This is a genomic window from Mycobacterium sp. D16R24 (assembly GCF_002013385.1).
Classification (GTDB): domain Bacteria; phylum Actinomycetota; class Actinomycetes; order Mycobacteriales; family Mycobacteriaceae; genus Mycobacterium.
This window is the reverse complement of record NZ_MAEV01000001.1, coordinates 57,672-115,342: the sequence shown is the minus strand read 5'-3', so window position 1 is coordinate 115,342 and position 57,671 is coordinate 57,672. Positions and strand designations below refer to the sequence as shown.

Below are 57,671 nucleotides of genomic sequence, written 5' to 3'. Positions count from 1 at the left end.
CTCGGTGAGCTTGGCGCGGGTCATGCCGTCGGTGAGGCGGCGGCCATGTACGCGCGCCTGCCAGAGTGCCTCGTCGGCGTAGATGTTCCCGACACCGGACACCACCGTCTGATCCAGCAGCGCACGCTTGATCTCGGTGTGCTTACCGCGTAGCCGGGTTACCACAGCCGATACGTCGAACCGTTCATCGAGCGGGTCGCGCGCGATATGCGCGACCGGCTCAGGGAGTTCGTTCCCGTCGACGGTGACGACATCAGTCACCATCCAGCCGCCGAAGGTGCGCTGATCGACGAAGCTCAGCACCGATCCGTCATCGAGCGTCGCGGCGATGCGCAAATGCTGTGGCCTGGAGATGGGTCCGATGAGCATTTGGCCGCTCATCCCCAAATGGACTACCAGCGCCTGTCCCTCGCCCAGCGTGAGCCACAGATACTTGCCCCGGCGACCGGTACCGCTGATCTGCTGTCCGGCTAGCAGTCCCGTCAATTCGACGGCGCCACCAGGCTGCCTGCGCACGGCCCGATCGTGGTGCACAGACGCCGCTGCGATGGTCTTGCCGACAAGGTGATGGTGCAGCCCGCGGCGGACCACCTCCACCTCGGGAAGCTCAGGCACTCTCCGCGCCCTCGGCTCTTCCCCCGAGAGGCTCATCGCTATTGATGCCGTTCCACGCCTCCGAGGCCGCCCGTTGTTCGGCCTCCTTCTTAGACCGGCCGACACCCACACCGTGCGCAGTCTCGTTGACCATCACGGTCGCGGTGAATTCCTTGTCATGATCGGGTCCGGTCGAGGTGACCACGTACGACGGTGCGCCCCAACCCTTTTCCGCGGTCAGTTCCTGAAGACTGGTCTTCCAGTCCAGGCCGGCACCAAGCTTGGGCGCGGCCTCCAGGAGCTGGCCGAATAACTGCAGGACGACCTTGCGGGCGATCTCCAACCCGTACTCCACGTAGACCGCACCGAGAATCGACTCCATGCCGTCGGCAAGAATGCTGGACTTGTCGCGGCCGCCGGTGTTCTCCTCACCCTTACCGAGAAACAAATGCGCGCCCAGGCCGTCGTCGGTCAGGCCACGCGCCACTCCGGCGAGCGCCTGGGTGTTGACGATGCTGGCACGCAGCTTCGCCAAATCGCCCTCCGGGCGGTCCGGGTGGCTGTGGTAGAGCGTCTCGGTAATCGTCAGTCCAAGAACGGCATCCCCGAGGAACTCCAGCCTTTCGTTGGTGGGCAGGCCACCGTTCTCGTAGGCATAGCTTCGGTGCGTGAGCGCCAGAGTGAGTAGATCGTCACCGACCCGCACACCGATCGCGGCGCGCAGATCGTCGTATCGATCTGCTGGGGCAGGACTCACTGGTCGTCACCGAAGTTGGCGAGCTTCGCCCACCGCGGGTCAATCTTGTCGTGATGATGGTCGGGTTCGGCTGTGGCCAAAGCGATTCCGCAATCGGGGCACAGCCCTGGGCAATCGGGCCGGCACACCGGCGTCAGCTCCAGGTCGGGCACGATGGCATCGACGATGGTTTGTTCGAGGTCGACGAGGCCGTCAACGACCCGGTGTATGTCTTCTTCGTCGGTGGTCGCCTCGGTCTTGCTGTCCGGGTACGCGAACAGTTCGGTGAGGTACGCATCCGCATGGCCGGTCACAGGGCCCAGGCAGCGTGCACATTCTCCAGAGAGATCGCCGGCGATCGTTCCGGTGACGAGAACGCCCTCCGAAACCGACTCCACCCGCAGATCCATATTCACGTCCGCGCCCTCGGGAATCGCGATCAGGTCGTTGCCGATGCGTACCGGGCTCGCAACGGTGCGCTCGATCTCCTGCATCGACCCAGGGCGCCGCCCAAGCCCGAGGGCCAGGACGTCAAGAACAAAAGGTCCCGGCATAAACCTAATATTAACGCTGCACGTAGTCGTGCGTGCCAGCGCCGGTACGCAGCTGGTGACGCCCACGGCCCACCGAGCGCAGCGTGCCGTTGAGGTAGTCCTCGAACTCCGCCAGTTTGTTGTCGACGTAGATATCGCATTCACCACGTAACCGGTCGGCTTCGGCATGGGCCGCGTCGATCAGGCGAGTGGACTCGGCGTTGGCCGCCTGCACGACCTCGGTCTGAGCCACCAGGCGCTGCTGCTCCTTGATGCCCTCCTGCACGGCCTTGTCGTACGAGGCATTACCGGAATCGACCAGGCGATCCGCCTCTGCCTTGGCGCGGGCGACAGTGCTCTCCTGTTCGCGCTTGGCGTTGGCCATCGTGCGGGCTGCCTCTTCCCGCGCCTCGCCGACGGTCTGCTCGGCGTGATTGCGCGCCTCGGCAACCATGCGATCAGCCTGCGACTTGGCGTCGGCCAGCAGCCGGTCGGCCTCGTTGCGGGCGTGGCTGAGCATCTGCTCGGCATCGGCGTTCGACTTGCCGATCACCGTCTCGTGATGCTCCTTGGCCTCACGCAGCAGCGAATCGCGCGCGTCGAGAACATCCTGCGCGTCATCGAGCTCGCCGGGAATGGCGTCCTTGATGTCATCAATGAGTTCCAGGACATCGCCGCGGGGCACGACACATCCGGCGGTCATCGGAACGCCGCGCGCTTCTTCCACAATGGCGCCCAGTTCGTCGAGCGCTTCAAATACTCGGTACACGGCTACACCCTTCACGCGAGTTTCCACTGTTACCAGTGTGCCTGGTGTGACTGCTGTGACCGTGCTAGCTGACCGGTGTGTCGGCTATTTCTGCGCGGCCTCTTTTCTATTGTGCCTGGCCATGCAGTTTCCCGAGAAGTCGTTGATGAACAGCAGGAGGTAGCAACGCCGAGACATCTCCCCCGTACGTCGCCACCTCCTTGGCAAGCGAGGACGAGACGAACGAATATGCGGGGGCGGTAGCGACAAAGAAGGTGTCCACCCCCGCGATGTGCTTGTTCATCTGGGCCATCTGGAGCTCGTACTCGAAGTCGGTACCGGTGCGCAGCCCCTTGACGATCGCATTGAAACCGCGCTCCCTGACGAAGTCCACCAGCAGACCCTGCCCCGATTCGACGCGCAGATTGGGCAGGTCGGCGGCGGCCTCGCGGATCATCTCGATGCGCTCGTCGATGGTGAACATGCCCGCTTTGTTGGGATTGACCAATACCGCGACGATGACCTCATCGAACTGCGCCGCGGCTCGTTCGAAGACATCCAGATGCCCGAGGGTTACCGGATCGAACGAGCCGGGGCAGACAGCTCCCGTCATGCGGACGATTTAGTGGCCGAGCGAATGCCGATGCCGCTTCCGATTTGCAGCACACCTATCACGATGAGCCAGATGCCGACGACGAGGGTAAGAGTGACGATCGAGCTAATCGGATAGACGATGAGCACGACGCCCGCGATCGTCGAGATGATCCCGCTGAAGATCTGCCAGCCACGCCCGGGGAGGTCCTTGTCGCCGATGGCCGTGATGGTGCCCGCGATGCCCTGGGCGATCCAGCCGACGCCGATCCAGATGGCCAGCAGCAGAATCGAATTTAGCTCATCTTTGAAGCACAGCACACCGAGGACGAACGAAATCGCGCCGGTGAGGAACAACAGCACCCGCATACCGGCGGATGACACCGGCAGCGTGAAGGCGAAGACGACCTGAGCGATACCGGATATCAATAGATAGGCGCCGAAAGCGTATGCGGCGACGAGCACAGTGACTTGAGGCCATATCAACACCACGGCCCCAACGATTACCGCCAAAACTCCTGATACCACCGCTGTTTTCCAGAGATGCTTGACGAGGTCCTGCCCGACACTTGTAGTCATGCCCCAAGGGTATTTCCTCGGGAACGGCCGCGGGGACTTATCGGCGGCGATTCGTGCAGCGCGTTACAGACTCACCATGATTCTGTTATCTCCTGACTGGGCAGGTGAACTCAAGCTCGAAGGTCGCGGGCGTGCTCAGGCCGGCCGTTGCGGTACCGACAATCTTGTAGGACTGCCCGGACTTGGTCACCGTCGGCTCGGTCGCACCATGCCCCGAGTTGTACATCACCGGGTGTCCATCAATGATGCCCAGGGTAAGACTCTTCAGCGTTGGGTTATCACCCGCTGCCAGCGTGGCGGCAATCGCCTCACTATCGCTACCGATATTCACGAAGGTCATATCGGCTGCGGTAACACACTCGACCCGATTCTCAACCGATCTCACGACACCATCGACAACAACACGTGGACCGGCCGCCTGGGCGCCACGTGCTGTGGTCGACACCGGCGAGTCGTGCCGCAAGCCTCCGCCCGACGAACAGCCGACAAGACACACGACGGCCGACAAGGCGCCACCCACCATCACTATCCCGCCGTAACGCATGTGCGACCTCCCGTCCACCCCGGCCGATGATCCGATCCAGACTAGTGCGGCCACTGCACTAATCCCACCAAAACTTCCAGGTTCGCGCACCACTGATCTGCCGGGCGTAGGCGCTTAAGGTGCCCGCCCCCTGATCGATGTTGTCGGGGCAAAACCCGTAGTGCTCATAGCCAACCGGCACCGAAAGATCGGCGCCTGGCGGACGCGTCACCTCCACGTCGACGGCATCGAAGTCCACAGTCGTCAACACGGCCCCAAACCGGTCCTCCCACGACCGAAGAACGGCGGACAGCGCCGCCTCGGAAATGTCGTAATTCACACCGTGAGTCCAGCCCAGGGCATTGAGTGCGTCGGCCGGACGTGTCGTAGGCACCAACATCAGCAGCGAGCCCCGCTCCAGGTAATCGGCGGTCACCGGGAGCGCACGCTGGGGCGGCTGAGTGCGCTGCTCCAGCGTGATAGGCGCGACCGGTACGTCGACGGCCCCAGCCTCAGGGTCAGAGTTGGCCGATGAGACCTCTTTGGCAAGAAAGGATTTCGCGTCGACGGCACCGACATCGGCGGGGTCAGTGAAGTACCGGAGGTCATCGGAGTCCGACCACGGTCGACGCAGATCCCCACTCAACCCACGAGATGCTAAGGGCCACAGCCCCGTTCGATCGAAGCGGCCCGCCAACCGCAACCAGAGCGACTGGATGTCGACCACCGCGGCATTGCTCACCCAGGCGAGCGAACGGCCTGTCGGGCTGACGATCAGATGTCCTTCGGGCAGCTTGATACCGTCCACGCTCCACTTAGCGGCACTCTCGGGACGCGGCAGCTGACCCGCACGTTCGGCATGCACCGGCACCAGAAGTTCGGCGTAGGCGGGCAGATCATGTGCGGGTTCGGGATTTCCCTCAATCGCACGCGTACTCCAGTACGCCTGACCGAACAGGTACGACAGCCCGAGCACGAGGACGGCGACGATTGCGCTCAGTGATATCCACCCTCTTGACCCCACCCACCCAGATTAGCTGAGCGACAACCGCCCGGTCGATCTACGTCCGGCGCGCAACCTGCGGCCCAGCAACCTTGCTAGCCGGAAGCCACCACCCCGCTGGCCTCATCTATTGGTGCACTTTCTTGCGTGGCACGACTAGCTCGGCTTTCCCGGAGTGCTTGCCGCGCGGACTCCAGAGTGATGTTGCGTGGATCGATCCCTTCCCGCTCAAAACCTCTCACCGCGATCGGCAAGTAGAAAAACTTCAGCGGGAGGAGACGCTCGAGAACCGCGTAAAGCCGCCGATACATCCCCATAAAGCGGCGCAACATCTCCTCGTCCTCGGGAGTCCACTCCAAATGGAACAGCTCCTGCACATGAGGCGGATAACTACTGACAACAACTTGCCGCCGCCCCACCAGCCAGGGCCACACACATTTCTTCATGACCGAAGGCCACCACCGCGGCGCCAGGCGGCGCTCCATAAATTGCTCCAGCATGAGCTGAGTCACCTGTGAGCTCAACAAATGGTTACGCTCGATGTTTTTCCAGATACCGCTCGAAATCGTCGTACGTGTCGGGCTGAGGACTATCGTCCACTCCCCAGATGCTGTACCACTCCTTGGATTCCTCAAATATCTGCTCCTTCACCGCCCGTGGCATCGCCCCGTCGAAATGCAGCCGCTCGGTAACCACTATCGAATGGTGATAAAAGAAGGTCATGTGCGCGAAATAGGAGGTTTCCGCATTCAAAGCATGGAACGTTCCGTCCTGCAGTGTGCCCTTGACGGACTTGTGCATATTCCGAGTCTTCAGTCCGTATTTCTTGGCATCTTCCGGAGGGTCGTATACCGAGCCATAGATGTACTCGCGGGATCTCGGGCGCCGCTTCTTATATATCTCGGCACGTGCGCCGAAAGAGCTGTCACCATTGAAAAGAACAGAACCCGCCGTCGCTCTCCTCATCTGCGGCCAGGCCCCCGCAATGTGACCCAACACCCCGCTACCGAAGTACATCACGTCAAGGGCTCCCCAGTATTTCCATATCAGGGAATCAGCAGGAATGGATGCTGCAGAAGATCTTTCCGCGACAAACTGTTATCGCCGGTAAATTCTGCCACTCTGGCGTCTTCCGGGATCACCAACTCTGGATCAAACGTAGTCTGCATGATTTTCTTGAATGCCTTGATACCCCGGACTACCACGTCAACTCCTTGCGTTGCCGATACCCGTTACCTGGTTAACCTCAGCGCCCGGCCCTTCACAAGCCCAGCCTCGGATAGCTGATCGACTACCCCCCATCACAGAGCCACCGCCCTCTTGACTGTGACTCATTTCACATGAGAAAGCGATGATGCTCCCGGTGCCACCCAAAATCAAGGGAGGTACGGATGGTTTCGGCGCAGACCGAATCAAGCGTCTCGATGAGGAATCAGAATGGTCGGCAATGGCGCGGATCGCGCCGCTGGTGGGATGAGCAGTGCAGATTAGCTGAGCGACTAACTTCCCGGTTGATCGGCGGCCTGGGCCTGATCGTCCGGCGGAACAGTCGCAGGGCACTTGTCAGTGCCGACGGGGTGCTGGTTTTGCATCGATGCGAGCGTGCTCTCGGGGATGACGCCCGAGAACCTATCGGTGACGGACTTCAGCAACGAACCGGATCCGCATATCTCGTTGACCGGCGATACCGGGCTGGTCGGTGAGAGCACGGGACCGTCAGCCGCCAGCGGACCACCCGCCGCGGTCAAGGGTCCGTTGGCCGATAGCGGGCCATTGGGAGATAGCAACGGCCCTTCCGCTGAGAGCGGACCACCCGGCGCTCCCAGGCCGGCGACCGGTGCCGGCAGCCCTGCCGAGAGCGCATCGCTGGCCACCGAAGGACCCACCGCCGTCTTCGCTCCTCCCGGCAAGAGATTCGCCACGGGTGACGACGGCGCGGGCGGTGCCGGGGCATCTCCATCATCGGCCAGCGCGAGACCGGCAGCGGCAACCGACACCGCGCCTGAAGCCACGGCCACCACTACCGCTGTACACCACATGACCAGCAGCCTAAGCGCCATTTAGCCGATGTGCTGGTTGAACCAGTCAGTGAGGCGCCGCCAGGCATCCGCTGCCGCACCAGGGTTGTAGCGCGGGCCGCTGTCATTGAAGAAAGCATGATCGGCACCCGGTTCGACGACGATTTCATGAACCAGCCCTGCGCGCTGCAACGCCGCCGCGGCCTGGTCTTTCGACGAGGTGACCCGCTTGTCCAACTCGCCGTAGAAAGCGAGGACCGTCGCCTTTGACCGCGAGAAGTCCAGATCGACAGGAAGCGGACCGTAGAAGGGGGCCGCTGCTGCAAGCCTGGGCTCTCCCGACCCCAGGAGCTGCCAAATCAGGCCACCACCGAAACAGAATCCCACCGCTCCGGCGGGCTTGTCGGGGACGCGACGCAGAATTTCGTCCACACCGGACTTCAGATCTGCAACGAAGCGTTCCGGCGAGACCTTGCCCAGCGCCCCTGTCGCCTCGGCCGGGTCCTTGAACGTCGACGTGCCGCCCTCCTCCGACAGCAGGTCGATGGCAAGCGACGAATACCCGGCGCCCGCAAGCCGTCCCGCGACGGAACCAACCCAATCATTGAGGCCCTTGTTCTCATGGATAACCAGCACTGAGCCGCGCGGCTGGGCTGCCGGTGCCCATGCCCCCTGGAGCGTGCCGTGGGGCCCGCTCCAGGTAATCGGCTCCGTCGCGACCGTCTTGTCCTTGCCCGGGGGCGGCGGTGTGGAGGCCGATGTTTGAGCGGTGACGGGTTTGTTGCCAGGTTTGTTGTCGCTGCTACAGGCCGCGATGAGCGCGCCGGCGGCTACGGTACCGACGCCCAGGAGCGCCAGCCGACGCGTGGCCTCGCGGCGCGTCAGCAGTCCCTCGACATGGTCAGTAGCGATCTCTTCGGCGATGTACCGCTGCAGCGGGGTCATGAGCAGAAGTGTGCGCCCGATAGGTAAATGCGCGCTGTGGATTACCTGGACGGTTACAGAGATCCCAGCTCTAACCGCGTTCCCCCGTACTTGCGGGAGATCACCTCCCAGCCATCCGGCCACACCGCCTCGGGCCCCGACGCGTCGCGCTCCAGCACCACAAAAGCCTCGTCGTTGACCCAATGATCGGTCAGACGGGACAACAGCTCCGAAACCTCCTCGGCAGAAACCGAATACGGCGGATCAGCAAGGACCAGATCGTAGGCACGGTTGGGCGATGTCAACAGGAAGCTCGATACCGCGGACTGCCGCAGCTCGGTACCTGGCAGGCCCACCGTCGCAATATTGGCCGAGATCACCTTCGACGCGGCGGCGTTCGACTCCACGAACGTCACGTGTTCCGCACCGCGTGACAGCGCCTCCAGGCCCAGCGCGCCGGAGCCTGCGAACAGATCGAGGACCGCGATCCCGTCGAAGTCCAGGCGCGCCTCCAGCATGCTGAACAGCGCTTCCCGCACCCGATCCGTAGTGGGCCGGGTTCCCTTCGGCGGCACCGCGATCCGGCGTCCGCCCGCGGAGCCGGCGATGATCCGGGTCAGCTGATCACCACCAGAAGATCCCCACCCTCGACCTGAGAGGTCTCGGTCAACGCCACCCGTGCGACGGTTCCCGCCTTGGGCGCGGTAATGGAGGCCTCCATCTTCATGGCCTCGATGGTGCCAATGGTCTCCCCCGCCGTAACCTCCTGGCCCGACACCACATTGAGCGTCACCACACCCGCGAAGGGCGCGGGCACATGATCGGCATTGGCCCGATCGGCCTTCTCAGCACTGGCCACCGCGCTGTCGATGCTCCGGTCACGCACCTGCACGGGGCGTAGCTGACCATTGAGGATGCACATGACGGTCCGCATACCGCGCTCGTCGGCATCGGAGATCGCCTCGATCCCGATGAGCAGCTCGACGCCCTTCTCCAGCTTGACGCGGTGTTCCTCCCCGTACCGCAGGCCATAGAAAAACTGGTTGGCTGAAAGCCGTGACGTGTCACCGTACTGCTCGCGGTGGGCCAGGAACTCCTTGGTCGGGCCGGGGAACAACAGCCGGTTCAACGCTGCCCGTCGGGTCGCGCTGTCGCCATCAAGCTGAGCGTTGTCAGCGGCCGTGAGTTCAACTTCCGCGCGCGCGGGACCGCGACCTTCGAGCGCGCGAGTTCGGAACGGCTCGGGCCAGCCGCCGGGCGGGTCGCCCAGCTCCCCACGCAAGAATCCAATCACCGACTCCGGGATATCGAAACGTCCAGGATCCGAGGCAAATTCGTCGGCACTCACACCGGTACCCACCAATGCCAGGGCCAGGTCGCCTACCACCTTCGACGACGGGGTCACCTTGACCAGACGTCCGAGCATCCGGTCCGCGGCGGCGTATCGTGCCTCGATCTCCTCGAACTGGTCCCCCAAGCCTAACGCGATGGCCTGCTGGCGCAGGTTCGACAGCTGCCCACCGGGGATCTCGTGCGTGTACACCCGACCCGTCGGTGACGGGAGCCCTGATTCGAAGGGGGCGTACACCTTTCGCAGCGCCTCCCAGTACGGCTCCAAATCGCACACCGCGGTTAGGGACACTCCGGTGTCGTATTCGCTATGCGCGGCCGCCGCCACGATCGCCGACAACGATGGCTGGCTGGTGGTTCCCGCCATGGGTGCCGCAGCGCCGTCCACCGCGTCGGCCCCGGCCTGCCAGGCCGCCAGGTAGGTCGCCAGCTGACCGCCCGCGGTGTCATGGGTGTGCACGTGCACCGGCAAGTCGAATCGAGACCGCAGTGCCGTCACCAGAGTCGCCGCCGCGGGCGGACGCAACAGGCCCGCCATGTCCTTGATCGCCAGCACATGTGCACCCGCATCGACGATCTGCTCGGCAAGCTTGAGGTAGTAGTCCAGGGTGTACAGGTTCTCGCCGGGGTTGGACAGGTCGCCGGTGTAGCACATGGCCACCTCGGCGATCGAACCGCCGACCTCACGCACGGCGTCGATGGCCGGGCGCATCGCCTCTATGTTGTTGAGCGCATCAAAGATTCGGTAGATGTCTACCCCGGTGGCGGTCGCCTCGCGAATAAATGCCTTGGTCACCGTCTCCGGATACGGCGTATAGCCCACCGTGTTTCGGCCACGCAACAACATCTGCAGGCAGATGTTCGGGACAGCCTCACGCAGTTCGGCAAGCCGCTCCCACGGGTCTTCCTTCAGGAAACGAAGCGCCACATCGTAAGTCGCGCCACCCCAGGCCTCGATCGAGAGCAGCTCGGGAGTAAGCCGCGCCACATATGGCGCGACCGCGAGCAGGCCGGTGGTACGCACTCGGGTGGCCAACAGCGACTGGTGCGCGTCACGGAAGGTGGTGTCGGTCAGACCGACTGCCTTCTGCTCTCGCAGCGCCTTCGCGAATCCCTCGGGCCCCAGGGCCAACAGCCGCTGGCGCGACCCGTCCGGCGGTGGTGCCGACAGATCGACCGACGGCAATTTGTCATGCGGGTACACCTTTGAGGGCTTGGCCCCGTGCGGCTTATTGACCGTGACATCGGCCAGGTAGTTCAGGATCTTCGTGCCGCGATCGGCCGAGGATCGCGCCGTCAGCAGCTGCGGGCGTTCCTCGATGAATGAGGTCGTGACATGTCCCGACCGAAAGTCCGGGTCATCCAGAACCGCCTGGAGGAACGGGATATTCGTGGCGACACCACGAATGCGGAACTCCGCGACGGCGCGGCGGGCTCGCGCCACCGCGGTCTGGAAGTCCCGCCCGCGGCAGGTCAGTTTCACCAGCATCGAATCGAAGTGGGCGCCCACCTCGGCACCCAGCGTCGTCCCGCCGTCCAGGCGAATACCCGCACCGCCCGGGCTGCGGTAGGCGGTGATGCGGCCGGTGTCGGGGCGGAATCCGTTGGCCGGGTCCTCGGTGGTAATCCGGCATTGCAGGGCGAACCCGCGCGGCGGCGCCAACGTGTCCTGGTGCAGGCCAAGGTCGTCCAGTGTCTCGCCGGAGGCGATGCGCAGCTGGCTTGCCACCAAGTCCACATCGGTGATCTCCTCGGTCACCGTGTGCTCCACCTGGATCCGGGGATTCATCTCGATGAAGACGTGATTACCGCGCTCATCGAGCAGGAACTCGACGGTGCCTGCGCAGCTGTACCCGATGTGACGCGCGAAAGTGACAGCGTCCGAACAGATCTGCTCACGCAGCTCGGCGGGCAGATTGGGCGCGGGGGCCAGCTCGATAACCTTCTGGTGCCGCCGCTGCACACTACAGTCGCGCTCGTAGAGGTGGATGACGTTGCCCGCGGTGTCCGCGAGGATCTGCACCTCGATATGCCGGGGGTTGATGACGGCCTGCTCCAAAAAGACCGTTGGGTCTCCGAATGCCGACTCCGCCTCCCGACTGGCCGCCTCGATCGCCTCACGCAGCTGCTCGCGCTCGGCGACCCGGCGCATGCCGCGGCCACCTCCACCGGCGACCGCCTTGACGAACACCGGGAACTCCATCGACTCGGACGCTGTCAGCAGCTCCTCGACCGAGGCCGACGGCTGCGAGGACGCCAGCACCGGCAGCCCGGCCTCACGCGCGGCCGCGATCGCGCGGGCCTTGTTACCCGTCAGCTCCAGGACGTCAGCGGGCGGTCCCACAAAGGTGATGCCCGCCCTGGCGCACGCCGCCGCCAGTTCGGGATTCTCCGACAGGAATCCGTAACCGGGATAGATCGCATCGGCCCCGGCGTTCTTGGCCGCATTGACCACCTCGGAGACCGACAGGTAGGCGCGGACCGGATGCCCCTTCTCGCCAATCTGGTACGCCTCATCGGCCTTCAGCCGATGACCCGAGTTGCGATCTTCATACGGGTAGACGGCGACGGTCGCGGCACCTAGTTCGTAGGCGGCGCGAAATGCCCGGATCGCGATTTCACCGCGATTGGCGACAAGAACCTTCGAGAACATAGTCACAGACCGTACCGTGAGGATTCAGCGAACGCGCGTCCGCTGAACTTCACAATTCGGCTCAGACGAGTGTGATCCAGTAATCCCAGAATCGCTCGACAATCGCCAGGATCACCGCGGCGTACCAGAAAGCCACCAGCGACCATCGCCATTGGTAGAGAACCCTCGCCCAGCGATGAGATCCCAATGGCCGCAAGGCAATCGATGCACTGACTACCAGTAGCGGAATCGTGACCGTCCACACCACCATGCAGTACGGGCACAGCGCACCGATCCGGTACAGACTCTGGAACATCAACCAGTGGACGAAGACCGCCCCCAGCAGGCTCCCGATGGCCAGACCGCCCCAGTACCAGCGCGGCAGCTCCACTTTGGCGACCGCCAGCACCCCCGTCACTAGCACCACCGTGAACGCCACGATGCCGATGAGCGAGTTAGGGAACCCGAAGGCCGAGGCCTGCTCGGTCGTCATCACCGAACCGCAGGAAATGATCGGGTTCAGGCTGCACGAGGGAACGTATGTCGGGTCGAGCAGGATTTCGATCTTCTCAATGGTCAGGGCCAGCGCCGCGGCCAGCCCCGCCACCCCGGCGACGAGGACGTACCAGGCGGTCGCGGAGCGGATCGTCACTGCAGGCCCGGAACGGGTCCGGTGATGGCCGTGACGGCCTTGACCAGATCGGCCGGGGTGGTGTCCCGCCCGAGCTCCCAGTCCTTGCCGTTGATCCGGATGGTCGGTGTGGCCTGGATATTGAGTTTCGGACCGAGCTCCTTGACCATGTTGATGTATTTCTTGTCCTTGATGCACTTGGACACCGCGTCGGACGCGCCCACTGCCTTGGCCTGATCGATCAACCACTTGTCGTCGTGCCAGGTCTTGGCGTTGACCTCATCGGGCTGCTTGTTCGGGTCATAGAGCACGGAGTGGAACTTGAGGAACAGCTCGTCGGACTGGTCGGCCACGCAGTAGGCCGCCGCCGAAGCCCGCGACGAATAGTCGCGCTTGAGCCGGGGCACATCCAGGATCCCGACCATGTTGTAGTCGGCACGCACCGCGCCGGTATCAATGAGCTTCTTGACGGTGGGCCCGAATTCCTGCTCGAACATGGCGCACGCCGGGCAGATCGGATCCTCGATCAGAGTCAGCACGACCTTGGGGTCGGTGGTTCCCTCTTTCGTGATGAGCTTGGCCGGCCCCGGCGTGACCACCTCAATCGCCTTGACCTCGCCCGCGGGCGGTGCGGGCGGCCCCGGGTCTTTCTTGTTCTTGACGACGATGAAACCCACCAGCCCGGCGGCGAACAACACGACGATCGCCGTGAGCGCGATTTGGATCAGCTGGCTTCGGCGCTGCTCCGACTTCTTGAGGTCGTAGCTGGGGGGTTGCTTCGGTTTGGCCACGCGCACAGCCTACCGGGCAGAAATTAGCGAGACAGGTGCGCGCGCAGCGCCGAGGTCAGCTCGTCCACGGCCGCCGCCGGAGCACCGCGCAGCCGGGCCATGTTGTAGAAGCCGTGAATCAGCGAACCCTGTACCCGCAGGTCCACCGGCACTCCGGCGGCCCGCAGCTTGTCCGCATACTCGTTGCCCTCATCGCGCAGCGGGTCGAAGCCGGCGGTCGTGATGAGTGCCGGGGGCAATCCGGACAGGTCCGCGGCCAGAATCGGTGACACTTGGGGGTCGGACTTATCGACATCGGACCCGTCGAGATAGTGACCTTCGAACATATCCATGGCCGCCTTAGTGAGGAAGAAGCCCTCGGCGAAGAGATCGCGGGACGGCCGCCGCACGGTGAAGTCGACGGCCGGATAGATCAGGAACTGCAGCAGCGGCAGCTGTGCACCGGTGTCGCGCGCCTGCTGGGAGACTACGGCGGCGAGGTTCCCGCCGGCGCTGTCGCCACCCACCGCGACCCTGTCGGGCGCGGCGCCGAGTTCACCGGCGTGCTCAACAGCCCAGAGATAGGCAGCCAGGCAGTCCTCGGCCGCCGCGGGTGCCGGATGTTCAGGGGCCAGCCGATAGTCCACGGACAGCACCGGCACACCCGCATCACGGCAGGTCTGGCGGCAAGCCTGATCATGTGTATCCAGATCGCCGATCACCCATCCACCGCCGTGGAAGAACACCAGCACAGCACCGGTGTTCTCGACCACCGGCCGGTAGTGCCGGACCGGGATGGGGCCGGCAGGACCGGGAATGGAGAAATTGCGTACCTGCCCGACGGGGGTGCTGAACGACAGCAGCGCCGACTGCTTGCGGATGTTGGCGCGACTCTCCTCGACGTCCTCGCCCTTGGTGATCTCGCCCTCTCCCATCAGCTCCATTCCGCGCAGCAGTAGCTGAGTCGACGGGTCGAGGATGTTGCCGTCGATGATCACCTGACGACCGGCGATGGCTCTTCGAATCGCGAGGGGAATGTGCGGTGTCGCGGCGGTGCTGACACGCAGGGCAAGGTCACGTAGAAGGCTCACGCCGTAACCGTAGCGAGTACTCCTAGGCTGCCGGTATGGATATCGGCATTGCCCTGCCCTTCATGTGCCGGGAATACACCCGCGAGTCGACGATCACCTGGGCCCGCCTCGCCGAGGAGGGAGGGTTCTCCACGATCTCCTCCGGTGAGCGGATCTCGTATCACAACCAGGAGATGTGGGTGACGCTCGCGGCAGCGGCGGCGGTCACCGAGCGCATCCGGATACTCGCGAATGTCTCTGTGCTGCCGGCGCATCCGGTGCCGTTGGTCGCGAAACAAGCCGCGACGCTGGATGTGCTGTCCGCGGGCCGGTTCACCCTGGGTGTGGGTGTGGGCGGCCGAGAACACGACTACCGATCGTTGGACGCGTCCTTCGACCGACGCCACCAGCGTCTCGATGACCAGGTGGCCGAGCTACGGCGGCTCTGGCGAGGCGAGGCTCCGTTCGAGGGCGCCGACCCGGTGGGTCCCGCGCCGGTGCAGGCCAGCGGCCCTCCCATCGTTGCCGCCGCGATCGGCCCGAAATCGCTGGCCCGCGCGGCACAATGGGCCGACGGCATCACCGGTTTCAGCGTTTCCGGGGCGCCCTCCGAGCTTGCCTACTCAGCCGGGGCCGCGCGTGCGGCATGGCAGGAGGCCGGCCATAGCGAACCGCCGCTGCTATCGAGCGGGTGCTTCTACACGCTGGGGATTCCCGCCGCTGAGTCCGAGCTCAAGCAGTTCACTAGCGATTACCTCGCGATCTTCGGACCTCAGATAGCCGAGAACGTCCCGAAGACGTTGACCAACTTCGATGCCGGCGCGCTGCACCGGACCCTCGATGGAGCCGAGCAGGCCGGGCTCGATGAATTCATCCTCGTACCAGGGGCGTCCGATATCGCGGTGATCGAGGCGACGATCGAACTCATCGAGAAGCGCTGACCGATTCCGTGGGTGAGTTGATCTCCCGCGCGGCGAAGTCCGCGGCCTGGTTGGTCATCCCGTTGTCTCCGTACGAGCCGTGCGCGGTGTTGTCGTTGCCGTCCGGGGAGCAAATCGGATCCTCCGGGTTGCACATGTCGACCGTCTTGTCCGCGTAGAGGCGCCCAATGTTGATGGGAGGGGCGGTGTTGTCGATGCGTTGCAGGAATCCGGTAGACGGTTTGCCGAAGAGCGCCACCGCCGCGACGTGGTCTGCCACCTCGGGTGGCATCAGCCCGGTGATCCCCTCCGGCAGTTCGAAGCCCGGGGGCACCGCGTCCGCGGTGGTGTAGGCCACGACTGCCGCACCCTGCGAGAAACCACCGAGCACGATCTTGGTGTTGGGGCATCGCGCAGCAACATCCTTAACCCGGTTGCTGGCGTCGATGACGCCGTCAGCCGCGGTCGCAAACGCCAAGGACGCGGGATACTCGACGGGATAGACCTCCACCGACTTGCCCTTGGTGCGCGCACGCAGCGCGCTGACAAATGCTTCTCCGGTGCCGCCGACACCCGGAGGCTCGAAAGTGCCTCGCGCGAACACGATCTCCACATCGGGACATGCGGCAGCAGCTGCTGACGGAATGCCGACGGGCGTACTAATCAGGGCGCACATGACCACAATGGCAAGTAACCAGCCCCACCGAACTCTCTTCATCAACGACCACCACCTGTTCGGGCTTCCGTTCCTGTCTACCACAGATTCAACGGTTGTGGACAGGTCTGCGCCGCCTCGCGGATGGTTTTTGCCGACCGCTCATCGAGCGAAAGATGGTATCCACGAACCACTTCCGCGAATTGCATGGAATACTGACACCAGAACGCCTTGTTCGCTGGCATCCATCCCGAGGGGCCCGCATCGCCCTTGTCCTGGTTAGCCTGGCCTTGCACCGCGATGAGATTGGCAGGATCGTTGGCAAAGCGCCAGCGCATCGAGGGTTGCCAGTCCCGTGCGCCCATATCCCATGCGTACGCCAACGGAACGATGTGATCGATCTGGACTGCTTCACCGCTTTTCGGCCCACGAGTGAAGGCCACCTGCGCTCCCGTGTACGGATCATGAAGGGTGCCGGTACGTACCGCGCTGGGGCATCTGCGCGTGAACACGAAACTCTTGTCGGTCAGGTCTCGGTTCAGAATGTCGTTGCGCGTGTCGCAGCCGTTGTGCCCGCCCGGAGCATCGGTGTCATCGGACCAAGCATCACCGAAGTCGGCACGCTCGTAGTCCTTTCCTCGCACCCGTTTGGGTATCACCGTCACTCCGGCCAGCGGATCTTGACCGGGCGCGAGGGTCGGAATATTCGATTGCCCGGCAACGGCATTGGCACGTTGTAGCCGGTACCGAGCCGATACCTGATACGCCACTACCACCGCGATCGCCGCGGCAATGGCGACGATGAGCACGGTGCGATTCCTCACGATTTATCCAGGTACTCGATCTGATCGGCGATCAGGAAGCGTCGCGCCATACCCGCCAGCGCCGGTTGTCTCGCCAGCTCGGGATCCTCGGCACACGCCCGCACCGCCATGTCCCGCGCGGTCTCGATCATGTCGCGGTGATCCATCAGCGAAAGCAGCCGTAGATTCACCGCGCGGCCGGACTGGTCGCGACCCAGGACATCGCCCTCGCGCCGCTCCTCCAGGTCTAGCTCGGCCAGGGTGAACCCGTCCAGGGTGTCCTGCACCGCACGCAACCGCCGTCCCGCCGAACCCGCAGGGCTGCTGGGACTTACCAAGAGACATAGACCCTTGTTGCCGCCACGGCCCACGCGACCGCGCAGCTGGTGCAGCTGACTGATGCCGAACCGGTCGGCATCCATGATCAGCATCACGGTGGCATTAGGAACGTCCACGCCAACTTCGATCACGGTGGTACACACCAGAACATCGATCTCACCCGCGTTGAACGCCGTCATCACGGCATCCTTCTGCTCCGAAGGCAGCCGACCGTGCAGCAGCCCGATACGCAGCCCCGGCAGCAGTGAACCGCGGATGGTTTCGTACAAGTCGGTGACGGGCACCGGCGGCGGGCGCTTCTCTTCTGCATCCTCAGGGCCGGAATCTTTGTCGTCCGGGTCGATCCGCGAGGCCACCACATAGGCCTGCCTGCCCGCAGCCACCTCCTCGGCGATCCGCTCCCAACCGCGCGCGAGCCAGCCGGGCTTCTCACGGGTGAACACCGCGGTAGTGGTGATGGGCTGACGCCCACGCGGCAGCTCCCGCAGTGTCGAAGTCTCCAGATCGCCGAACACCGTCAGCGCCACCGTGCGCGGGATCGGAGTGGCCGTCATCACCAGCAAGTGCGGCACGATGCCTTCGGGCGCCTTGGCCCGCAACCGATCCCGCTGTTCAACGCCGAACCGGTGCTGCTCATCGACGATCACCAGACCCAGATTGTGGAAATCCACCGAGTCCTGCAACAACGCATGGGTCCCGATGACGATGCCGGCAAGTCCGGTCGCCACATCGGCCTTGACCTGTTTCTTGAGCGCCGGCGACATCGATCCCGTGAGCAGCGCGATGCTGGTCGCGTCGTCGGGCGCCCCCAGTTCACCTGCGGTGGCCAAAGATCCAAGCATCGCGCGCAGCGAGCGAGCGTGCTGAACGGCCAGCACCTCGGTGGGAGCCAAGAGTGCGCACTGATACCCGGCGTCGATGGCTTGCATCATCGCGAGCAGCGCGACGACGGTCTTACCGGAACCCACCTCCCCTTGCAGCAGCCGGTTCATCGGCTTGACCCCGGCCAGGTCGTCCCCGATCTCGGCGACAACCTGCTGCTGCCCCTCGGTGAGCTCGAACGGAAGCTGGCGCTGCAGATCCTCGCGCAGCTTTCCCGTGGTGAGCGGCATCGACGGACCCGCCGACCCGATATCACTGCCGCGCCGTATGGCCAGCGCCAGCTGCAGACCCAGTGCCTCATCGAACGCCAGGCGCCTGCGCGCCTGCTTTTGTTCTGAGGCGTCCTCCGACATGTGGATCTTGCGCAGGGCTTCATCCAGGGACATCAGATTGTGCTCTGCCAGCACGGCTTCCGGTAGCGCCTCGGGCACTGTATCCAGCTGAGCGAGCACCTGGTCGATACACCGATAGATGTCCCAGCTCTCCAGGTTCTTGGTTGCGGGGTAGATCGGAAACACATTCCGTTCGAACGCCGAGATGGCGGTAGACGCATCGCGCGCCGTTCCGGCGATACCGCGCAGCGCAGTACTTCCCCGTGCCTTCGTGCTCTCACCGAGTGCGGTTTCCAGCACCAGATAGTCGGGGTGGGTCAGTTGAGGCTTGCCCCGAAATTCTCCGACCGCGCCGGAGAGCATCACCCGGTTGCCCACCTGCAGATCGCGTTTCACTTTGTGCGGATGGAAGAACGTGGCCTGCACCGCATGCGGGGCACTTCCCAGCATGACCGAGAGAAACTGCCCCTTGCGGTTGCGCATGCTCTTCAGTTCCGCGGAAGTGATGAACCCCACCAGTGTGGTGTGCTCACCAGGTTTGGCGCGGTCGCCGTCCTGCTCGTCGCGCAGACTGAAATCGGTGCTGTATCGGCGCGGGTAATGATGGAGCAGGTCTTCGACGGTCAGCAGACCGAACTCGGCGTCGAGAACGTCGGATGCCTTATGCCCCAATACATGATCGAGACGATCGGAAAGTTGCGCCATCTATCCCCTGCTATGACCTGTCACTCGACGCCAATGTGAACGACGTCCGAGTGTTGCCCGGTGCGGTAGATCATCACCTCGACACCGCCGTGGTGCGATCGGGTGTGCTCGATCAATGCGTCGGCAAGGGACTCATCCGCTTTGTCCGACAGCAGCACCGTCACGAGCTCTCCACCGGAGGACAACATGATGCTCACCAAAGCCTTTGTGGCATTGGCGACATCATGGTTCAGCACAAGCACCTCGTCGCCGATGATGCCCATCGCGTCTCCCGGCTCGCACGTTCCGGACCAGGTGAGAGCACGCTCGGTGGCCACCCGCACCAACCCGAACCGGGTAGCGCCCGCTGCCCGCGCCATGGTGTAGCTGTCGTCGACCGCCATTCGCTCCGGATCATGCACTGCCAGCGCCGCCAGCCCCTGTGCCATGGACGCCGAGGGCAGCGGAATGACCGTGATGCCCCATCCGCGCGCCGCCGCACAGACCGCCACCAGTTCCTCGGGCGACATCAATCCATTGGGCAGCACCATGATCTGGTGCGCGCCGCTGTCGACTACCGCATCCAGGAGACGTTTCGCACTCGCGGGAGGTTCATCGACGCGCAACACCTGGGCCCCCTCGCTGGAGAACAGTGTGGCCGCGCCATCACCCTCCGCCAGCGCCAGCACCCGGCGGTGCCGGTGACGCCCATCGTGATGTCCCCCACCCACATCACCGCGTAGCGAGGAAATCTGGATCGATTGCGGAGTACCGAACTTCATCCCGGCCTCGATGGCCGCCCCGGCGTCGTTCACGTGTGCGTGTACGGAGTACCCCATGTCGCCGTCTCCGGCGATGGCGATGGAATCGCCCATCCCGTCGAGTTGCGCTCGCAGATCCGCGATCTGTAGCTCATCACACCCGCACAACAGGTACATCACCTCGAATTCCGGCGGCAGTTCCCGTGGCGGATCCAGGTTCAGGCCGCCCGAACCGCGCCCCGGCCCTGCCACCCACACCTGCGACGGCGCGTTCTTGGGTGGCGACGGGCTGTACTCACGGCGTGTGGGCAGCTCCCCGGCCACCACCAACACCAGCGCGTCGAGGATGACGACGAGACCGCGAGCACCGGCATCGACCACACCGTTATCGGCGAGGATGTCGAGCTGCTTGGGGGTCTTCTCCAGCGCCGCGACGGCGGCATCGGCGGCGGTACTGACGAGGCTGGGTAGATCGTCGGCGTGCGCACCATCGGTGGCGGCTCGGTCGGCTGCCTCGGCGGCAGCGGCTAGCACCGACACGATGGTGCCCTCGACAGGAGTGCTCATCGAAGCGATCACAAACTGCGAAGCCTGTCGAAGCGCCCGGCGCACCACCTCGGCCCCGATGGCGTCCTGGTCGGCGGCGGCATCGGCGATCCCACGCACGATCTGCGACAGGATGACTCCCGAGTTCCCGCGGGCGCCATGGACTGCGCCCCGGGCCAGCGCCGCGGCGACCTGTGCGACCGTGGCGCCGTCCCCCAGTGCCTCGGCGGCGTTCACCGCCGAACGCATGGTGAACAGCATGTTGGTACCGGTATCGGCATCGGCGACCGGGAACACATTCAACCGGTTGATCTCGTCGCTGCGAGCGATCAGCCCGTCGACCGAGGCTCGCGCCCAATGGAGCAGCGCAGCGCTGTCCAACACCGAGAGCTGCATGTGAGGAAGCCTATCTACCGGAGCTGACAGAGTTGAATGGTCTCGCTGAAGCTGGGGATCCCTCCGCTGGCGGGGGCCTCATTGACGCCTATTTTGGTGTTCACCGGCCGGTCAGGCTATTCTTGCAGGGTTGTGGGCCGCCCCGGCTCTGGCTTCGTGATAAGCGTTTGCGCGAAGAGCTGAGAAGGCGGCCGTAATCGCGAACTTGAGGAGTTTCACTATGGCTGCCGTCTGCGACGTGTGCGGCAAGGGACCCGGCTTCGGCAAGTCGGTTTCGCACTCGCACCGGCGTACCAACCGTCGCTGGAACCCGAACATCCAGACGGTGCACGCCGTCACCTCCCCCGGTGGCAACAAGCAGCGCGTCAACGCCTGCACTTCCTGCATCAAGGCCGGCAAGGTAGTCCGCGGCGCCTGACGGGTCGTGACCGCCGTGCCTTCCGCGCAGTCTGCTGACTACGTCGCCGTTCACAACGGCGTTCTGCACATCACCATCGCCACCGCGGCGGCCGGGACCTCGCTGGACTTCACGGGGGTCGACGCTGCGGTTCCTGTGCTGCAGGACTTACCCGCCGAGGTCGGTGCGATCCTGCTGACCAGCAGCGGGGCCAATTTCTGCGCGGGTGGCAATGTGCGTGATTTCGCCGCCGCCGAGGACCGGGCTGCCAAGCTCACTGACCTCGCCGGGCGCCTGCACGAGTTCGTGCGCGCGGTGAACGCCGCAGATCGTCCAGTGGTGGCCTCGGTGCACGGGTGGGCCGCCGGCGGTGGTCTGAGTCTGGTACTGCTGGCCGATATCGCGATCGGCGGCGAGTCGACCAAGCTGCGCGCCGCGTACCCGGGAATCGGCTACTCCTCTGACGGTGGCATGTCCTGGGCACTGCCCCGCGTTGTCGGCAAGGCCCGCGCCGCGGACATCCTGCTGACGGATCGCGTCGTCGAGGCACCCGAGGCGCTCTCCATTGGACTGCTGAGCCGCGTGGTGGCCGATGACGAGGTGCAGGCAACCGCTGTGGCGGCCGCCGAGAAGCTCGCGGCCGGCCCGCGTGAGGCGCAGAACCGCATCCGTCGTCTGCTGCGCCTGAGCGCGAACAACGCCCTGGACGCACAGCTGGACCTGGAGCAGGCCAGCATCGCCGAGGCCTCGGTCAGCCCTACGGGTATCGAGGGTGTCGATGCCTTCGTCGGCAAGCGCAAGCCTGACTGGCCGTCGATCTAGCCGAGCTCGGCCGTCTTCACCCAGGCGCTCATCCCTGCAGCTTCTTCCGAATCCAGTTCACGACCCACGGGATCGCGAGCATATCCGCGGTGATGTGTTCACCGGGCAGAGCCCAATAGTCCACGTCAGCACCGTTGGCGCGCCAGGTATCGCGCAGCGCCAGGGCGCCCTCTTCGGGAATGAAGAGATCGCCAACCGCCTTGCTGCGCGAGCCGTGATACAGCAGCACCGGCATCGTCGGCGTGAGGTCACCGGGCCGGTTGGCGCGGATAACGTGTTGCCCCAGCTCCGATTCGAACGGTGCCTCGATCGCCGAGAGCAGGTCCAAGTCAAATCGCAGCAGACCCGCCGCTGCCAGCGGGGGCTGCGGAAAGTCCTTGGCCCTAATCGCACAGTAGAGCGCGAATTCGCCGAAAATCGTTGCCAATTCCGAAAACTCGCGAGCCTGACCAATGACGGCGGCGGAGAAGAGTCCTGCCCCAAGACCGCGATTCATGCTCCCATGCAGCAGGGCGTAATCGGTGGGGGTGCCACCCGCTGCCGCAGCCGCGATGCGCAGCTCCGGTGCGTATGTCGGTTGCAGCTGCGCTGCCCACACGGTAGCAATGGCGCCACCGCTATATCCGTGCATGACAATCGGCGAATCAGCGAGATCCGGCCGCTCCGAGATCATTCCGCGTACCGAGTCCAGTACCGCGTGCCCCGCCATCTTGCCGGCGGCATACGACATCCGGGGTCCTTCATGATCCGGAAACAGCACGGCGTAGTTCTGGGCGGACAGGAACGGAAACATCGGCGGGTTGTCCCGATACCAGAGGCGCGCCAGACGGTAGGACGGCGTGAACTTGAGTCCCAGGGAGTTGATCGCCTGATTGCGTACCACCACCGGACGCGCACCGGGGCCATGCCATGGACGATCCGGTTCGATCAACGCCGCCGTCACAGGGACGGCATTGCCAGCGGTATCGGTGGAACGCACCATGATCCGCTGCATGGTCGCCTTGCGTAAGGGAAGCCGCGGCGTCACCCGATCGGCACGAATGACCTCGCCCGGCGCCAGCAGGCTCAGATCACCCGGATCACTGTAGAAGTCGTCGCCGCTGATGGGCGTCGGAAGGATCGCCGAGTACGGGTCGGCTCGCTGTTCCTCCGTGAGCCGGCGGGCCGCCCAAGCGTTGAGCCTGTCGACCACGGCCGGGGTGCGCAGCGCGGAGCCACCGGTCGCCAACGCCGCCGTCAAACCGCCCATGGCGGTCAATGCGCCCGTCGACCAACGCATTACGGCAGCCGCCAATCGATCGGCCGGGCGCCCAATCCGCGGAGCAGTTCATTGGCCCGGCTAAATGGTTTTGAACCGAAGAATCCGCGCGAGGCGGACAGCGGCGACGGATGCACCGATTCGACAGTGGGCACGCCCGGCCCCAGCATCGGCTTGAGTGTCGCCGCGTCACGTCCCCACAAAATGGCGACCAAGGGCGCATCCCGCGCAACCAGCGCCCGGATCGCGCATTCGGTCACCGCCTCCCAGCCCTTTCCTCGATGTGAGGCCGGGTTGCCCGGCTGTACCGTCAGCACCCTGTTCAGGAGCATCACTCCCTGTTGCGACCAGGGCGTCAGATCACCGTTGGCAGGCTTGGGCAGGCCAAGGTCGCTCTGATACTCGTCAAAGATGTTGGCCAGGCTGCGCGGCACCGGCCGCACATCGGCGGCCACCGAGAAACTCAAACCCATGGCGTGCCCGGGCGTCGGGTATGGATCCTGTCCGACGATGAGCACCCGGACATCGGCCAACGGATAGGTGAAAGCGCGCAGCACATTTGCCCCAGCAGGCAGGTATCCGCGACCCGAGGAGTTCTCATCGCGCAGAAACTCCCCCATCTTGGTCACCTGATCGGCAACGGGTCCCAGCGCGTCAGCCCAGCCGGGATCAATCAGCTCGGTGAGGGGTCGGGCAGTCACGAAGAGTCAACTTAGCTCACGGATGAGCCGCTTGCGCGAAGACATCGGGTCAGGGATGAGCCGCTTGCGCGAAGACATCGGGTCAGGGATGAGCCGCTTGCGCGAAGACATCAAGCGAACGAATCCCATCCCATCCGTTGTGTCCACGCGTTGCCGTCGACCGTTACCCCCGGGTCTCCCGTGCGCACCTCACCGATCGCGACCCAGCCCGCCGGGACTGTCCCGGGAAACGTCGCGACCAGCGCGTGCTCCTCGCCGCCGGTCAAGATCCATTCCCAGGGATCGGCCCCGAGCAGTCCCGAAGCGCCCGCGACCGGCACCAGATACGGCTCCAGGCTCGGTGAGCTCAGGTCGATGCGGACCGCACTCGATTCGGCGATGTGCCCCAGATCGGCCAACAGCCCGTCGGAGATATCCGTCATCGCCGTCGCACCAGCCAACGCAGCGACGCGTCCCTGTCCGTACGGCGGCGACGGCACCAGGTGGACCTGACGTAGCTCAGAGAACTGGTCAATCCCGTCCTGCCACAAGCGGAGGCCCGCCGCTGAGGTACCGAGCGCACCGCAGACGGCGACGATGTCCCCCACGGTGGCGCCGTCGCGAGTTACTGGAGCGCGCCCCTGCAAGTCACCGAGCGCAGTGACCGAGACGACCAGTTCACGCGCGGCTACCAGATCTCCGCCGGCGATGGACGCCTGGACCCGCGCCGCTTCGGCCCAGATTCCCTCGTTGAGCTGATCCAGGAATGCGATATCGGTTTCCGCGGGCGCGCCCACCGCGACGACAAACGCCGTGACCCGTCCACCCATGGCCTCAATATCTGCGGCGTTCTGCGCCACCGCTTTTCGGCCGATATCGGTCGGCGAAGACCACTCGAGCCGAAAATGCCTGTCCTGCACCAACATATCCGTCGACACCAGAACTCGACTATCCGGCGCACGGACCACCGCGGCGTCGTCACCCGGGCCGAGTTCAATGTCGGCGCCGGGCACACGACCCGCTGTGAGCCGGCTGATCACGCCGAACTCGCCGGTATCGCCCAGATTTGGCACTCGGTTAGTGTAGGCCCGTGCAATCCGAAGACGGCCCACCACGCAAGCTCCTCATCGGTATCGCGGTTTTCGGCGCGGTGGCGGCCCTCGCCGTGCTCTTCGGCGTCCTGAAGTTCGCACAGTTCCAGGACGACAAGAAGCCCATGGCGGTCACAAATATTCCTGCACCACAAGCTAATTCGCCGCTCTGTATAGAAATGACCAGGGCATACCCGGGCAACCTGGCGGGCGATTGGAAGCGAGCACAGATCGTCGAACCCAAGCCGCCAGCTACCGCCGCGTGGCGCCGGGGCAAGGATTCGGTGGTCGCACGCTGTGGCGTCGACCGACCGGCCGAGTTCGCCGTCGGGACCTCCGTAGAGCAAATCAACGCAGTGCAGTGGTTCCGAGTCACTGACGCCGCGATCGCAACCACCACGTGGTTCGCCGTGGACCGCGGCGTCTACATCGCGCTGACCATGCCAGATGGTCTGGGTTCGGAGCCACTGATCGAGATGTCTGACGCCATCGCCAAGGCGCTGCCCGCCATCAAACCCGACCCGGTGCCGCTACCCCGCTAGACGATCTTCGCGCGAGCGCTCATCGAAGCCCGGTACCCCGTGCCAGCGCGGTACGCACCATCGCATCCAGCAGTGCCGGGTAGTCCACGCCCGTGGCCGCCCACATCCGGGGATACATAGAAATCGTGGTGAATCCGGGCATGGTGTTGATCTCGTTGATCAGCGGGCCGTCATCGGTGAGAAAGAAGTCCACCCGCGCCAGACCCTGGCCATCGATCGCCCGGAACGCCGCCACCGCGAGCTCGCGGATCTGATCGCTCACCTCATCGTCAACCTTGGCCGGTACATCCAGTTCGGCGGTGTCGTCCAGGTATTTGGTCTCAAAGTCGTAGAAGCCGTCCTCGCGGCCACGCACACCCTCGACCCGAATCTCGCCGAGCACGCTGGCCTGGATGTCCCCATCGGGGAATTCCAGTACACCGCACTCCAGTTCCCGCCCGATGATGGCGGCCTCGATGATCACCTTCGGGTCGAACTGGCGCGCATGTGCGATGGCAGCCGGCAGTTCCTCCCATGCGGTGACCCGGGAGACGCCGAAGGACGAGCCCGCCCGAGCGGGCTTGACGAACACCGGCAGCCCCAGCTCCTCCCGCTGATCCAGCGTCAGCGTGGTGTCACGTGGGCGGATCACGGCGTATTTGCCGATCGGAAGCCCCTCGGCGGCCAGCAGCTTCTTGGTGAACTCCTTGTCCATACCGGCCGCACTCGCCAGTACCCCGGCGCCGACATAGGGCACCCCCGCCAGCTCCAGCAGCCCTTGGATGGTGCCGTCCTCGCCATACGGCCCGTGCAGCACCGGGAACACCACATCCACCGAGGCCAGCACTTGGCCGGCGGCACTCGAATCAACGTTCACCAATTGGCCCGCACGACGCGGATCGGTGGCGAGCACCAGCTCGGTACCGGATGCATCCGTGACCTGCGGCAGCGTGCGGTCGCTGATCGCCAGCTGCGCGGGGTCGCCATCGGTGAGTACCCAGCCACCCTCTGGGGTGACCCCGACCGCGACCACCTCGTACGTGTCCTGGTCGAGATTGCGCAGAATGCTGCCGGCCGACACGCAGGAGATCGCGTGCTCGCTACTCCGTCCACCGAAGACGAGCGCGACCTTGATCCGGGAGTCATTCACAGTGTCAGACCGTACCGGCTGCGAGCGCCGTCTCGATGTCAGCCAGCAGATCGTCGGTGTCCTCGATGCCCAGGGAGATGCGCGCGAACCCCTCCGGAACGGCATCCCCCCAGCGCGCCCGGCGATCCACCGAGGTGTGTACACCGCCAAAACTCGTCGAGGCCGCCAACAACTCGCTCTCGCGCACCAGCGCGTGCACGGCGTCGGCATTGGCCAACTCGATCGACACCAGTGAACCGAACCGGCTCATCTGGGCGGATGCCACGGGATGGGACGGATCGCTCGCAAGCCCCGGGTACCGCACGGAAGCCACCCCGGGATGCTCGCGCAGCATCGTCGCCAGCGCGATCGCGTTCTGACATTGGCGCTCGAAGCGCAATCCGGCGGTGGCCAGGCTGCGTGCCCCCAGCCAGGCTTCGAACGGACCCAAGATGGCCCCGGCCCGCGACCGCTCCTGCGCAACGGCCGACATTAGGTCCTCACGCGAGCCCGCGACGTATCCGGCGATCAGATCGCTGTGACCTGAGAGCGCCTTCGTCGCGCTCGCGACCACCAGATCAGCGCCCAGCTCCAGAGGCAGCTGCCCCATCGGGGTGGCCGTGGTGTTGTCCACCACCAGCACACCCCCGTGCGCATGCGTCTCACGGGCCAGCAGAGCCAAATCCACGACGTCGAGCCGGGGATTCGAGGGAGTCTCCGCCACCACCACATCGGCCTGCGCAGCAGCGGCCACGATCTGATCCGACCTGGCCGCGATCACGTTGATACCCAGCGCCGCAAGGTTTTCCGTGGCATAGCGCCGCGTCTGGTAGTACCCGTCCTCGGGGACTACCAGAGTTTGCCCGGGCCAGACCAATGCACGTAACGCCGAAGTGATCGCGCCCATACCCGAGCCGAACACCAGCGCATTGTCCGCACGCTCGAGTGCCGCCAAGCCCGATTCCCATTGTCTCCACGTGGGATTGGACGCGCGCCCGTAGGTGTCCAGCGAGTCATCCTCGGGCACCGGCAGATGATAGGCGGAGGCAAACACCGGCCCCGCCAGAAAAGGTTGCCCGGCAACAGATTCAGCGGTGGCGGCCACAACGGCCCGGGTCGATATCCCTGGCTCTGGCATGTGTTTACTCCGGTTTGGTACTGCGCCCTAACAACTGCGCGACGGCATCGGTGACGCTCAGTCCGCGATGACAGACGCCATGAACAGCCTCCGTGAGCGGCATCTCGACGTCGTAGCTCGATGCCAACGCCAGGATGGACTCACAGGAGGTGACTCCCTCAGCGACCCTACCGCCGGCGGCGTTACGCGCCTCCTGCAGCGTCTCACCGCTGCCCAGCCGCATGCCGAAGGTCCGGTTCCGCGAATGTGTCGAGGTGCAGGTGGCCACCAGGTCACCCACGCCAGCCAAACCGGCAAGCGTGGTGTGGCTGGCACCCAGGGCCAGCCCCAGCCGGGTGATCTCGGCTAGGCCACGGGTAATGATGGTGGCGATCGTGTTCTCCCCCAACCCGACTCCGGCGGCCATGCCGCAACTCAAGGCGATCACGTTCTTACACGCACCCCCCACCTCGCAGCCCACCACGTCGGAGTTGGTGTACGGGCGGAAGTAGCGCGTGGAGAACGCGCGCTGCAGGGCGACGGCCCTGGTCGAGTCGGTGCACCCGATGACGGTGGCGGCGGGCTGACCCGCGGCGATCTCGCTGGCCAGATTCGGACCGGTCAGCACCGCGACCCGGCTGGGATCGGTGCCCAGCACCTGAGTGACGACCTGGCTCATCCGCATGAGCGTGCCCACCTCGATGCCCTTGGCCAGGCTCACCACCGACGACCCAGGTTCGATGAGATCAGCCCAGGGGGTCAGGTTGGTGCGCAGAGACTGTGATGGCACCGCCAACAGCACCAGCTCGGCACCCTGCAGGGCCTCTTCGGCCACCCCGGTGGCGACTATCGAGGCGGGCAGGTCCACATCACTGAGGTACACCGAGTTCCGATGCGTCGCGTTGATCTCATCGGCTAATTCCGATCGGCGTGCCCACAATCTGACGTCGTGACCCGCGTCGGCAAGCACCTTGCCCAACGCGGTCCCCCAGGAACCAGCACCCATTACCGCAGCCGTGGCCATGGCAGACACCCTAGCCGGGGCTGGCACCATGGAGAACGTGGGCAGACAGGCTGACGCGGACTTCGGCGTGATCATCGCGGTCAAAAACTTGGCGACCGCCAAGAGCCGCCTGGCGCCCTCGCTTTCCGCACCCGAGCGGGAACGGCTGGTACTGGGCATGCTGACGCACGCCATCGCCGTGGCCTTCACCGCCGCCCGAACCGTCGCGGTGATCAGTCCCGACCCTGCGGCCAAGGCAGCGGCGGGACAGGCCGGGGCACGGTTCATCTTCGATGACACTCCCGCGGGCCATCCCGATCCGCTGAACAACGCGCTACGGAACGCCGCCACACAGCTGCACGCATCGTCACCGAATCTTGTTGTGTTGCAGGCCGACCTTCCCGCGGTGACGGGCGAGGAATTCTCGGCGGCGATGCAGGCTGCGCGAAATCACTCACGCAGTTTCGTCCCGGACCGGCACGGCACCGGCACCGCGGCGCTATTCTGCACCGACGGCGATCTGAACCCGTTGTTCGGAGTCGATTCGGCACGGCGGCACCGGGATTCAGCAGCCGTTGAGCTCACCGGGGATTGGCCCGGATTGCGCTGCGACGTGGATACCCTGGAAGATCTGGCCGCGGCCCGCGAGCTGGGGGCCTCACTACCGCTCTGAGCCGGTCCGGTAACTCTATGATCACAAGGGTGACCACACCCAGCGTTCCCCCGGCCGCAACCACGATCGCGTCGGCCGAGGAGCTACCCGAAGATCGGTACCTCAACCGGGAGCTCTCGTGGCTGGATTTCAACACCCGCGTGCTGGCTCTGGCCGCTGACGAATCCCTTCCCATCCTGGAGCGCGCCAAGTTCCTGGCGATCTTCGCGTCCAACCTGGACGAGTTCTACATGGTCCGCGTCGCCGGTCTGAAACGCCGCGACGAGACGGGATTGTCCGTGCGCTCGGCTGACGGCTTATCGCCACGAGAGCAGTTGAAACTGATTGGTGAGCGCACACAGGAGATCTCGGTCCAGCATGCCCGGGTGTTCAGCGACTCGGTACGGCCCGAGCTCGCCAAGAATGGGATCTTCGTCGTCACCTGGGCCGACCTATCCGAGAATGAGCGGAGCTATCTCTCCTCATATTTCACCGACCAGGTCTTCCCGGTACTGACCCCGCTGGCCGTCGACCCGGCGCACCCGTTCCCCTATATATCCGGCCTGAGCCTGAACCTGGCGATCACCGTCCAGGTCCCCGAGACGGGCGGCCAACATTTCGCCCGAATCAAGGTGCCTGACAACGTCGATCGATTCGTGAGGCTGCGCAGCCCCGACGGTGCCGAATCCGCGCAGGCCGCCCACACCTCGCGCTTCCTGCCCATGGAAGAACTCATCGCCGCACACCTGTCGGCGCTGTTCCCGGGCCTGGAAGTCGTCGAACATCACGCGTTCCGCATCACCCGGAATGCGGATTTCGAGGTCGAGGAAGATCGGGACGAGGATCTACTGCAGGCACTCGAACGGGAATTGGCCCGCCGGCGGTTCGGTTCACCGGTGCGGCTCGAGGTCGCCGGCGATATGACCGAGCACATGCTCGAACTGCTGTTGCGCGAGCTCGACGTGCATCCGGGTGATGTGGTGCAGGTGCCGGGGCTGCTCGACCTGTCCTGCTTGTGGCAGGTCTATGGCGTGGATCGTCCCGCGCTCAAGGACCCGACGTTCGTGCCGGCGACCCATCCCGCGTTCGGTCAGGGCGAGACGCCGAAGAGCGTCTTTTCCACCTTGCGCGATGGTGACGTACTTGTGCATCACCCTTACGACTCGTTTTCCACCAGCGTGCAACGGTTTATCGAGCAGGCGGCCGCCGACCCGCAGGTGTTGGCCATCAAACAGACGCTGTACCGCACCTCCGGCGACTCCCCCATCGTCAACTCACTCATCGACGCTGCGGAAGCCGGCAAGCAGGTCGTGGCGCTGGTGGAGATCAAGGCGCGTTTCGACGAGCAGGCCAACATCAAGTGGGCCCGCGCACTGGAAGATGCGGGGGTGCACGTGGTCTACGGCTTGATCGGCCTGAAGACCCATTGCAAAACGGCGCTCGTGGTGCGCCGTGAGGGGTCTGCCATCCGCCGGTACTGCCACATCGGGACGGGAAACTACAACCCGAAGACCGCCCGGCTCTATGAGGATTTCGGCCTGCTGACCAGCGCGCCGGAGATCGGCGCAGATCTCACCGACCTGTTCAACTCCCTCACCGGATACTCGCGGAAGGTCTCCTACCGCAACCTGTTGGTAGCGCCGCACGGAATTCGCGCCGGGATCATCGACCGCATAGACCGCGAGATCTCCGCGCATCGGGCAGGACAAGACGCGCGAATCCGGCTGAAGATGAACGCGCTGGTCGACGAGCAGGTCATCGATGCGCTGTACCGAGCCTCCCAAGCCGGAGTCCCCGTCGAGGTGGTGGTGCGCGGGATTTGCGCGCTGCGACCCGGCGTTCCCGAGTACTCCGGCACCGTGACGGTGCGATCCATTCTCGGCCGGTTCCTTGAACATTCGCGCATCATTCACTTCAACGCCATCGACGAATTCTGGATCGGCAGCGCGGACATGATGCATCGTAATCTGGACAGACGAGTCGAAGTCCTTGCACGCGTCACCGATCCGAAGCTCACCGCACAGCTCGACGACATGTTCACCTCCGCGTTGGACTCCCGGACCCGGTGCTGGGAACTGCAGTCCGATGGCCAGTGGTTGGCTTCGCCTGCGGACGGCGAGGAGGTGCGCGATCATCAGGTCGAAATGATGAAACGGCACCGCTCGCAGACGTGAGCTAGCCCAAGTTCTTCCGGCTGAACACCTCTCCCCCGAAGGAGCTTTCGTGCCCGATCCGACCACCCGGACCGGTGCGGCGGTCCTTGCCGCCGGAGCCGCGCTCTGGCGGTATCAGGAAAACCCGGACCAGGACGACACTGCCAGCTCCATAGAGGTGGCAGTGGTGCACCGGCCACGGTACGACGATTGGTCATTACCCAAGGGGAAGCTGGACCCTGGTGAGACGGTCGCAATCGCCGCGGTCCGTGAGATCGCCGAGGAGACCGGATTCACCGCACGGCTCGGTAGGCGATTGCCTTCAGTGAGTTATCCGGTGGCGCAGGGAACCAAACGCGTCAGGTACTGGGCGGCACAAGCTTTGGACGGGAAATTCGAGGCCAACTATGAAGTCGATGAGATTCAATGGCTACCGATAACGCGGGCGATCAAGACGGTCAGCTACGCCGGCGACCGGAAAGTGCTGCGAAACTTCGCAAAGCATGAAATTGACACTCGAACATTGATCATTGTGCGCCACGGAAAGGCGGGGCGAAAGGAACGCTTTTCCGGGGATGACACCCTCCGGCCACTGGACAGGAAAGGCCGGGCGCAAGCCGAGGCACTCACCAGTCAATTACTCGCATTCGGTGCCAGCGCCATTCACGCCGCAGATCGATTACGGTGTCGTCAGACCGTGGAACCGCTTGCCGAGGAGCTGAACACGGTGATCTACAGCGAGCCCGCACTCAGTGAAGAGGCCTACTGGGCCGACCGAAAGCGCGCACATCGCAGAATTCTCGAAATCGCGGGATCCGACGGCGTCCGGGTGGTATGCACTCAGGGACGGGTCATCCCGGATCTCATCGATTGGTGGGCCGATCGCGACGGCATCCGCCCCGACAAGTCACGCAACCGCAAGGGCAGCATGTGGGTGCTGTCGATGCACGGCCAGAAGCTGCTGGCCGCAGATCATCTGGACAGCCCGCTGCCTGCCGGGAGCTGACGCGCGCTACTCCCCGAAATATTGATCGGGATTACCCCCTGAAATGCAACATCGGGCCCCACCCTGAGGTGGGACCCGATGTCGGCTGAAACTACTTGCGGCCCTTCTTGGCAGGAGCCTTCTTGGCCGGCGCCTTCTTGGCGGGAGCCTTGGTCGCGGCCTTCTTGGCGGGAGCCTTGGCCACGGCCTTCTTCACGGGAGCGGCCTTCTTGACCACTGCCTTCTTCACGGGAGCCTTCTTGGCGGGAGCGGCCTTCTTGACCACTGCCTTCTTGACCGGCGCCTTCTTGGCAGGAGCGGCAACCTTCTTGACCACTGCCTTCTTGACCGGGGCGGCCTTCTTGGCAGGAGCCTTCCTGGCCGGGGCGGCCTTCTTGGCGGCGGCACGCTTGGCCGGGGCGGCGGTGGAGCCACGCTTCACAGCGGGACCGTCGGCCGGAAGCTTCTGCGAGCCAGAGACAACCGCCTTGAACTGTGCACCGGGACGGAACGTCGGAACCGACGTCGGCTTCACCTTGACGGTCTCACCGGTGCGCGGGTTGCGGGCGACGCGCGCGGCACGGCGGCGCTGCTCGAAAACACCAAATCCGGTGATGGTCACGCTCTCACCCTTATGCACGGTGCGAACGATGGTGTCGACGACGTGCTCCACCGCGGCGGTGGCTTGCCGGCGATCCGAGCCCAATTTCTGTGTCAGAACGTCGATGAGCTCTGCTTTGTTCATGTAAAACCCTCCGAAGCCAGTGGTCCACTTTGAACCGACTTCGAACACGGTAAACCCAACTGCACCTGATTTCCAAGTGCCACGCGTAATTTCGGCAAAATTCTCTGAGCTTTTTGACGGGCCATATGCCGACCAAAAGCAATGCCCTTGCCCCCCAAGGGCGCCCAATCAGCTACTCAGAAGGCTCCAAAGTGCGGGGTTTGAACTTCGGCCGTGACGCCTCAAAAGCCGCAATTTCGTCGACTTTTCGCAGCGTAAGGCCTATATCGTCCAATCCTTCGAGCAGCCGCCACCGGGTGTAGTCGTCAATCTCAAACGGCACCACCACCGTTCCGGCGGTCACAGTCCGATCCTCAAGATTCACAGTGAGTTCCAAACCTGGATTCTGCTCGATCAGTTTCCACAGCAGCTCAATGCTGGACTGATCCACCAGTCCCGCAACCAGACCGGCCTTGCCCGCGTTGCCCCGGAAGATGTCTCCGAAACGAGACGACAGTACTACTCGAAATCCGTAGTCCATCAAGGCCCACACCGCATGCTCGCGGGATGATCCGGTGCCGAAATCGGGCCCCGCGACAAGCACGCTGCCCCGATTGAACGGTTCCAGATTGAGAATGAACGAGGGATCGGTACGCCAGCCGGCGAAGAGCCCGTCCTCGAAACCCGTTCGGGTGACACGCTTGAGGTACACCGCCGGGATGATCTGATCGGTATCGACGTTGGAACGACGCAGCGGCACACCAATTCCGGTGTGAGTGTCGAATGCCTCCACTATTTCCTCTCCCTGCTGGTCTAGAGCGCGGATTTTGCCAAATCAGCTGGCGATGAGAGCTTTCCCCGCACCGCGGTGGCCGCGGCGACGGCCGGTGACACCAAGTGAGTACGGCCGCCCTTGCCCTGGCGTCCCTCGAAGTTTCGGTTCGACGTCGAGGCGCACCGCTGCCCTGGGGACAGCTGATCGGGATTCATGCCCAGACACATCGAGCAGCCTGCCTGACGCCATTGAGCGCCTGCAGCGGTGAATACCTGGCCCAGCCCCTCGGATTCGGCCTGCGCGCGCACCCGCATCGAGCCGGGAACAATGAGCATGGTGACCCCCTCGGCCACCTTCCGGTCCCGCAGCACCTCGGCCACCGCCCGCAGATCCTCGATCCGCCCGTTGGTGCAGGACCCGACGAACACGGTGTCCACCGGAATCTCACGCATCGGGGTACCCGGCGTGAGATCCATATAGGTCAGCGCCTTCTCGGCCGCCAGCCGCTCCTCCTCGTCGACCATCCGCTCTGGATCGGGGACGGCAGCGCTCAAGGGAACTCCCTGGCCCGGGTTGGTACCCCAGGTGACGAAGGGCGCCAGAGTACTGGCATCGATGTGCACTTCGGCATCGAACTGAGCGCCATCGTCGGTGCGCAGCGAGTCCCATTCGGCCACAGCGGCATCCCACAGCTCACCCTTGGGCGCGTGCGGACGACCCTTGAGGTAGGCATATGTCGTCTCGTCGGGAGCGACCATTCCCGCCCGCGCGCCCGCCTCAATAGACATATTGCACATAGTCATTCGGGCCTCCATCGACATCTCCTCGACGGCTTGCCCGCGGTACTCCAGGACGTACCCCTGGCCGCCACCGGTGCCGATCTTGGCGATAACCGCCAAAATGACATCCTTGCTGGTAACGCCGGTCGGCAGGGGGCCATCGATGTTGATGGACATGGTCCGAAAGGGCCTCAGCGGCAAGGTCTGTGTGGCCATCACGTGCTCGACCTCGGAAGTCCCGATGCCCATGGCCAGCGCCCCGAAGGCTCCATGGGTGGATGTGTGGCTGTCACCGCACACCACCGTGGTGCCCGGCTGGGTTAAACCCAGCTGCGGACCGACCACGTGCACGATGCCCTGTTCGGCGTCGCCCATCGGGTGCAGGCGGATGCCGAATTCTTCGCAGTTGCGTCGCAGCGTCTCCACCTGAGTGCGTGAGACCGGATCGGCGATCGGCTTGTCGATATCAATGGTCGGCACATTGTGGTCCTCGGTCGCGATCGTCAGATCCGGCCGGCGCACCGGGCGCCCGGCGAGCCGCAGACCGTCGAAGGCCTGAGGGCTTGTCACCTCATGGACCAAATGGAGGTCGATATAGATGAGGTCGGGTTCGCGCGCCTCACCCTCACCGGTTCCGCGTACCACTACGTGGGAGTCCCAGACCTTCTCTGCCAGGGTCCGGGGCTGTTGGACACTAGTCATCATTGGCTCCGTGCTCATTGCGTCTCATTATATGGAACGCTAGTATCGTTCCGTGAGACAGCATAGCGGTATCGGCGTTCTCGACAAAGCGGTGCAGGTCCTGACCGCCATCGGCGACTCCCCCTGCGGACTCGCTGAATTGTGCGAGCGCACGGGACTCCCCCGTGCCACCGCGCATCGGTTGGCGGCGGGCCTGGAGGTGCACCGATTCCTGTCCCGTGACGGTGCCGGACAGTGGCAGCTCGGTGCCGGGCTGACTGAACTCGCCGCGCATGTCAACGATCCGTTGCTGAGCGCCAGCGCCCAGGTGCTGCCCAAACTGCGTGAGATCACCGGCGAGAGCGTGCAGCTCTACCGCCGAGAAGGCACGGTACGCATATGCGTGGCGGCGCTCGAACCACCAGCGGGGCTTCGCGATACCGTGCCGGTCGGTTCACGCCTGCCCATGTCTGCCGGATCTGGCGCCAAAGTTCTGCTTGCCCACAGCGACACCGCCATTCAGGCGGCGGTACTCCCCGGCGCCACATTCACCGACCGCGCCCTGGCAGACGTGCGCAAGCGAGGCTGGGCGCAGAGCGCGGCCGAGCGCGAGGCCGGAGTCGCCAGCGTATCGGCGCCCGTTCGCGATCGGCATGGCAATGTCGTTGCGGCGATATCGGTTTCCGGCCCTATCGATCGGATGGGCCGACGGCCGGGAGCACGCTGGGCCGCCGATCTCGTTGCCGCCTCCGAGGCCATAACTGCCCGGCTTTAAGCTCCGATTATGGGAAGCAATCAGCGCTCGCAGATCGTCATGTCCGACGAAGAGATCACCGACTTCATCAACAATTCGCGCACCACGACCATGGCGACCCTCGGCGCCGACGGTCAGCCGCACCTGGTGGCCATGTGGTACGCCGTGATCGATGGCGAGCTGTGGTTTGAGACGAAGGCCAAGTCGCAGAAGGTAGTGAACCTCAAACGCGATTCGCGGATCACCTGCCTTATCGAAGACGGACTCACCTACGACACGCTGCGCGGGGTATCGATCGAGGGCCACGCCGAGATCGTCGAGGACGCGGACAAACTCTTCGAGGTCGGTATCAGCGTCTTCGAGCGCTACACCGCGCCATATACCGACGAGATGAAGCCCATCGTCGAGGCGATGCTCAACAAGCGCATCGCGGTCCGGGTGCGGCCGGCCCGCATCCGGTCCTGGGATCACCGCAAGCTCGGCCTTCCCGCGATGCCCCTTGGCGGGTCGACGGCGCCACAACAGTAGGCACGGCGGTGGGCCAGCTCGTACGCGATGCGTTCGACTCCTTTCGCGAGGGTCTGCGGCATAAGAAGATCAAGCGGCCATTGAGCGACGCGCTGGTCCACCACCTCGATACCGGCAAGACGGCCGGAGAGCACGGCGATCGGATCCGTGAGCTGTGCGCAGAAACCCTCGATATCGAGGTAAACGTCAAGAGGGTCGGCGCACATCAAGCGCGCAAATTTGTGATCTGGACCCTGCGGGGGCGCCATCCCGAACTGACCGAGGAAGCGTTGCGCATGTTGGGCGACTACCGCGCCGAAAGCTGGCTATAGATTTCGCATCCTTACGGTTGCATCACCGAGGTGCAGCGTGCGTCCAATGCCGGCATTTGTGTCCCCTGTCAAGGCTTCTTGAAAACTGCCCCTCTCCGGTTCCTGGAAACTGGCCCACCCCGAGATCGTTGTCCGCGGGTTGCGTCGTGCTGACGGTTCGCTGATCAGGGAAATCGCACGTCGGCTGGGGGCATCCTCACCGCAGCGAGTTTCAGGCGTTGACGGAGGCCTTCGAACGGCATACGTGACACCTACACAAAAATCCCGACAGCTCGGCACCTTGGGCCACAAACAGTGCAGTGTATGGTTTTGACATGAGGTGGATCGAATCACTGCATCAAGCCACAGATGCAAATTCCAGGTTGTGTGGCCTTGTGGCCCCAAATGCTGGAGCTCGCTCGGCGCCGTGGAGCCCTGTCTCGTAGAGGGGCTTGAGTGCGAGTTTCAGGATGGGCCGTCGGGATCTTCTGCAGATCAGCGCTATTGGAGTCCGGGCCGGTGCGCTCGGTACGGCAGGCCTCGCAGGGTGTGCGTCCGAGACGTTCGCCGCCGAACAGTCGACTCAGGTGAAAATTCCTGTGGCCGAAGCACTTTGCCGTCAAGGCGACATAAACCCCGCAGTCACGTACCTCGGCGACACCCTCACAGTGCACTCCCGACCCATATGTTCGACTCATGGCGGCCAACGCGCTGGAAAATATCGGAGAACGCGCCCGCCCGGCCCTGCCGCAGCTTCATGCCTGCGCCGCACAAGCGAAGGATCTCCCCCTGAAAAAAGCTACGGACCGAACGCCCAGGCGACTCAGTACCCACCGATGGCTGCCAAACACACCATCCTCAAACTACAAGGACGATTCTCTGCATGAGCAACAGTGAGCAAATGCATCGGCGCCATTTCCTTGGGCTAGCGGGCGCAACCACCGTTTCAGTCGCGGCGTTGGCGGCCGGATGTGCTTCCAGGGCAGGCGATGATATCGGTCAACCCCGCCCCAACATCGTGTTTATCTTGGCTGACGATCTTGGCTGGGGAGATCTCAGCAGATATGGGCGTACGGACTACCGCACACCGCATATCGACTCGATCGGCGAACAGGGCATCTCGTTCACCGCCGGATATGCGAACTCGTGCCTGTGCTCTCCGACCCGTGAAGCATTCTTTACGGGTCAGTATCAGCAGCGGATACCCCAGGACGAGCTGCTGGCCGACGACACCCATGGAATCCCGCCCGAGACACCAACCATCGCAACACTTCTGAACCAGGTCGGCTATAGAACCGCTCTCATCGGCAAATGGCATTGCGGCCTGCCGCCACAGTTTGGGCCGCTCAAGAGCGGTTTTCAGTACTTCTACGGGTTCCACAACGGGGAGATCGATTATTTCGGCCACACCGCGATCAACGCCGACAAGGCTAATAGCAACCGCTCACCGAATATACCCACCATGGTTCCGGACCTCTGGGAGAACGATCAACCGATCAGCGAACAGGGGTACTCCACGCAACTCTTCACCGACCGCGCGGTCACCTACATCGAGACCAGCGCCAAGACGGGCCAGCCGTTCTACCTAAGCCTGCACTACAACGCGGTCCACTGGCCCTGGGAAAGCCCCCAGTCAGGACCGCACCCCCTACGCACACCCGAAGACCTCAACGCCAGCCCAGAGGTGTTCGCGCAAATGGTCACAGCACTCGACTCGCACGTCGGCCGAGTACTAGAAGCCCTCGAACGCACGGGAATCGCAGAAAACACGCTGGTCGTATTCACGAGCGACAACGGTGGTGAGCGATATGGGCACGAGTACCCGTTCAACGGGCAGAAGGGCAACCTCTACGAAGGTGGCATCCGGGTACCGATGATGGCACGCTGGCCAGACCGTATACCCGCGGGCCAGATCACTAGACAAGTCGCGATAAGCATGGACTGGACCGCGACGATTGCCGCTGCCGCGGGCACGAGCGCCGCAGCAGGCCACCCATTCGACGGGATCGACTTGTCCCCTCACATGTTCCGGAGACAGCCCGAGACCGAACGCACCCTCTACTGGCGGTTCAACATGGCCGACGATACGAATAATGGGGCGAGCCGATCAGGCCAGGCCGCCCTCCGCAAGGGGAAGTACAAATACCTCAAACTCACCGACAACATCGAACAGCTCTACGACCTAAGCGCCCCCATCTCCCTGCCGCACCCCGCCTCCGGCGCAGACCCCGAAGCCGCTGACCGCAACCTCTCCGACAAGCCCGAACACGCGGCACTTCTCGCTGAACTACGTGAAAGCTACTTGGCGTGGGACGCCAGCATGCCTTCACCGTCACATATACCCCGCCAGATCGCAGGCACCAACGCCGACGCCCGACTTAAGCCCGGCGGCAACGAAAAGCCGGGCGGATACCCCCTCCCCTTCCAGAAGTAACTGCCCTCACCTGACCGGAACACAGTCCTGCCGGGACGGATCCGTCTGGGCGCAGCGCGCCGAAGATAGAGGTATAACTGCCCGGCCCGCGTGGGGCTCTGAACGCGGGATGTAGAGCACACCATGGGTGTCGTAGCCGCCGATGACGGTGTTGACGGTGGCCGGATTGGCGACTTCCCCTTTGAAGGCGCCGAGGGCGTCGACGTCCACAGCAGCCTTCGCGTTCGGTAGCGGCTTGACCGCGGTTCAGCGACGGCTAATGGGTCGTGACATGGCTGGCACGCAACATGAAGGTTCTTCGGGGCCAAGGCAGCATCGGGCCCAGCGCGATGCCGGGTAGTTCCTTGTCCACCACGGTGGCTCGCTGCATCTTCGAGACGAGCTCTCACCAACCGCGCTCGCGCATACCTCACTCGAGGGCCGTGCGTGCTCCACTCATGCTTCCGTGTGTTCAGGGCAGTAGCGGGTGGAGCGGATCAGGTTGGCGCATCCGACTGCGGGGCATGGACGCGGAGCGCGTGGCATCGAACACTCCATGAACTGCCTTGCTGTCCAATAGATTCGCGGCATGAGCAGTAGCTGGGATGAATATGTTTCGGTGCCGGAGCTGCGCAGCGACTCGTCGATATAAGGGGAAAGCGGCCATGAAGCCAAGCCGGCGTCGCGCGCCTGCTACCAGGATCTCAGATTGCACAGCCAAGAACTCGGGATCGCAGTGACCAGCATTGCCAGTTTGCGGCTCGTGCGGCAGGAGGCAATGTCGCCGGTCAGCTTTGTACGCCGAGGCGACCATATGGCGCACGTTTGAAGGAAACCGTTCTGGTACCCCCGATGGGATTCGAACCCACGCTACCGCCGTGAGAGGGCGGCGTCCTAGGCCGCTAGACGACGGGGGCTAGAACATTCCGTGCGACGCGCGAGGCGCGCAGACTTGACAGTCTAGCTCACCGGCGTGCATCACACCAAATCACTTGTTGTGCAAATGATTTGCGCTGGGGTACCAGGACTCGAACCTAGAATGGCGGTACCAGAAACCGCTGTGTTGCCAATTACACCATACCCCATTGGCCTCGCAGAACCGCAGGTCAGCGCGCTGACTGCGGACTTTGGAGCCGACGAGCAGACTACCAAACCAACCGCGATTAACCCGAATCGGTTTGGCTCTCCACCTCATTTTCCCAGGTCCGCGCGTTTCGCAGCCGCTGCAAGGTGCGGTCAGAGCCCAGTAGTTCCATCGATTCGAACAGTGGCGGGCTCACAGTCGCACCGGTGACCGCGACACGCAGCGGGCCGAATGCCTTCCGGGGTTTGAGTTCGAGCCCCTCAATGAGCGCACCTTTGAGCGCCTCCTCGATGGCCGCGGTGGTCCAGGTGCCGAGGGACTCCAGCGCACCGATCGCCGCGTCCAGCACCGGCAGCGAGGCCTCCCCCAATTCCTTGCGGGCCGATCCCGGGTCGATCGCGTACACATCCTCGTTGAGGAACTTCAGCAGGCCCCAGGCATCGCCCAACACCACGACCCGCGTCTGCACCAGGTCGGCCGCCACCGCGAAGGCGCCGTCGTCGAGCCCGAGCTCGTACCCGTGCCCGGCGAAGAAGGTCCGCAGCCGCGCCACGAACTCCTCCGGGGCCAACAGCCGGATCTGCTCGGCATTGATGGCGTCGGCCTTCTTCTGGTCGAACCGCGCCGGATTCGAGTTGACGTCGGCGACATCGAACGCGGCGACCATCTCCTGCAGGCTGAAGATGTCGTGATCGTCGGCGATCGACCATCCCAGCAGCGCAAGGTAATTCAGCAGTCCCTCGGGAATGAACCCCCGGTCACGATGCAGGAACAGGTTGGACTGCGGATCGCGCTTGGACAGCTTCTTGGTGCCCTCTCCGAGCACCGACGGCAGATGGGCGAACACGGGTATCGAATCGGCCACCCCCACCCGGATCATGGCCTCGTACAGGGCGATCTGCCGCGGCGTAGACGGCAACAGATCCTCTCCGCGCAATACATGGGTGATCTTCATCAACGCGTCGTCGACCGGGTTCACCAAGGTGTACAACGGATCTCCGTTGGCGCGGGTCAGTGCGAAGTCGGGCACTACGCCCGCCGCGAAGGTGGTCTCCCCACGCACCAGGTCGTTCCAGGTGATGTCATGATCGGGCATCCGCAGGCGGACAACGGGGCTACGCCCCTCTGCCCGGAATGCCGCACGCTGCTCATCGGTGAGGTCGCGGTCGTAGTTGTCGTACCCCAGTTTGGGGTTGCGTCCCGCGGCGAGGTGACGCGCCTCCACCTCTTCCGGCGTGGAGAACGCCTCGTAGGCATCCCCCGACTCAAGCAGCTTGCGCACCACGTCAAGGTGCAGCTCCTTGCGCTGCGACTGCCGGTAGGGCACATACGGCCCGCCAACTTCGGGCCCCTCGTCCCAATCCAGGCCCAGCCAGCGCAACGCGTCCAGCAGCGCCAGATAGCTCTCCTCGCTGTCGCGGCCGGCGTCGGTGTCCTCGATACGGAAGACGAAGTCGCCCAAGCAGTGTCGCGCGTACGCCCAGTTGAACAACGCGGTCCGAATCAGCCCGACATGCGGAGTGCCCGTCGGCGACGGACAGAAACGAACCCGGACCTTGTCAGATCCAGTGGTGTCACTCATTGTTACTTCGCCTTCCGCACAACAGGATTCGACAACGTGCCGATTCCTTCGATGGTGACACTGACGGTATCGCCGTCGACGATGGGTCCGACGCCCTCGGGTGTCCCGGTAAGAATCACGTCACCCGGCAGCAGGGTCATGACAGCCGACACCCACTCCACGATCGCTCCGACATCGTGCAAGAGCAATGAGGTACTGCTGCTCTGCCTGACCTCGCCGTTGACCTCGGTGCGGATAGCCAGGTCCGAGGGATCCAGGTCGGTGACGATCCACGGCCCCAGTGGGCAGAACGTGTCGTGCCCCTTGGCTCGGGTCCACTGGCCGTCGGCACGCTGGTGATCGCGCGCCGACACGTCGTTGCCGATCGTGTACCCGAGGATGACCTCGGCGGCGCGGGAGGCGGGGACGTCTTTACACGGCCGGCCGATCACAATGGCCAATTCGCCCTCGTGGTGTACCTCGGATGCGCTGGGCGGCAACTGGATCGGTAGGCCCGGGCCGATGATCGAGGTGTTGGGCTTGATGAAGATCACCGGCGACTCCGGCGGGGCACCGCCCATTTCCGCGGCGTGGGCGGCGTAGTTCTTGCCCATGGCCACAACCTTGCTCGCCAGGATCGGCGCCAGCAGCCTGACATCGGCGAGTGGCCACTGCCGCCCCGTGAAGGTGGGCGTCCCAAAGGGATGCTCGGCGATCTCACGGGCGGTCTCGGAGCCGTCTTCTCCCTCGATACTGACGAAGGCGACACCGTCTGGGCTGGCAATACGTCCTAGGCGCATTCATATGAGCCTAGTTGCCGGGCTTTGCGGCTTCCTCGGCGTCCTCGCGTTGGCCCTCCCGGATGTTGGCGCGAGTGACCAACGCCACCAGGAAATCCTCCAACCGGCTATGGGTAATGTCGAGCTCGCCGCGAAACCAGCTGGTGACCAAGTCCAGCCCGCCGGACACCAGCGTGAACGTGGCAAGGTCCAGATCGGGGTCCAGCGCATCATCGGCGGGCAGCAGCACGCGCCCCTGATCGGCCATCACCTGGGCCAGTGTCTTGACCAGATCGCGGTGGCGCGCGGCCAGCCCTTCGGTGGCCTGCGATTCGACCAGAAGCCTGCCCCGGCGTGGGTCGGCGGTAAGGAACCGCAAGCCACTGCCGACGGCCGCACGCGTGCGCACCACCGGATCGTTGGACGTCGAACTCTTCGCGATGGCCTCGATAATGGCGGCCGAGCCCGCGAGCATCTGTTCGTCCAGCATCGCGAGCACCAACTCGTCGGTGCTGCGGAAGCTCTCGTAGAAGTAACGATCGTTGAGCCGGGCCGCTGCGCATACGCCGCGCACCGTCAGCCCCTTCACGCCGCTACCGGCGACCAGGTCCAGTGCGGCATCCAGAAGCGCCGCGCGTCGTCGTGCGCGTCGTTCACCGGATGTCGCACCGCCATAGGTCCGGGATGGCATCTGCCGATTGTCGCACTTTGGTCCTTGACCTCACGGCATTTTCTGGTGATGATTCTCACCAGATGGTGAGTCGTGTCACCAGATGGCCCATTCAACGAGGAAAGGACCTCATCCATGGCTTCGAACTGGCAGAAGCTCCCCAACCCGCCGCAGCTTCGCGAGTTCCCGTTCAACGTGTTCACTCGCTTCCTGGCCGGACGGGATATCCGCGCGACCGCCGAGCAGCGAGAAGCCTTCCGCCAGTACGCGCATGTTGGCGACCCGCTCGCTGACGCAGTGGTCGCGATGTTCGCGCGGTTCCCAGCAGGTCAGGGTCGCCGGATGTTCGAGGTGGCCCTGGAGTCCGGCATCGAATCGGTCGACAATCCCCCCGAGGAACTCGTTGCGTTCTTCGCACAGGTCGATGCCAGGCCGTATTGGCTCGACGACGCGAAGCTTGAACTGGCCGCGCGGGTCAGCATGCGCACCGGAGTCGTCGGCCTGGGCTTGGCGCTGCCCGGCCTTGCCCTGACCGGGGGCTATCTCTCATCCCGTGCCGATAAACCCCTGGTCGGTACCGGCAATCTGAATCTGCAAGCCGCAGCACCCCGTCGACTGCACGAGACCGCGCAATGGCTCATCGACGTCACCTCTCCCGGCGGACTCGAGCGATTCGCCACCGGTTTCAAGGGAGTTTCTCGCGTCCGCCTGATGCATGCGTTGGTTCGTGGCGCCATGAACCGGCGCGATGACTGGGACTACGAGAACTGGGACGCTCCGATCAACCAGATTCAGTTGGCGGGAACGCTGATGCTCTTCTCACTGGCCAACCTAGCCGGATGTCAGGCCATGGGCATGAGCTTCTCCGACACAGAGCGCGAGGCAGTCTTCCATTTCTGGCGATATGTGGGACAGCTCATGGGAATTCACCCCGAACTCGTCCCCACCAGCGAGGAGGACACCTGGCGGTTGTTCTGGCTGGAAGCCGATACCGAGTTCCTGCCCGACGAGGATTCGTACTCGCTGACGCAGGCGCTGCACGGCTCCACACAGGGCGAACCCGCGTTCATGCGGCTTTCCCGCGCGTACCTGTCGTCCTACAGCCGCCTCATCCTCGGGAAGACGCATGCCGATCACTTGGGGCTTATCGACAGCAAGTCCATGCAGGCCGCGGTCCTCGGGACGTCGGTGGTCAACTGGTTCTTCGAGCGCCGCAATGTGCTGCCCGGCATGACTCGTATCAGTGAGGAATTCGGTCACTTTGCACGACGTCAGATCGTCTCGCGCGGCATGGCGCAGACCGGTGGCGATCGCACGTACCGGCAGCACGACAAGCTCGCGACGGCCAGCTAAGGAATCTCATATATTGAGACGATAGTTCAACAATTTGAGATGGATGTGGAACCATGACAGTCATGGTTCGTGTCGATGAGGTTGGTACAACACGCCGTTGGGCGATGCTGGCCATTGCCCTGGGGTCCACGGCGGGCGCGAATGTCTTCATCAACGGCGTGGCATTCCTCATACCGGCCCTGCACACCGAACGCGGTCTCGACCTCGCCAACGCGGGGCTGCTGTCGGCGATGCCCAGTTTCGGGATGGTGCTGACACTCATCGCGTGGGGTGCGCTCATCGACAGGTTCGGCGAACGCATCGCGTTGGTGAGCGGTCTGGCGCTGACGGCTCTGGCCGCATTCGCGGCGGCCGAGGCACCGTCGTTGGTGATCACCGGCGTCTTCCTTCTGTTGGGCGGAGCCGCTGCCGCAGCATGCAACTCGGCCAGCGGACGCGTGGTGGTGGGGTGGTTCCCGCCAAACCAGCGAGGCACAGTGATGGGCATCCGCCAGATGGCCCAACCGCTGGGGGTTGCCCTGGGCGCCCTGGTCATTCCCCGTATTGCCGAAGGCCACAGCGTAGCAACGGCATTGATCTTCCCGGCGGTCGTATGCGCGGTGTCCTCGGCGGTGTGCCTGGTGGGCATCATCGACCCGCCCCGTCCTCCCCGCGCAGAGGCTCCCGAGGAACACCTGGCCAACCCCTATCGCGGATCACGGGTGCTGTGGCTCATCCACGGCGTGTCGGTCCTGCTGGTGGTCCCCCAGGTGGTGGTGTGGACATTCACTCTGGTGTGGCTGGTGACCGATAGAGGCTGGAGCATCGGTGCCGCAAGCATCATGGTCACCGTCGCACAAGTCGTCGGCGCGCTCGGCCGGGTGGTGGCCGGAATGTGGTCCGACCGTTGGGGTTCGCGCATGCGGCCGATCCGTCTCATCGCCCTTGCCGCGTCGGCGACCATGGCGTTACTGGCTGTCACCGATCAGCTGGACTGGTCTATCAGCGTCGTCGTCATGCTGGTGGCTTCGGTGATCACGGTGTCGGATAACGGCCTGGCCTACACGTCGATCGCGGAGATCGCCGGACCGTTCTGGAGCGGCCGGGCCCTGGGCGCGCAGAATACCGGCCAGCTGCTGGCCGCTGCGGTGTCACCACCAGTGTTCGGGGCGATCGCCACAGCGGCAGGTTTCTCGGCGGCGTTCGCCGTATGCGCGCTGTTCCCCTTAGCCGCTGTCGGTTTAGTGCCGGTGAAGCTGGAACGACGGCCGGAGTAACGCCGAGTGCGAGCCTGACGCGGTTTTCCGGCCGGATTTCCGCGTGAGGCTCGCACTCGTCAGGACTACAGGAAGCTGGCGATCCGATCGCCGGTGGCCGAGGTTGACAGCTTCGCCGCGCCCCGGGTGGCCAGGTGCTGTTCGACGGCCTTCTCCACGCGGGCCGCGGCCTCGGTCTCGCCCAGGTGATCCAGCAGCAGCGAGACCGAAACGACCGCAGCCGTAGGATCGGCGATCCCCTGGCCCGCGATATCGGGCGCACTGCCGTGCACGGGCTCGAACATGGACGGGTTCTTACCCGAACCGTCGATGTTTCCGCTTGCGGCCAAGCCGATTCCACCGGTGACCGCGGCCGTCAGATCGGTGATGATGTCACCGAACAGGTTGTCGGTGACGATGACGTCGAACCGGCCCGGGTCGGTCACCATGTGGATGGTGGCAGCGTCGATGTGCTGGTAGGACACCTGCACGTCTGGATGCTCGGCGGCGACCTCGTTGACCGTCCGCGTCCACAGCGAGCCGGCGTACTTGAGCACATTGTTCTTATGGACCAGCGTCAGGTTCTTGCTGCGGGCCTCGGCACGCTGGAACGCGTTGCGCACCACGCGCTCCACCCCAAACCGGGTGTTGAGGCTGACCTCGGTGGCGACCTCGTGCGGGGTCTCCACGCGGATGGCACCGCCGTTGCCGGTGTACGGCCCTTCAGTTCCCTCCCGCACCACGACGAGGTCGATGGCCGGGTTGCCGGCCAATGGTCCCGTCACACCCGGGTACAGCTTGGCCGGACGCAGGTTGATGTGATGATCGAGCGCGAATCTGGTGTGCAGCAACAGACCGCGCTCCAGCACTCCACTCTGAACTGAGGGATCGCCAATGGCGCCCAGCAGAATGGCGTCATGACCACGGAGCTCGTCGAGCACCGAATCCGGCATCAGCTCGCCGGTGGCCAGGTACCTGCGGGCACCCAGGTCGTACTCAGTCTTGTCGACGCCGGGCAGCACCGCATCGAGAATCTTGACGGCCTCGCTGATGACCTCGGGTCCGATGCCGTCGCCAGCGATGATCGCGAGTTTCGTCATGAAAGGTCAACCAGCTCAAGGGTTGTCGCGCCGACGGCGGCACGGATCTCGTCCAGCACGGCATCCGGGGCACTGCGGTCGATACGCAGGATGATGGTGGCCGCCTCTCCGGAGGCGTCCTGGCTCAGCTGCGCGGCCTGGATGTTGACATCGGCAGCGCCCAGCACGGTGCCGATCTTGCCGAGGGCACCGGGCACATCGGCGTAGTTGATGACGAGGTTCTCGCCCGCGGCACGCAGATCGAAGTTGCGGCCGTTGATCTGAACGATCTTCTGCACCTGCTGCGGGCCGGACAGGGTGCCGGCGACGTTGATCACCGAGCCGTCGGCGTAGACGGCGCGCACGTCGACCACGCTCCGGTGGTTGGGGCTCTCGGTGGCCGTGGTGATCTCGGCGCTCACTCCGCGCTCCTCGGCGATCGACGGAGCGTTCACGAAGGTCACCTGGTCCTCGATCACCGAGGAGAAGAGTCCACGCAGCGCCGAGAGCTTCAACACGGCAACGTCTTCGGAGGCCAGTTCGCCACGGACATCGACCGACAGCGACGTGGGCAGCTGCTCGGAGACGGCCCCGATGAGCACACCGAGCTTGCGTACAACCTCAAGCCACGGCGCGACCTCTTCGCTGACGACTCCCCCGCCTACATTGACGGCGTCGGGCACGAATTCGCCTGCCAGGGCCAACTTCACGCTTGCCGCCACATCGGTGCCGGCGCGGTCCTGGGCCTCGCTGGTCGAGGCGCCCAGGTGCGGGGTCACCACAACCTGGTCGAGCTCGAAAAGCGGGCTGTCGGTGCACGGCTCGGTGGAGAACACGTCAAGCCCGGCCCCACGGACGTGACCGCTGCGGATCGCGTCAGCCAGGGCGGCCTCGTCGATAAGCCCACCGCGTGCGGCGTTGACGATGATGACGCCCGGCTTGGTCTTGGCGAGCGCCTCCTTGCCGATGAGACCCGCGGTCTCCGGCGTCTTGGGCAAGTGCACCGAGATGAAATCTGCCCGACCCAAAAGTTCGTCGAGGGTCAGCAGCTCGATGCCGAGCTGGGCGGCGCGAGCAGCCGAGACGTAGGGGTCGTAGGCAACGATGTGCGTCCCGAACGCGGCGAGGCGCTGCGCGAACAGCTGGCCGATGCGGCCCAGGCCCACCACACCGACGGTCTTGCCGAAGATCTCTGTGCCGTTGAACGACGAGCGCTTCCAGGTGTGCGCCTTGAGCGAGGCGTCGGCGGCCGGGATCTGCCGCGCGGTGGACAGCAGCAGAGTGACGGCGTGCTCGGCAGCGCTGTGGATGTTCGAGGTGGGTGCGTTGACCACCAGGACACCGCGGGCGGTGGCTGCCTTGACGTCGACATTGTCGAGTCCGACGCCGGCGCGCGCGACGATCTTGAGCTTCGTTCCCGCGGCCAGTACCTCGGCATCCACCGTGGTGGCCGAGCGCACCAACAACGCATCGGCGTCGGGTACCGCGGCCAGCAGCGCGGGGCGATCGGGGCCGTCGACCCAGCGCACCTCCACACCATCACCAAGTGCTTCGACGGTCGACTGGGCAAGTTTGTCGGCAATCAGCACGACTGGACGTTCGCTCACGTCGTCATAGCCTAGTGTGCCGCCCGAAGCGGCGGACATCACAGTCGCCGACAACCGGGGTCCTGCCCCGGCACATCGAGTAGCGCACTACTCACGACCCAGGGCGCCCGTCCGGATGACGGTATGCGCATGACTGAAACACATGTACTACCTGTCAGCGGCCGGTACACGGTCCGCACTGGTGACACCCTGTGGAAACTATCCGAAATGTTCTATGGCGACGGACGCCGCTACCGCGTGATCGCGGTGGCCAACGACCTTTCCGATCCTGATCTCATCGAGGTCGGCCAGGAACTTGAAATCCCTTATGTCACGTACCGCTACCAGGTCAAAGCCGGTGACACCAAGGGGAAGATCGCAGAACACTTCTACGGCAGCTTTTCGATGAGCGGAGTGTTCGAGAGCCCCAGTGGCGTGTCGCAGCGCGACCTCATCGTCGGCGAATGGCTGCTGATGCCCGATCTCGCCAACGTGGGGCATCACACCGTGGTGTCGGGTGAGACGCTGCAGGTGCTCGCGGACCGGTGGTACGGCGACTGGACACTGTGGATAGTGATCGCGATCGCGAACCAGCTGAGCGGAGATGACCCGGAACCCGGCGCGGTGCTGATCCAGCCTCGGCTTAACCGCCGCCACACCGTTGTCGCCGGCGACACGCTCTGGAAGCTGGCGGGTCAGAACTATGGCGACTACGGCGACGAGCGGACACAGATCGCTGTCCAGATGGTGGCGGCGGCCAATCTAATCGAAGACCCCGACCACATCACGGTGGGACAGGTCATTTACTTCCCGTCGATCGACCTGGGTGGCTGATCACACCTCAGCCAGGTCTATCCCACGCGTCTCACGAACGGCCAGTAGTGCCACAAATGTCAGTACACCAGCGGCGGACAGGTACACGCCCACCCAGGCGACGCCGAAGTCGTGCACCAACCACGTCGCGATGAAGGGCGCGACGGCGGCGCCGATGATGGAGGCGAAGTTGTAGGCGATCCCCGACCCCGTGTAGCGCACATTCGTCGGAAACAGCTCGGGCAGCAGGGCACTCATCGGCCCAAAGGACAAGCCCATCAACGCCATTCCCAGGCTCAGGAACACCAGCATCGTGGCCTTGTCCACCGTCGCCGGGTCGAGAAACCAGCCGAACGAGAGCCCGAACGCGATGATTCCGGCAGTGAACGTCAGCAGCACCGGCCTGCGGCCAAATTTGTCCGCCAGCCGTCCGGATATCGGCACGCACGCCGCCAGGAACAGCACCGAAATCAGCTGCATCTGTAGGAAATCGACGTAACTGATCACGAGCTTGACCCCGGACTTGTCGACCACCTTCCCTGTTCCGTACGACGCCGCCCAGGTGGTGACGACGTAAAAGATTGTGTACGTGGCCAGCATGACGAAGGTGCCGATCACCAGCTGGCGCCACGAGGTCCGAACCACCTCGGCCAACGGTGCACGCACCTTCTTGCCCTCGGCAACCGCTTGGGTGAACACGGGTGTCTCGGTGAGTTTGAGCCGCACGTACAGACCGACGACCACGATGACGGCGCTGGCCAAAAACGGGACTCGCCAACCCCAGGACAAGAACGCATGGTTGGTCGCAGCCGTCTTAGCGTCGAAGCCCATGACGAGCATCAGCAGCAGGAAAGTGCCGTTGGCGAAGAAGAATCCGATCGGGGCGCCCAGCTGTGGCCACATCGCCGCCCAGCCCCGCTTCCCTTCCTCGGCGGTTTCGGTCGCCAGCAGCGCCGCACCCGACCACTCCCCTCCCAGTCCCAGCCCCTGACAAAAACGCAGCAGCGACAACATGGCCGGAGCCCAGTAGCCCACAGTCTCGAAGGTGGGTAGCAACCCAATCGCAAAGGTCGCGACTCCCATGGTCATCAGCGATCCGACAAGCGTGGCCTTGCGTCCGATCCGATCGCCAAAGTGTCCAAACAGCATGGATCCGACCGGGCGGGCGACGAAGGCCAACCCGAACGTCGCGAACGAGGACAGCAGCGCTGCGGTTTCATTTCCCTTGGGAAAGAACAACGTTGGGAACACCAGCACCGCTGCGGTGGCATAGATATAGAAGTCGAAGAACTCGATGCTCGTGCCCACCATGGAGGCAATGACGATTCGGCTGCGCGGGACCGCGGGCGCAGCGGGCACGGTCTCCGGTGTCAGGGCCACCGGCGGAGACTAACGCAGCGACTCGATTCTCGTGGCCAGCATGGCCGTCCATTCCCCGATGTAGTCCTCGTCGGCGATGGTGGCGGTCGGCGCCCGAAAAACCGTACTGGTCGCGCGCTTCCCCAAGAGTGCATTGACGCCCAGCGCCCCAATCGATTCCGCTTGCGCCTTGCCGATGTCCGGGGCCCAGCCATGCACCCAGTCGGTGAGCTCGGCGTAGAGGCCATCGAAGAGTGCGGCATAGGCGTTGTCGAGCCGGGCCAGGTGACCGGCCGGAACACTCGATGCGATCTGCAGCAGCTGCGACTCCTCATCGAGCACGGTCAGCAGGTAGCGACCCATCATCGTGAGTTCGTTACGCAGGTCGCCCAGTCCACCGAAAAGCGCGCGGATGTCACGCATTGCGCGACGGCGATCGAGCTGACGATCTACGCCCGCCTCCAGCAGCGCTTCTTTGGACTTGAAGTGGTGATAAAGCCCGCCCGATCCGGGAGTAAGACCGGCCGCCTTCTCAATCTGCGCGACGCTTGTCGCCTTGTACCCCTGCTCCCCAAAGAGCCTCATGGCCTCGGCGACCAGGCGTTCTTTTGTGGAAATCTCAACCATTGACGTCTCCCAAGTAATCACTTAGTGTCACTCAGTGATTACTTTAACAGCCGCTCTGGCTCACCGGTAGGAGGTAGTCATGACAGAAGACCTGGTGCCCCGAGGCCGCATCCGGCGCACTATGCCGCTGGCAGGATTCACTGCTCGTGCCGCGGGCGGACGACTGGTCGCAGGCTTGCGCGAGAAGGCCGGAGACACCGGCGCCGTGGACCGCTTCCATGAAAAGACCGCCGAGCGATACACCGAACTACTCGGGCACTCCAAGGGCGTTCTGATGAAGGCCGGCCAAATCTTCTCCACTCTCGATACGAGCCTCAGCGGCTCCTTGACTCCTTATGCGCGTGCCCTGACGAGGTTGCAGACGCAATCAGCGCCCATGGAGTCTCGCTTGGCCCGGCAGATACTCCAAGACGACCTGGGCCGCGACCTCGACGAGTTTTTCGCCGAGTTCGATGATGAGCCGATCTCCTCAGCCTCCATCGGCCAGGTCCATCAAGCGGTACTACACGACGGTCGCCGGGTCGCGGTAAAGATCCAGTATCCCGGTGTGGCACAGGCCATCAGGGATGACCTTGCAAATACCGAGCTGCTCGCCACGTTCCTGCGGGTGGCCCTGTCTGCGACCGGAATCTACAGCCAAGCCGATCTGCGGGGCATTGCCGCCGAGATCGCAGACCGGATCGGTGAAGAAATCGACTATCGCAATGAGGCCGCTAACATTCGGGCTTTCAGCGACCTCTACCGCGAGCACCCATTCATCCGGGTACCTGGGCTCGTCGATGAAGCATCCGGGGAGCGAGTGCTGACCATGACCTTCGTGGACGGAATCGGTTGGGATGAGGCGCACAATGCCGATCAAGAGCTGAAGGACACCTGGGCAGAAGCCTTATGGCGTTTTGTCTATGGATCCTTTCAGCACTCGTCGCTCTATCACGCCGACCCACATCCAGGTAACTATCGTTTTGGCTTAGATGGCAGTATCGGCGTCGTCGACTTCGGCTGTGTCAAAGAGTTTCCGGAATTCCGGCGATACGGCTGGACATTGATGGGTCAGGCGATGTTCAGTGGCGACAGACCAGGCCTTCGTCGGATGGCAGTCGAATACGGGGTGCTGCCTAATGATTCCACCGCTTCTGCCGACGAGACATACCGCTGGATAACCAACTTCAGTCCCGGGCTGTCCCTGACTCAACCCGTCAGATACACACCCGAGCTGATGCACGAATTTCTCGCCGCAGTCAACGTCTCCAACCCCGACGCTGGATCGCGCCATCTGACTATTCCGCCCGATATGTTCATGCTCAGCCGCATCACCATGGGTGTTACCTCCTCCATGACGAGACTCGGGGCGACGGTCAATCTGCGCGCGATCCTGTCGGACATGGCAGGTGTCGCCGAGCCGACCACCGCGCTCGGTGTGCGACATGTGGCCTGGGTACGTGAACGTGGACTGCCCTTCGGACTAGACCCTCGGCAACAACCAAAGATTGGTGTCCAGCTATGAGCGACAATCCCATTCCGCGCGGCCGAATCCGGCGCACCATGCCGCTGGCAGGCTTCACCGCCCGCGCCGCGGGCGGGCGACTCGTCGCGGGCTTGCGCGAGAAAGCCGGAGACACCGGCGCCGTCGAACGGTTCCACGAACGCACCGCCGAGCGCTACACCGAACTGCTCGGACACTCCAAGGGCGTCCTCATGAAGGCCGGCCAAATCTTCTCGGTCGCCGATATCGCATCCCACGGCTACAACCAACTCTCGCCGTATCAAAACGCCTTGACGCGACTGCAGGCTGACGCACCGCCCATGCATCCCTTGTTGGCGCGCCAAGCCCTCGAAGAAGATCTTGGGAGGTCCGTCGAGGAACTCTTCTCCGAATTCAGCGATGAACCGATGGCGGCGGCATCTATCGGCCAGGTGCATCGAGCGACCCTTCATGATGGCCGCCCGGTCGCCGTCAAGGTCCAATATCCCGGTGTGGCACAAGCCATCGAGCACGATCTATCGAACGCGGAGCTGATGGCCACTTTCCTGCGCTTCGCGACAGGTATCGCCGGGCCGCGGCCACAACTGGACCATCGCCTCATGGCCGACGAGGTGGCCGCACGCATATCCGAGGAGTTGGACTACCGGCACGAGGCCGCCAATATGAGGGCGTTCGCGGCCCTCTATGCGGACCATCCCTTTATCCGGATACCCGAGGTGATATCTGAAGCGTCCGGCAATCGGGTGGTCACCATGACCTACCTGGGCGGTCTGGATTGGGTGGCCGCACAACAGGCCGACCAGGACCTCAAAGACGTTTGGGTGGAGACGATCTGGCGTTTCAGCACCGGATCATTTCGGCACGCGAATCTGTTTCATGCCGACCCGCATCCGGGCAACTATCGATTCGGGATGGACGGTTCCGTCGGCTTCGTCGACTTCGGTTGCATCAAGGTGGTGCCCGAGCCCTTGCGCTATCGGCTCGTGCAGATGATTCGCGCGGCTGCCGAGGAACGGCGCGAAGACCTACGCCAGCTCATGGTCGATGCCGGATACTTCGCCGCCGACTCCCCGCTGTCGGCTCACGATGTCTTTCAGTGGCTCGGCGCAACCGTGCAGGACATCCGGGGCCCTCAGCCGGTGACATTTACCCGTCAGATATCGAACAGCGCCACCCGTTCCCTGCTGAACTTCCAGACGCTGCATCAGATGTCGATACCCAGCGACTTGATTTTCCTGGCCCGGATCAATCTGAACATCAGCGCCCTGTCGGCAACGCTGAACGCGACCGTGCACACCCGCGCGCTGCTCGACGATCTCGATGGCGTGGCCGAAGCCATTTCCCCGCTAGGTAAACAGCATGTCGGATGGGTCCGCGAGCGAGGCCTGCCCTTCGGATTGGATCACCATGACCACTGCTAACCCCATCGCTCCCCGGATTCCCTGGGATTCACGGGATCCCTACCCCTACTACGAAAACCTCCGAGCTCGCGGCGACGTGGTCTGGGACGAGAAAGCCGGCACCTGGGTGGTTCTGGGATATCACCCGGCCCGCGAGGTGCTGGGTGGCACCGGATGGTCGAGCGATCCCCTCGCCAGCCCGCAGATGCGGGCCTCGGCCCCCGAGTACCTCGACCTGTCCAACTTCGGCAGAAACATGCTCTTCGTCGACGGACCGGATCACACCGCGCTCAGGGGCGCCGTCCGCGACGTATTCACCCCGGGTTTCATCGCCGGTCTGCGCGAAGGCGTGCAATCCATCACCGCTCACGTCGTCGAATATCCGCTAGCTGGAGAAATTTTCGACTTCATGACCGATATCGCCCTACCGTTGCCGATCGCAATCATCGGCGAGTGGCTCGGCCTGGACGATGCGGCGTCAGCCGTCCTTCGCCAGGAGTCCCCGGTCATCATCCAGATGCTCGGGGCCTTCGCCGACGTCGAGACCGTCCTGGCCGGCACCTCCGCGGGCGCGACACTCGCTACCGAACTTCTGCCGCTGGCCGCAGACCGCCGCGTACACCCCGGAGACGACCTACTCAGTCTGATCGCATCCGATATCAACCTGTCGCTGGAAGACGTGGTCACCATGGCATTGATGATCGCCATCGCGGGTCATGAGACGACGGCTAATCTCTTGGGGGCAAGCATGCTTCGGCTGCTCACCGCGCGCGCCGACGGAACCCGGCTGGCCGATCACGTCGACCCCGATGACCCCGCGGTCATCACCGAACTTCTGCGACTCGACGGCCCGGTACAGGGCACCGCGCGCGTAGCGACCCGGGACCACAACCTGGCCGGGCACCTAATCCGGGAAGGCCAGACGGTCCTCATCGCGATTGCCGCCGCAAACCGCGATCCACAGGTGTTCACCGATCCCGCCGAGTTCCGGTTGGGCCGCAAGAACACCCCACCGCTGGCCTTTGGATACGGCGCGCATCACTGCCTGGGCTCGGCGCTGGCCAGGCTGGAGGCGACGGTGGCCATTCGCGAGATCCTGGCACGCAGACCCGAGGTGACTGGCCCCGTCGGCTGGAGGGACGCCCCCGCCATCCGGGGACCGCGCAGCATCCCCATGCGGTTCCATATCTAAGCACTGCAGCGCGATGTTTCGCGGGTGCGCCGAAAGGTATGGGCATATTGTGTTGAGATACTCGTCAAAGCGGTCCGCAGCGGGTTGTAGGCCAGCGTGTTGCGACTCATCTTCGCGGCGAATGACCTTGCTTTGACGAGGTTTCTGCCTATGCCTGCGCCGTTGTTGGAGATGAAGTTCGCGACACGAGCACTGCGGCAAGGTATTCGCACACCGTGGGGCGAACGGTGGCGTTGTCGAGCGCTGGCAGCATTTCCCATCGCGGCGGCACCGGGACGGGCGGTGGTGAGCCACTTTTCATGGTCATTGTCGCCCACCGTGCTGGGCGACAGTTTCGATGAGGGTATGCGGTCCATCGAAAAGCTGAGTCGGCAGCAGGCGCTGGCAGAGTTGGCCGTCTTCGGGCGCGGCCCCACCGAAGGTGCCGGTGCGCCACCTTATCTCCGGCACGCCATCGCCGGTGATCGCGAAGCCACTGTGGCATTGGGACGCATGACGAAAGGCGCCTACAGAGCGGTGCTGGAACCGTACTGGCCCGACATCCAGGCGAACCATCAGATTGAACTTGTCCGGCAGGGACGCGTGATGGCGCGCCACGGTGTGCGGGCCGCCCTCGGCAAGATTGTCCCCGGCGCACGATGGAATGGCGACTGCCTTGAGGTCGACAGTCCACAACGCACCACCATCGCGCTGCGTGGCCGTGGCATCGTGTTGACGCCCAGCATTTTCTGGGCGGGACCACCCCTGGTCGGTGAGCTCGGCGACCGTCCGGTGGTCCTGGCATACCCGGCACCCATCGATCTCACCCTTGGCATTGGCACCGAATCTGACTCGCTCGCAACGATACTCGGGTCGACCCGAGCGGCAGTACTGCGCGTGCTGAGTCAGGAGCACACCACCGGCGACATCGCCCGCGATCTCGGTATCAGCCCGGCGTCGGCCTCCGAGCACACCTCGGCATTGCGGCAGGCACGGTTGGTGCATAGCCGCCGCGATGGCAAAGCGGTCATTCACTGGGCCACCGCTTTGGGACTGGACCTGATCGGGGCGAACCGCCCGTAGCTGGACACCACCGGCGGAGATTGCAATGCAGCAGCCACTTCTATAACAGTTGCGCCCCTTACTGTTGACAACTGACGTTGTTAACGTCTCCAATAAGAGGAAGCGAACCGCTCCCTGGGAGGCAACGATGCCAAGCACAGCTACACACGCCACGACACCATCCTCGGCGGGTATGCCGCCTCGAGGTGATGCCAAAGCCCGGATTTGGCGGCGCGGTGATGGGCCAACCCCCGCCGGTCAACGCACCGGCCCCGACGGACACCCGGATTACGGCTATTTCGGCCCCGGCTCGGTGACCTGGAAGGTCTTTCTGCATCCCTCCGTGGCACCGATGATCGTCCTGGTGACGGCGCTCTTGGAGGGCAGTCATGAGGGATTGCAGGCCGTCGAGATCAACCACGATCCGGTGTTCACCAAGAGCAAGCGCAACCAGGTCGACTTCGATGACACCGTCAAACGCATTCAGCGCACGGCCGGAGTCCCGATACCGATCATCTTCGGCGACACCGCGAGCGCCGATGCCCTGGCCGCGCACCTGCGTCACTACCACCGCAACATGAAGGGTGTCATTCCCGGCACCGACCGGCCCTACGACGCGCAGGGGCCTGCACTGGTG

The 57,671-nt window shown here is 64.1% G+C and carries 55 protein-coding genes, 2 tRNA genes and 1 pseudogene (2 of these 58 cut by a window edge); 19 read left to right on the top strand and 39 right to left on the bottom strand.

Features of this window, described 5'->3' with window-relative positions; all coding sequences use genetic code 11:
- From mutM to B4383_RS00465, 16 genes and pseudogenes are all read right to left on the bottom strand, one after another.
- Positions 1-615: the 5' portion of a bifunctional DNA-formamidopyrimidine glycosylase/DNA-(apurinic or apyrimidinic site) lyase gene (gene mutM, locus B4383_RS00540; protein ID WP_078287509.1), read on the bottom strand. The gene continues 240 nt to the left of window position 1, outside the view; 615 of the gene's 855 nt are visible here — the first part of the coding sequence; it begins with the start codon at positions 613-615; the stop codon falls past the left edge of the window.
- Entirely contained in the window at positions 608-1,351 is a 744-nt protein-coding gene (rnc, locus tag B4383_RS00535) for a ribonuclease III (RefSeq protein ID WP_078287508.1), read from the bottom strand. Before rnc ends, mutM begins: the two co-directional genes overlap by 8 nt.
- Entirely contained in the window at positions 1,348-1,884 is a 537-nt protein-coding gene (locus tag B4383_RS00530; RefSeq protein ID WP_139360463.1) for a DUF177 domain-containing protein, read from the bottom strand. The genes rnc and B4383_RS00530 overlap by 4 nt, the downstream gene beginning before the upstream one ends.
- A gap of 10 nt (positions 1,885-1,894) precedes the next feature.
- Positions 1,895-2,632, bottom strand: a complete 738-nt coding sequence (gene sepIVA, locus B4383_RS00525) for a cell division protein SepIVA (RefSeq protein ID WP_078287814.1) — start codon at positions 2,630-2,632, stop codon at positions 1,895-1,897.
- A 106-nt stretch (positions 2,633-2,738) separates the two neighbouring features.
- A complete protein-coding gene (gene coaD, locus B4383_RS00520) occupies positions 2,739-3,224 on the bottom strand; it encodes a pantetheine-phosphate adenylyltransferase (RefSeq protein WP_078287506.1) in 486 nt (161 codons plus the stop codon).
- Complete coding sequence (locus B4383_RS00515) at positions 3,221-3,781, bottom strand: HdeD family acid-resistance protein (protein ID WP_078287505.1); 561 nt, start codon at positions 3,779-3,781, stop codon at positions 3,221-3,223. Before B4383_RS00515 ends, coaD begins: the two co-directional genes overlap by 4 nt.
- A gap of 85 nt (positions 3,782-3,866) precedes the next feature.
- Entirely contained in the window at positions 3,867-4,325 is a 459-nt protein-coding gene (locus B4383_RS00510) for a lipoprotein LpqH (RefSeq protein ID WP_078287813.1), read from the bottom strand.
- A gap of 58 nt (positions 4,326-4,383) precedes the next feature.
- On the bottom strand, positions 4,384-5,295 hold the full coding sequence (locus B4383_RS00505) for a DUF4253 domain-containing protein (RefSeq protein ID WP_078287812.1): 912 nt from the start codon (positions 5,293-5,295) through the stop codon (positions 4,384-4,386).
- Between the two features lie 107 nt (positions 5,296-5,402).
- Positions 5,403-6,476 (bottom strand): annotated as a pseudogene (locus B4383_RS00500) (oxygenase MpaB family protein).
- A 330-nt stretch (positions 6,477-6,806) separates the two neighbouring features.
- Positions 6,807-7,328: a lipase chaperone gene (locus B4383_RS00495; protein ID WP_078287811.1), complete on the bottom strand. Its 522-nt coding sequence runs from the start codon at positions 7,326-7,328 to the stop codon at positions 6,807-6,809.
- Positions 7,329-7,367: 39 nt separating this feature from the next.
- Positions 7,368-8,270, bottom strand: a complete 903-nt coding sequence (locus B4383_RS00490; RefSeq protein ID WP_078287504.1) for a dienelactone hydrolase family protein — start codon at positions 8,268-8,270, stop codon at positions 7,368-7,370.
- Positions 8,271-8,323: 53 nt separating this feature from the next.
- The gene (gene rsmD / locus B4383_RS00485; RefSeq protein WP_078287503.1) at positions 8,324-8,869 is read right to left on the bottom strand and encodes a 16S rRNA (guanine(966)-N(2))-methyltransferase RsmD; all 546 of its coding nucleotides are present in this window, start codon (positions 8,867-8,869) and stop codon (positions 8,324-8,326) included.
- Positions 8,866-12,252 (bottom strand): pyruvate carboxylase, encoded by a 3,387-nt coding sequence (locus B4383_RS00480; protein ID WP_078287502.1) that lies wholly within the window; start codon positions 12,250-12,252, stop codon positions 8,866-8,868. Before B4383_RS00480 ends, rsmD begins: the two co-directional genes overlap by 4 nt.
- Positions 12,253-12,313: 61 nt before the next feature.
- Entirely contained in the window at positions 12,314-12,883 is a 570-nt protein-coding gene (locus B4383_RS00475; RefSeq protein WP_078287501.1) for a vitamin K epoxide reductase family protein, read from the bottom strand.
- Positions 12,880-13,653 (bottom strand): thioredoxin domain-containing protein, encoded by a 774-nt coding sequence (locus B4383_RS00470; RefSeq protein WP_078287810.1) that lies wholly within the window; start codon positions 13,651-13,653, stop codon positions 12,880-12,882. Before B4383_RS00470 ends, B4383_RS00475 begins: the two co-directional genes overlap by 4 nt.
- Before the next feature lie 23 nt (positions 13,654-13,676).
- Positions 13,677-14,723: an alpha/beta hydrolase gene (locus B4383_RS00465; protein ID WP_078287500.1), complete on the bottom strand. Its 1,047-nt coding sequence runs from the start codon at positions 14,721-14,723 to the stop codon at positions 13,677-13,679.
- Between the two features lie 35 nt (positions 14,724-14,758).
- Between B4383_RS00465 and B4383_RS00460 the strand changes: the two genes are divergently transcribed.
- Positions 14,759-15,643, top strand: a complete 885-nt coding sequence (locus B4383_RS00460; protein ID WP_078287499.1) for an LLM class flavin-dependent oxidoreductase — start codon at positions 14,759-14,761, stop codon at positions 15,641-15,643.
- Here the strand turns inward: B4383_RS00460 and B4383_RS00455 are convergent.
- From B4383_RS00455 to B4383_RS00440, 4 genes are read right to left on the bottom strand one after another with little or no spacing between them, the layout of a single operon-like run.
- Positions 15,627-16,340, bottom strand: coding sequence for a cutinase family protein (locus B4383_RS00455; RefSeq protein ID WP_078287498.1), 714 nt, complete (start codon positions 16,338-16,340; stop codon positions 15,627-15,629). The two genes, B4383_RS00460 and B4383_RS00455, sit on opposite strands and share 17 nt — an antisense overlap.
- Positions 16,341-16,375: 35 nt before the next feature.
- Entirely contained in the window at positions 16,376-17,101 is a 726-nt protein-coding gene (locus B4383_RS00450; RefSeq protein WP_078287497.1) for an HNH endonuclease family protein, read from the bottom strand.
- Positions 17,098-19,338: an ATP-dependent DNA helicase RecG gene (gene recG, locus B4383_RS00445; protein ID WP_078287496.1), complete on the bottom strand. Its 2,241-nt coding sequence runs from the start codon at positions 19,336-19,338 to the stop codon at positions 17,098-17,100. Before recG ends, B4383_RS00450 begins: the two co-directional genes overlap by 4 nt.
- Before the next feature lie 20 nt (positions 19,339-19,358).
- Complete coding sequence (locus tag B4383_RS00440) at positions 19,359-21,020, bottom strand: DAK2 domain-containing protein (protein ID WP_078287495.1); 1,662 nt, start codon at positions 21,018-21,020, stop codon at positions 19,359-19,361.
- 220 nt (positions 21,021-21,240) lie between these two features.
- Here B4383_RS00440 and rpmB point away from each other — a divergent pair, with 220 nt between their 5' ends.
- Positions 21,241-21,438 (top strand): 50S ribosomal protein L28, encoded by a 198-nt coding sequence (gene rpmB, locus B4383_RS00435; protein WP_005056915.1) that lies wholly within the window; start codon positions 21,241-21,243, stop codon positions 21,436-21,438.
- Positions 21,439-21,453: 15 nt separating this feature from the next.
- Positions 21,454-22,239, top strand: coding sequence for an enoyl-CoA hydratase-related protein (locus B4383_RS00430; protein ID WP_078287809.1), 786 nt, complete (start codon positions 21,454-21,456; stop codon positions 22,237-22,239).
- Positions 22,240-22,267: 28 nt separating this feature from the next.
- Here the strand turns inward: B4383_RS00430 and B4383_RS00425 are convergent, their stop codons facing one another.
- From B4383_RS00425 to B4383_RS00415, 3 genes are all read right to left on the bottom strand, one after another.
- Positions 22,268-23,518, bottom strand: a complete 1,251-nt coding sequence (locus tag B4383_RS00425; protein WP_078287494.1) for a lipase family protein — start codon at positions 23,516-23,518, stop codon at positions 22,268-22,270.
- Positions 23,518-24,198, bottom strand: a complete 681-nt coding sequence (locus B4383_RS00420; RefSeq protein WP_078287493.1) for a uracil-DNA glycosylase — start codon at positions 24,196-24,198, stop codon at positions 23,518-23,520. Before B4383_RS00420 ends, B4383_RS00425 begins: the two co-directional genes overlap by 1 nt.
- A gap of 110 nt (positions 24,199-24,308) precedes the next feature.
- Positions 24,309-25,250, bottom strand: coding sequence for a thiamine-phosphate kinase (locus B4383_RS00415; protein ID WP_078287492.1), 942 nt, complete (start codon positions 25,248-25,250; stop codon positions 24,309-24,311).
- Positions 25,251-25,267: 17 nt separating this feature from the next.
- On the opposite strand from B4383_RS00415, the gene B4383_RS00410 reads away from it, so the two are divergent.
- Positions 25,268-25,810, top strand: coding sequence for a DUF3515 domain-containing protein (locus B4383_RS00410; RefSeq protein WP_078287491.1), 543 nt, complete (start codon positions 25,268-25,270; stop codon positions 25,808-25,810).
- A 19-nt stretch (positions 25,811-25,829) separates the two neighbouring features.
- Here B4383_RS00410 and B4383_RS00405 read toward each other — a convergent pair whose 3' ends face one another.
- From B4383_RS00405 to B4383_RS00395, 3 genes are read right to left on the bottom strand one after another with little or no spacing between them, the layout of a single operon-like run.
- The gene (locus B4383_RS00405; protein ID WP_078287490.1) at positions 25,830-26,939 is read right to left on the bottom strand and encodes a D-alanine--D-alanine ligase family protein; all 1,110 of its coding nucleotides are present in this window, start codon (positions 26,937-26,939) and stop codon (positions 25,830-25,832) included.
- A gap of 4 nt (positions 26,940-26,943) precedes the next feature.
- Positions 26,944-28,056, bottom strand: a complete 1,113-nt coding sequence (locus tag B4383_RS00400; protein WP_078287489.1) for a cystathionine gamma-lyase — start codon at positions 28,054-28,056, stop codon at positions 26,944-26,946.
- Positions 28,057-28,060: 4 nt separating this feature from the next.
- Positions 28,061-29,041, bottom strand: coding sequence for an NAD(P)H-dependent glycerol-3-phosphate dehydrogenase (locus B4383_RS00395; protein ID WP_286142038.1), 981 nt, complete (start codon positions 29,039-29,041; stop codon positions 28,061-28,063).
- A gap of 46 nt (positions 29,042-29,087) precedes the next feature.
- Between B4383_RS00395 and cofC the strand changes: the two genes are divergently transcribed.
- The 3 genes from cofC to B4383_RS00380 are packed head-to-tail and all read left to right on the top strand — an operon-like array spanning position 29,088 to position 32,849.
- Positions 29,088-29,711 carry a 2-phospho-L-lactate guanylyltransferase gene (cofC, locus tag B4383_RS00390; RefSeq protein WP_078287808.1) on the top strand — a complete coding sequence of 208 codons (624 nt, stop codon included), beginning with the start codon at positions 29,088-29,090 and terminating at the stop codon, positions 29,709-29,711.
- A 17-nt stretch (positions 29,712-29,728) separates the two neighbouring features.
- Complete coding sequence (locus tag B4383_RS00385; protein WP_078287487.1) at positions 29,729-31,864, top strand: RNA degradosome polyphosphate kinase; 2,136 nt, start codon at positions 29,729-29,731, stop codon at positions 31,862-31,864.
- A 49-nt stretch (positions 31,865-31,913) separates the two neighbouring features.
- Positions 31,914-32,849, top strand: coding sequence for an NUDIX hydrolase (locus B4383_RS00380; RefSeq protein ID WP_078287486.1), 936 nt, complete (start codon positions 31,914-31,916; stop codon positions 32,847-32,849).
- 91 nt (positions 32,850-32,940) lie between these two features.
- Here B4383_RS00380 and B4383_RS00375 read toward each other — a convergent pair whose 3' ends face one another.
- The 3 genes from B4383_RS00375 to leuC form a co-directional block, all read right to left on the bottom strand.
- A complete protein-coding gene (locus tag B4383_RS00375; protein ID WP_078287485.1) occupies positions 32,941-33,573 on the bottom strand; it encodes an HU family DNA-binding protein in 633 nt (210 codons plus the stop codon).
- A gap of 172 nt (positions 33,574-33,745) precedes the next feature.
- Positions 33,746-34,345 (bottom strand): 3-isopropylmalate dehydratase small subunit, encoded by a 600-nt coding sequence (gene leuD, locus B4383_RS00370; RefSeq protein WP_078287484.1) that lies wholly within the window; start codon positions 34,343-34,345, stop codon positions 33,746-33,748.
- Between the two features lie 20 nt (positions 34,346-34,365).
- Entirely contained in the window at positions 34,366-35,811 is a 1,446-nt protein-coding gene (leuC, locus tag B4383_RS00365; protein ID WP_078287483.1) for a 3-isopropylmalate dehydratase large subunit, read from the bottom strand.
- Between the two features lie 49 nt (positions 35,812-35,860).
- On the opposite strand from leuC, the gene B4383_RS00360 reads away from it, so the two are divergent.
- The 4 genes from B4383_RS00360 (at position 35,861) to B4383_RS00345 (ending at position 39,793) form a co-directional block, all read left to right on the top strand.
- Complete coding sequence (locus tag B4383_RS00360) at positions 35,861-36,562, top strand: IclR family transcriptional regulator (RefSeq protein ID WP_078287482.1); 702 nt, start codon at positions 35,861-35,863, stop codon at positions 36,560-36,562.
- 9 nt (positions 36,563-36,571) lie between these two features.
- Positions 36,572-37,069 (top strand): PPOX class F420-dependent oxidoreductase, encoded by a 498-nt coding sequence (locus tag B4383_RS00355; RefSeq protein ID WP_078287481.1) that lies wholly within the window; start codon positions 36,572-36,574, stop codon positions 37,067-37,069.
- A gap of 8 nt (positions 37,070-37,077) precedes the next feature.
- Positions 37,078-37,380: a hypothetical protein gene (locus B4383_RS00350; protein WP_078287480.1), complete on the top strand. Its 303-nt coding sequence runs from the start codon at positions 37,078-37,080 to the stop codon at positions 37,378-37,380.
- Positions 37,381-38,242: 862 nt separating this feature from the next.
- Positions 38,243-39,793 carry a sulfatase-like hydrolase/transferase gene (locus B4383_RS00345; RefSeq protein WP_078287479.1) on the top strand — a complete coding sequence of 517 codons (1,551 nt, stop codon included), beginning with the start codon at positions 38,243-38,245 and terminating at the stop codon, positions 39,791-39,793.
- Positions 39,794-39,799: 6 nt separating this feature from the next.
- On the opposite strand, the gene B4383_RS26870 is transcribed toward B4383_RS00345, so the two are convergent.
- The 6 genes from B4383_RS26870 to B4383_RS00315 all read right to left on the bottom strand — a co-directional run bounded on the left by B4383_RS26870 (position 39,800) and on the right by B4383_RS00315 (position 43,887).
- Complete coding sequence (locus tag B4383_RS26870) at positions 39,800-40,003, bottom strand: hypothetical protein (RefSeq protein WP_078287478.1); 204 nt, start codon at positions 40,001-40,003, stop codon at positions 39,800-39,802.
- 610 nt (positions 40,004-40,613) lie between these two features.
- A tRNA-Glu gene (locus B4383_RS00335) sits at positions 40,614-40,689 on the bottom strand.
- A gap of 96 nt (positions 40,690-40,785) precedes the next feature.
- Positions 40,786-40,857, bottom strand: a tRNA-Gln gene (locus B4383_RS00330).
- A 78-nt stretch (positions 40,858-40,935) separates the two neighbouring features.
- Positions 40,936-42,438, bottom strand: coding sequence for a glutamate--tRNA ligase (gene gltX / locus B4383_RS00325; RefSeq protein ID WP_078287477.1), 1,503 nt, complete (start codon positions 42,436-42,438; stop codon positions 40,936-40,938).
- 2 nt (positions 42,439-42,440) lie between these two features.
- Complete coding sequence (locus tag B4383_RS00320) at positions 42,441-43,217, bottom strand: fumarylacetoacetate hydrolase family protein (RefSeq protein ID WP_078287476.1); 777 nt, start codon at positions 43,215-43,217, stop codon at positions 42,441-42,443.
- 10 nt (positions 43,218-43,227) lie between these two features.
- Positions 43,228-43,887 (bottom strand): TetR/AcrR family transcriptional regulator, encoded by a 660-nt coding sequence (locus B4383_RS00315; RefSeq protein WP_078287475.1) that lies wholly within the window; start codon positions 43,885-43,887, stop codon positions 43,228-43,230.
- A gap of 114 nt (positions 43,888-44,001) precedes the next feature.
- Here B4383_RS00315 and B4383_RS00310 point away from each other — a divergent pair, with 114 nt between their 5' ends.
- Complete coding sequence (locus B4383_RS00310) at positions 44,002-45,219, top strand: oxygenase MpaB family protein (protein ID WP_078287474.1); 1,218 nt, start codon at positions 44,002-44,004, stop codon at positions 45,217-45,219.
- Between the two features lie 53 nt (positions 45,220-45,272).
- On the top strand, positions 45,273-46,475 hold the full coding sequence (locus B4383_RS00305) for an MFS transporter (RefSeq protein ID WP_078287473.1): 1,203 nt from the start codon (positions 45,273-45,275) through the stop codon (positions 46,473-46,475).
- Positions 46,476-46,540: 65 nt separating this feature from the next.
- Here B4383_RS00305 and B4383_RS00300 read toward each other — a convergent pair whose 3' ends face one another.
- Positions 46,541-47,554, bottom strand: a complete 1,014-nt coding sequence (locus B4383_RS00300) for a 3-isopropylmalate dehydrogenase (RefSeq protein ID WP_078287472.1) — start codon at positions 47,552-47,554, stop codon at positions 46,541-46,543.
- Complete coding sequence (gene serA, locus B4383_RS00295; protein ID WP_078287807.1) at positions 47,551-49,179, bottom strand: phosphoglycerate dehydrogenase; 1,629 nt, start codon at positions 49,177-49,179, stop codon at positions 47,551-47,553. The genes B4383_RS00300 and serA overlap by 4 nt, the downstream gene beginning before the upstream one ends.
- A 90-nt stretch (positions 49,180-49,269) precedes the next feature.
- On the opposite strand from serA, the gene B4383_RS00290 reads away from it, so the two are divergent.
- Entirely contained in the window at positions 49,270-49,953 is a 684-nt protein-coding gene (locus tag B4383_RS00290) for a LysM peptidoglycan-binding domain-containing protein (protein WP_286143902.1), read from the top strand.
- Here B4383_RS00290 and B4383_RS00285 read toward each other — a convergent pair whose 3' ends face one another.
- Complete coding sequence (locus B4383_RS00285) at positions 49,954-51,306, bottom strand: MFS transporter (RefSeq protein WP_078287806.1); 1,353 nt, start codon at positions 51,304-51,306, stop codon at positions 49,954-49,956.
- A gap of 15 nt (positions 51,307-51,321) precedes the next feature.
- Positions 51,322-51,918: a TetR/AcrR family transcriptional regulator gene (locus B4383_RS00280; protein WP_078287470.1), complete on the bottom strand. Its 597-nt coding sequence runs from the start codon at positions 51,916-51,918 to the stop codon at positions 51,322-51,324.
- Positions 51,919-51,997: 79 nt separating this feature from the next.
- Between B4383_RS00280 and B4383_RS00275 the strand changes: the two genes are divergently transcribed.
- From B4383_RS00275 to B4383_RS00255, 5 genes are all read left to right on the top strand, one after another.
- Positions 51,998-53,422, top strand: coding sequence for an AarF/ABC1/UbiB kinase family protein (locus B4383_RS00275; RefSeq protein WP_078287469.1), 1,425 nt, complete (start codon positions 51,998-52,000; stop codon positions 53,420-53,422).
- A complete protein-coding gene (locus B4383_RS00270; RefSeq protein WP_078287468.1) occupies positions 53,419-54,822 on the top strand; it encodes an AarF/ABC1/UbiB kinase family protein in 1,404 nt (467 codons plus the stop codon). The genes B4383_RS00275 and B4383_RS00270 overlap by 4 nt, the downstream gene beginning before the upstream one ends.
- Complete coding sequence (locus B4383_RS00265; protein ID WP_078287467.1) at positions 54,809-55,993, top strand: cytochrome P450; 1,185 nt, start codon at positions 54,809-54,811, stop codon at positions 55,991-55,993. Before B4383_RS00270 ends, B4383_RS00265 begins: the two co-directional genes overlap by 14 nt.
- A gap of 96 nt (positions 55,994-56,089) precedes the next feature.
- Positions 56,090-57,055 carry an ArsR family transcriptional regulator gene (locus tag B4383_RS00260; RefSeq protein ID WP_078287466.1) on the top strand — a complete coding sequence of 322 codons (966 nt, stop codon included), beginning with the start codon at positions 56,090-56,092 and terminating at the stop codon, positions 57,053-57,055.
- 127 nt (positions 57,056-57,182) lie between these two features.
- Positions 57,183-57,671: the beginning of an oxygenase MpaB family protein gene (locus B4383_RS00255; protein ID WP_078287465.1), read on the top strand. It continues 558 nt past the right edge of the window; the window shows 489 of its 1,047 coding nt (coding positions 1-489); the start codon lies at positions 57,183-57,185; its stop codon lies off the right edge, out of view.

Bases quoted from the DNA above. Each gene is read 5' to 3' on its own strand.
- B4383_RS00530 (WP_139360463.1), bottom strand. From the start codon at position 1,884: ATGCCGGGACCTTTTGTTCTTGACGTCCTGGCCCTCGGGCTTGGGCGG.
- coaD (WP_078287506.1), bottom strand. From the start codon at position 3,224: ATGACGGGAGCTGTCTGCCCCGGCTCGTTCGATCCGGTAACCCTCGGG.
- B4383_RS00515 (WP_078287505.1), bottom strand. From the start codon at position 3,781: ATGACTACAAGTGTCGGGCAGGACCTCGTCAAGCATCTCTGGAAAACA.
- B4383_RS00510 (WP_078287813.1), bottom strand. From the start codon at position 4,325: ATGCGTTACGGCGGGATAGTGATGGTGGGTGGCGCCTTGTCGGCCGTC.
- B4383_RS00490 (WP_078287504.1), bottom strand. From the start codon at position 8,270: ATGACCCCGCTGCAGCGGTACATCGCCGAAGAGATCGCTACTGACCAT.
- B4383_RS00480 (WP_078287502.1), bottom strand. From the start codon at position 12,252: ATGTTCTCGAAGGTTCTTGTCGCCAATCGCGGTGAAATCGCGATCCGG.
- B4383_RS00460 (WP_078287499.1), top strand. From the start codon at position 14,759: ATGGATATCGGCATTGCCCTGCCCTTCATGTGCCGGGAATACACCCGC.
- B4383_RS00455 (WP_078287498.1), bottom strand. From the start codon at position 16,340: ATGAAGAGAGTTCGGTGGGGCTGGTTACTTGCCATTGTGGTCATGTGC.
- recG (WP_078287496.1), bottom strand. From the start codon at position 19,338: ATGGCGCAACTTTCCGATCGTCTCGATCATGTATTGGGGCATAAGGCA.
- B4383_RS00440 (WP_078287495.1), bottom strand. From the start codon at position 21,020: ATGCAGCTCTCGGTGTTGGACAGCGCTGCGCTGCTCCATTGGGCGCGA.
- rpmB (WP_005056915.1), top strand. From the start codon at position 21,241: ATGGCTGCCGTCTGCGACGTGTGCGGCAAGGGACCCGGCTTCGGCAAG.
- B4383_RS00425 (WP_078287494.1), bottom strand. From the start codon at position 23,518: ATGCGTTGGTCGACGGGCGCATTGACCGCCATGGGCGGTTTGACGGCG.
- B4383_RS00400 (WP_078287489.1), bottom strand. From the start codon at position 28,056: ATGCCAGAGCCAGGGATATCGACCCGGGCCGTTGTGGCCGCCACCGCT.
- B4383_RS00395 (WP_286142038.1), bottom strand. From the start codon at position 29,041: ATGGGTGCTGGTTCCTGGGGGACCGCGTTGGGCAAGGTGCTTGCCGAC.
- cofC (WP_078287808.1), top strand. From the start codon at position 29,088: ATGGAGAACGTGGGCAGACAGGCTGACGCGGACTTCGGCGTGATCATC.
- B4383_RS00385 (WP_078287487.1), top strand. From the start codon at position 29,729: ATGATCACAAGGGTGACCACACCCAGCGTTCCCCCGGCCGCAACCACG.
- B4383_RS00375 (WP_078287485.1), bottom strand. From the start codon at position 33,573: ATGAACAAAGCAGAGCTCATCGACGTTCTGACACAGAAATTGGGCTCG.
- leuC (WP_078287483.1), bottom strand. From the start codon at position 35,811: ATGATGACTAGTGTCCAACAGCCCCGGACCCTGGCAGAGAAGGTCTGG.
- B4383_RS00355 (WP_078287481.1), top strand. From the start codon at position 36,572: ATGGGAAGCAATCAGCGCTCGCAGATCGTCATGTCCGACGAAGAGATC.
- B4383_RS00345 (WP_078287479.1), top strand. From the start codon at position 38,243: ATGAGCAACAGTGAGCAAATGCATCGGCGCCATTTCCTTGGGCTAGCG.
- gltX (WP_078287477.1), bottom strand. From the start codon at position 42,438: ATGAGTGACACCACTGGATCTGACAAGGTCCGGGTTCGTTTCTGTCCG.
- B4383_RS00320 (WP_078287476.1), bottom strand. From the start codon at position 43,217: ATGCGCCTAGGACGTATTGCCAGCCCAGACGGTGTCGCCTTCGTCAGT.
- B4383_RS00315 (WP_078287475.1), bottom strand. From the start codon at position 43,887: ATGCCATCCCGGACCTATGGCGGTGCGACATCCGGTGAACGACGCGCA.
- B4383_RS00310 (WP_078287474.1), top strand. From the start codon at position 44,002: ATGGCTTCGAACTGGCAGAAGCTCCCCAACCCGCCGCAGCTTCGCGAG.
- B4383_RS00305 (WP_078287473.1), top strand. From the start codon at position 45,273: ATGACAGTCATGGTTCGTGTCGATGAGGTTGGTACAACACGCCGTTGG.
- B4383_RS00300 (WP_078287472.1), bottom strand. From the start codon at position 47,554: ATGACGAAACTCGCGATCATCGCTGGCGACGGCATCGGACCCGAGGTC.
- serA (WP_078287807.1), bottom strand. From the start codon at position 49,179: ATGTCCGCCGCTTCGGGCGGCACACTAGGCTATGACGACGTGAGCGAA.
- B4383_RS00290 (WP_286143902.1), top strand. From the start codon at position 49,270: ATGACTGAAACACATGTACTACCTGTCAGCGGCCGGTACACGGTCCGC.
- B4383_RS00280 (WP_078287470.1), bottom strand. From the start codon at position 51,918: ATGGTTGAGATTTCCACAAAAGAACGCCTGGTCGCCGAGGCCATGAGG.
- B4383_RS00275 (WP_078287469.1), top strand. From the start codon at position 51,998: ATGACAGAAGACCTGGTGCCCCGAGGCCGCATCCGGCGCACTATGCCG.
- B4383_RS00270 (WP_078287468.1), top strand. From the start codon at position 53,419: ATGAGCGACAATCCCATTCCGCGCGGCCGAATCCGGCGCACCATGCCG.
- B4383_RS00265 (WP_078287467.1), top strand. From the start codon at position 54,809: ATGACCACTGCTAACCCCATCGCTCCCCGGATTCCCTGGGATTCACGG.